Source organism: Mesorhizobium sp. WSM4822 (assembly GCF_055811155.1).
In genome coordinates this window covers 1-53,642 of sequence record NZ_JBVVQM010000014.1, presented here as the reverse complement: position 1 = coordinate 53,642, position 53,642 = coordinate 1, and the positions used below count along the sequence as shown (strand labels likewise).

Here is a 53,642-nt window from a genome sequence, read left to right as displayed (position 1 = left end):
GGCGGAGCCCGAGATAGCAGCGCATCTGGGCGGGCGTTTCGACCATGTGCTGGTCGACGAATACCAGGACACAAATCGCCTGCAGGCTTCGATCCTCATGGCACTGAAACCCGACGGCGCCGGGCTGACGGTGGTGGGCGACGATGCGCAGTCGATCTATTCGTTCCGCGCCGCCGAGGTGCGCAACATCCTCGACTTCCCCAACCAGTTCGCGCAAGCCGCCGACGTCGTGATGCTGGAGCGCAATTACCGCTCGACCGAAACCATCCTGGCGGCCGCCAATGCGGTGATCGGCGAAGCCTCGGAGCGCTTCACCAAGAACCTGTGGTCGGAGCGCAAGTCGACCGACAGGCCAAAACTGGTGACCGTGCGCGACGAGGTCGAGCAGGCCAATTTCGTCTGCGACACCATCCTGGCCGAGCGCGAGGCCGGCACGGCACTGAAATCGCAGGCGGTGCTGTTTCGCGCCTCGCACCACAGCGGCCCGCTGGAGATCGAATTGACGCGGCGCAACATTCCCTTCGTCAAGTTCGGCGGGCTGAAATTCCTCGATGCCGCCCATGTCAAGGACGTGCTGGCGGTGCTGCGCTTTGCCGAAAACCCGCGCGACCGGGTCGCCGGCTTCCGCGTGCTGCAGCTGATGCCGGGCATCGGCCCTTCGGCTGCCGCGCAGATCGTCGAGACCATGACGACGGCGCTGGACGAGGCGATGGGGCTGGCCGGCTGGCGTCCGCCGCAACGCGCCGCCGATGACTGGCCGGGCTTCGTCTCGCTCTATTCCGGCCTGCGCGCCGGCGCCAAATGGCCTGCCGACCTCGAACAGATCAGGCTGTGGTATGAGCCGCATCTGGAGCGCATCCACGAGGATGCGACGACGCGGCGCGCCGATCTCTTGCAACTTGAGCAGATCGGTTCGGGCTATGCTTCGCGCGAACGCTTCCTGACAGAATTGACGCTCGATCCGCCAGACGCCACCAGTGACCAGGCCGGGCCGCCGCATCGCGACGAGGACTATCTGATCCTGTCGACCATCCATTCGGCCAAGGGCCAGGAATGGAAGAACGTCTTCGTGCTCAACACGGTCGACGGCTGTATCCCGGCCGATCTCGGCGTCGGCACCAAGGAAGACATCGAGGAGGAGCGCCGGCTGCTTTACGTGGCGATGACGCGGGCCAAGGACAATCTCAACCTGGTCATGCCGCAACGCTTCTTTCCGCACGGCCAGGCGGCGCGCGGCGACCGCCATCTCTATGCCTCGCGCACCCGCTTCATCCCGGCTTCGATCCTGGCTGCGTTCCAGCAGGTGTCCTGGCCGAGCGCACAGGCGGCACAGGGCAGGGCGGCTCGGCCGGAGGTGCGCGTCGACATCGGCGCGCGCATGCGCGGCATGTGGAAATAGCTGCGGGATAGCGCCCCATGTTGAAACCACCGGTCAGGGTCGCCATAGCGGGTGCGCTGGGCCGCATGGGCCGCGAGATGGCGTCCGCCGTGCACGGCGACGCGCGGCTGGCGCTCGCCGCCCGCTTCCACCGGCCGGGCAGTATCGGCCAAGGGCTGGTGAGCCGCGACGAGGCGCTTGCCGTGGCCGACGTGGTCATCGACTTCACCACGCCGGCTGCCTCGGCTGATCTGGCCAGCATTTGCGCCGAGCGCGGCGGGCCGTCCCTGGTCATCGGGTCGACGGGCTTCGATGCTGCTGAATTGGCTGCTATCGCCGACGCCGCGAAAACGATTGCCATCGTGCGCTCCGGCAGCTTTTCGCTCGGGCTCAACATGCTGGTCGGGCTGGTCGAGCAGGCGGCGAGGGCACTCGATCCCGATGACTGGGACGTGGAGATTGTCGAGGCACACCATCGCCACAAGGTCGATGCGCCATCGGGGACGGCGTTGATGCTGGGCCATGCCGTAGCCGGCGGACGCGGCATCGACCTGGACACGGTCGCAAGGCTTGCACGCGACGGCGTCATCGGCGCGCGGCCGACCGGCGAGATTGGCTTTGCGGTGCTGCGTGGCGGCAGCATCATCGGCGAACACAGCGTCAGCTTCTGCGCCGAGGGCGAGACCTTGACCTTGTCGCATGCAGCCGGCGACCGCGTCATGTTCGCACGCGGCGCCATCGCCGCCGCGCTCTGGCTCGAGGGACGCCCGCCAGGCGAATATGACATGCGCGACGTGCTGGGCATGACCGGCCTATAGCGGCCGGTTTGTCGTCCCGGTTGGACGTACGCACCCATATCTCGTCCACCTCCGCACCGAAAAAAGAACGCTGGAGGGGTCAGGTCTCTTCAAACCGAACCGTTCGGTTCGATTTCTGTTGACGGACTGTATAGCAGATGGTGAACGCTGGCCTGGTTGTCGGCCTCGGATAGTGGGAGAAGAATCTCACTAAAGATTTGATTTCGAACAATAAAATTATGACCGCCGGGGGCCTGTGCCAAATTTCAAGGCCCGGATTCAAGCTGCGGAGGAACATCTTCGTGATTGGAATCCGCGGCAGGGCAAACCCATCTCGGGGTGGTCCGAGCGACGCGAAATTCCTCCCAAGGGCACGCCACCAGACGGACAGAACAAAGAAATACTGGAGTAACTAAAATGACCAAGATCGCTCTTACCGCCGCCGCCATCCTCGTTGCCACGGGGACTGCTTTTGCCGGCAGCGACAACTATGGCTCGGCCAACGCCAATCAGCCTGCCGTCACTGTCGACCATTCGGTCACCGCTTCGACCTCGAAGTCGACACAGACCGTCCAGGCCCCAGCGTCGCAGGGCGCTGACCGCAATCTCTTCGGCCGCTAATCGCGACTGCCGATATCAACCCAATCTTGAATTCAGGAGTAAATAAAATGACCAAGATCGCTCTTACCGCCGCCGCCATCCTCGTCGCCACGGGCACCGCTTTTGCCGGCAGCGACAATTATGGCTCTTACAATGCCAACCAGCCGGTTGCGAACCAGTCCGTGTCCAACATCGACACCACACACACCGGCTCGATCCCGAAGTCCGTAAAGACGCAGGGTGATGCCAATGCCAAGGTACCGGCTCAGTCGGGCCAGGGCATCTGGGGTCGTTGATTTTCTGAAGTCTGCGACCACAAAGAGCGGTGGGCTTTGCCCGCCGCTCTTGTTTTATGCGTTGGGAAAATATTTCGAAATGACGAGCAGTCGGCTAAAGCTCGCCGGGCGCCGGAAAAGTGCTCCACATCCATAATTCAGGTTTCGAGTGATGCACCCGCCCTGATCCAGGGCGCCGTCTGAGACGTTTCCGAGTTGATCATCTCGATCGGATTGCCCTTGAAGATAACGCTGCCGCCATTCTGCCCGGCGCCCGGACCCATCTCGATAATCCAGTCGGCTTGTGTGATGACGTCGAGATTGTGCTCGATCACCAGCAACGTGTTGCCGCTGTCGGCCAGCCGCCCCATCAACCTGACCAGCCTTGCGACATCCGACATGTGCAACCCTGTTGTCGGCTCGTCGAGGATGAAGATGCGTCCGGTATTCTGCAACTCCGTTGCCAGCTTGATGCGCTGGCGTTCACCGCCAGAGAGACTGCTCAGGGGTTGGCCAAGCGTCATGTAGTCAAGGCCGACCTCGGCCACCCGGTCGAGTGCCGGGCGGATGTCCGGCTCGTGGAAGAAGCGCTGGGCGTCTGAAACGCTCATGCTCAGCACGTCGTCGATGTTCTTGCCGCGAAGTTTGTAAGCGAGCACCGCGTCGGTGAACCGTCGGCCGTGGCAGACCTCGCAAGCGCTGACGATGGTGTCCATGAAGGCCATATCCATGCGGGTGACACCGAGCCCTTTGCACCCCGGACAGGCCCCGGCCGAGTTGGAACTGAACAAAGAGGCACCGACGCTATTGGCTTCGGCGAATAGTTTTCGGATTGGGTCGAGGACCCCTGTATAGGTCGCCGTGTTCGAGCGTATGGAGCCGCCCAGCGCACCCTGGTCGATGCATACGGCGTCGGGGTAGCGACGCGAGAACACGCCGTTGATCAGTGAACTCTTGCCCGAACCGGCAACGCCGACGACCGCAGTGAGCACCCCTTGTGGAATGTCGACGCTGACGTTCTTGAGGTTGTGGAGGTTGGCGTTGCGCAGCTTCAACCAGCCTGTCGGGGGGCGCAGCACCGCTTTCGGGTGCGGTCGGGCCTTCATGAAGCGGCCGGTTAAAGTGTCGGATCGTTCGAGATCGGCCACCTTGCCCTCGAAGACGACGCGCCCACCACTCTCGCCCGCGCCCGGACCCATATCGATGACATGGTCGGCGATGGCGATGATCTGAGGATCGTGCTCGACCACCAGCACAGTGTTGCCCTTGTCGCGGATCTCTCGTAGCAGCGCGATCATCTGGTTGACGTCGCGCGGATGCAAACCGATGCTCGGTTCATCGAACACATAGGTCAGATCGGTGAGACTGCTGCCGAGATGCCGGAGCATTTTGACGCGCTGCGATTCCCCGCCCGATAGCGTCGATGTTTGCCGGTCCATGCTGATATAGCCGAGCCCGATGCCAGTCATGTGGTCAAGTCGGGCGCAGAGCGCCGCGACGATCGGCACAGCCGCGGTCGTGGAAATTTCCGCGACAATGGGCACAAGATCGCTGGCCGGCATGGCGGCAAGGTCGGCTATGCTGTTGCCGTTGATCTTGCATGCCAGGACTTCCGGCCGCAACCGCGCCCCATGGCAATCCGGGCATAGCCCGCTGGTCACCACGCTCTCCAGCGCCTCGTTCCGGTCTGAACTCGACCGGTTGTGCAGAAAGCTGCGGTGAAAGCGCGGGATCAGCCCCTCATACATCGAACTCGCCCACCAGCCTTTGGCCGGATGCGGCGGCTTGTGTGGCTCGGCATTCAGCAAAAGCTCCCATTCCTCGGGACTGTAGTCTTCGAGTTTCTTGTCGTTGTCGAAATAACCCGACAGCACATAGCGCTTCCAGCGCGCGCTGCCGACAGCGAGAAGCGGGAAGCGGATAGCGCCATCGTTGAGTGATTTCGAGCGGTCGAGCAGTGCGTCGACATCAACCGTGGTGATGGCGCCGATCCCCTCACAGCGCGGGCACATGCCGTCCGGATGGTTGAAGGAAAAGACGCTGGACAGGCCGACAAATGGTTCGCCGACCCTGGAAAACAACAGTCGCAACAGGGCTTGGATGTCGGTGGCTGTGCCGACGGTCGAGCGGGCATTGCCGCCTAGGCGCTTCTGATCAACAACGATCGCCACCGCCAGATTCTCGATCAAATCCACGTCTGGCTGTCCATAGTGCGGCAGGCGATGGCGGGCGAAGGAACTGAAGGTCTCATTGAGTTGGCGCTGCGATTCCGCCGCGATTGTATCGAATACCAGCGAGGACTTTCCCGAACCCGAGACGCCGGTGAAAACGGTGATCAGCTTTTTTGGAATGTCGATGCTGACGTTCTTGAGATTGTGCTCGCGGCTGCCGACGACACGGATGGCCTCATGACTTTGCAGTTCGTGAGACCGCCAGGCGGTTTTGCGCAGGGGAGATCCGGTCATTTCCGGCTCGCGAGTTCAGTCAGCGGGATGGCGCACGTGCGGACCGGTTCGCTCGATTATCGGCGGCCCATGTGGAAAAACTCGCTATATGCGGTCTGGTTCCCAACCAGGGCGGCTTCGCTGGAACATGCGATCGGCAACGTGCCCGACGCGTCGTTTTGCATGGGACGAAGCCGTGCGGGACAGGTCTTAGCGGAGATCCTTCGGCCTGAGGCAATGCGTCAGCCGCGCTCCGCCGAAGGCGAGATCCGTCCAGTCGGTGTCAACGGTGAAACGGGCCAGCGCCGCGGTCGGGAATTTTTCCTCAAGCCGGTTCCGAGCGGAGCCATCCGATTGCGAACCGGCAAGGCGTCGTGCGAATTCTTCCAGGCCGGGATTGTGGCCCAGCAACAGAATGGTGTTGGTTGCGGCCTTTACCTTGCGCAGCCCGGCGAGAATGTCCGCCGCCGTCGCTTCGTAGAGCGCTTCGACAAATTCGACAGGCGCCTCCATGGGCCACTCGGCCGCCACCAGCCGCCAGGTCTCACGGGTGCGCAGCGCCGGCGACACCAGCGCCAGGTCCGGCAGCCAGCCGCGCGCCGCAAGTTCGCGCCCCATCAACCGGGCTGCCCTCGATCCGCGTTCGGCCAAAGGCCGGTCGAAATCATCAAGGCCAGGGTCGTCCCAGCTGGATTTGGCGTGACGAAGCAGGAGAAGCTGTTTCATCGTCACGCTCTCGCCTCACGGCGTGATGCGCGCCAGATGCTCGAGGTCGGTTTCCTCGCGCAGCGGGTCGGGGGCCATCACCACCGAAGTGCCGTTGTCGGCATCGTCGGCGAAGTGGGCAAGCACGGTGCGGCCGGCCTCCATGCGCGCCTTGCCTTCGGCAACCAGTCCTAATGCCAGCGGATAGAGCCGGTGCTCGGCCTTCAGCACGCGGGCTGCCAAAGTATCGGCGGTGTCGCCGACCATCACCGGCACGGCCGCCTGTGCGATGATCGGACCGTCATCCATCTCGGAGGTGACGAAGTGCACGGTGCAGCCATGGATGCGGATGCCGGCGGCCAGTGCGCGCACATGGGTGTCGAGCCCCTTGAACGCCGGCAGCAGGGCAGGGTGGATGTTGATCATGCGGCCCTGCCATCTCTGGACGAAGCCGGGGGTGAGGATGCGCATATAGCCGGCCAGCGCCACGATCTCGGCGTTGAAGGCCGCGAGCGCCGCGTCTATTGCCGCGTCATGCGCCTGCTTGCTGCCATGGTCGGCACGCGAGACGATCTGCGTGGCGATGCCGCGCGCTCTGGCGATGCCGAGCCCGGCGGCGTCCGCCTTGTCGGAAATGACACCGACGATCTCGGCCGGGAACGCCGGGTCGCTGGCCGCGGCAATCAGCGCGGTCATGTTGGAGCCGCGCCCCGAGATCAGGACGACGGTGCGTTTCCTCTGCGCGTTCATAGGCCGATCGAGCCCCGATAGATGACGCCGGCGTCGCGGCGCGGCACGATGCGGCCGATCGGCGTCACCGTCTCGCCGGCCTCCTGCAGCACGGCGGCGACCTGTGCTGCCTGGCCGGACGCGACCGCCAAGATCATGCCGATGCCGCAATTGAAGGTGCGCATCATCTCTTCCGGCGCCACGCCGCCGGTCTTGGCCAGCCACGAAAACACCGCAGGAACGTCGATCGCCTCGAGATCGAGTTCGGCCGAAAAATCCTTGGGCAGCACGCGCGGGATGTTTTCCGGGAAGCCGCCGCCGGTGATGTGGGCGAGCGCCTTGATACCATGCGTGTTGCGGATCGCCTTGAGAATCGACTTGACGTAGATGCGGGTCGGCTCGAGCAGCGCCTCGGCCAGAGTGGCCTCGTCGTTGAACGGCGCCGGATCGCTCCACGACAGACCGCTGACGGCGACTATGCGGCGCACCAGCGAATATCCGTTCGAGTGCAAGCCGGAGGAAGCCAGGCCCAGCAGCACGTCGCCTTCGACAATATCGTCGGTGGGCAGCAATTGGCCGCGTTCGGCGGCGCCCACCGCAAAGCCGGCCAGGTCGTAATCATTGCCGTGATACATGCCGGGCATCTCGGCCGTCTCGCCGCCGATCAGCGCGCAGCCGGCCTGGCGGCAGCCCTCGGCAATGCCGCCGACGATCGCGGCACCCTGGTCGGGATCGAGCTTGCCGGTGGCGAAATAGTCGAGGAAGAACAGCGGTTCGGCACCTTGCACGACGATGTCGTTGACGCACATGGCGACGAGGTCGATGCCAATCGTGTCGTGCTTGCCGGCATCGATGGCGATCTTGAGCTTGGTGCCGACGCCGTCATTGGCCGCCACCAGCACCGGGTCGGTAAAGCCCGCGGCCTTGAGGTCGAACAGGCCTCCGAAACCGCCGATCTCGCCGTCGGCGCCCGGCCGGCGCGTCGCGCGCACCAGCGGCTTGATCTTCTCGACCATGAGATTGCCCGCGTCGATATCGACACCGGCCTCGGCATAGGTGAGCCCGTTCTTGCGCTTGTTCACGTCGCGCTTGCTCATTTCTGGTGCCCGTTCAACAATTTTCCTTGTCGCGGGCTCTTCGCATGAACGGTTTCTGTCCGCAAGGATAACGGCCATTTCGGCCCATAAAACCGTGGACAGGGCGCGCATATAGGCGCTCGTGATTGGCGAAAGCCAAGCTGAAAGCCGCTCTCCCGTGCGGGAGATCGGCAGCTTCTCTCTTGTTGCCACCCGCCATCTTCATCATCTATCTCCGACCAAGAGGAGGTGCCAAGCATTTGACCATCCCCAACCTGATCACCATCCTGCGCCTTATCCTGGTGCCGGCGGTGGTGCTGGCGATGCTGCAGGCGCGCTGGGACTGGGCTTTTGCCGGGTTCCTCGTTGCCGGCATTTCCGACGGCGTCGACGGGTTCATCGCCCGCCGTTTCAACCAGCAGTCCACGCTCGGCGCGTATCTCGACCCGGTGGCCGACAAGCTGCTGCTGGTTTCGGTGTTCGTGGTCATGAGCTTCATCGGGCAATTGCCGCTGTGGCTTGTCGTCATCATGGTGTCGCGCGATGCGTTGATCGTCTGCGCGGTGGTGTTGTCCGCCGTCATGACCCATCCGGTCGAGATGAAACCGTTGTTCGTGTCGAAGGCCAACACCGCGATCCAGATCGTGCTGGCCGCGCTTGTGCTGGGAGAACTTGCCCTTGACGTTCACCTCGACCCGCTGAGGTCAGCCCTCATATTGCTGTCCGGGGTCTTGACCGTGGCTTCGGCCGCAGCCTATCTCGTGACTTGGCTGAGGCACATGAGCGGCTATGGCGAAGGCTCCACTCCGGACATCTGAGACAGAAGCGGCAGCGATCGAGGCCGCGGCCGCCGACATCGCCGCGTCCGCGACCTTTCGCCGGCAGATCTTCTTCTGGCTGGCCGGTGCCGCGCTGCTGGCGCTTTTCCTCTATGTTTTCAGCGCCATCCTGCTGCCCTTCGTCGCCGGCATGGTGCTGGCCTATTTCCTCGATCCCGTTGCCGACCGGCTGCAGCGGCTCGGCCTGTCCCGTTTCATGGCGACGGTGGTCATCCTCATCACCTTCCTCATCGTGCTGGTGCTGGCCTTCGTCATCCTCATTCCGGTTCTGGCCACGCAGATGGCCGATTTCGCCGGCAAATTGCCGGAATATCTGACCCGGCTGCAAAGCCTGATCACCTCTTTCGATCCGAAATGGCTGGAACAGAAGTTCGGCGTCAACGCCAACAGCTTGCGCGACGGGCTGAATTCGCTGCTGACCTCGGGCTTCGGCCTGGTCACCACCGTCTTCACCTCACTGTGGAGTTCCGGCATGGCGCTGGTCTCGGTGGTCAGCCTGTTCGTGGTGACGCCGGTGGTCGCCTTCTACATGCTGCTCGACTGGGACCGCATGGTGGCGGTCATCGACGGTTGGGTGCCGCGCGACAACGTCCAGACCGTGCGCGCCATCGCACGTGACATCAACACCGCAACAGCCGGCTTCGTGCGCGGCCAGGGCACGCTGTGCCTGGTGCTGGGCGCCATGTATGCCACCGGGCTGACGCTGACGGGACTGAATTTCGGCATCCTCATCGGCCTGTTCGCCGGGCTGATTTCCTTCATCCCCTATGTCGGATCGCTGACCGGGCTGGTGCTGGCCGTCGGCGTCGCCTTCGTCCAGTTCTGGCCGGACTGGACGATGATCGTCGCGGTCGCGGTCGTGTTCTTCATCGGCCAGTTCATCGAGGGCAACATCCTGCAGCCGCGGCTGGTCGGCAAGAGCGTCGGCCTGCACCCGGTATGGCTGATGTTTTCGCTTTTTGCCTTCGGTGCGCTGTTCGGCTTCGTCGGCTTGTTGATCGCGGTGCCGGCTTCTGCGGCCGTCGCCGTGCTGGTGCGGTTCGCCATTGCCCGCTATCTCGAATCGCCGCTCTACAAGGGCCGCGGCGCGGCACCTGTGCCGCAGCTCCCGGCCGATCGCGGCGGCGGCCACCGCACGCAACCGCGTCGCTGAAGTGACTGCCCAGCCAACCGACCCGCCACGCCAGTTGCCGCTCGACCTCGGCCATGGCACCGGCTATTCGCGCGACGAACTCGTCGTCTCCGGCACCAACAACCAGGCGGTGGCGCTGGTCGACCGCTGGCCGGACTGGCCATCGCCGGTGGTGGTGCTGGCCGGTCCCGCGGGTTCGGGCAAGACGCATCTGGCCTCGATCTGGCGCACGCGTGCCAATGCGGTGGCGGTCGACGCCAGGCGCATCGGCGACAGCATTGCCAATCTCGGCGCGCGGCCGGCACTGATCGACGATGTCGATACCGGCGCGGTCGATGAACAGGGCCTGTTCCATCTGATCAATACGGTGCGTGGTGCCGGGTCGACGCTGCTCCTGACGGCGCGCCGCTTCCCGTCCGCCTGGCGCGTCACGCTGCCTGATCTCGCCTCACGGCTGAAAGCGGCGGCGACAGTGGAAATTCATGAGCCCGACGATCTCCTGCTCGCCGGGGTCATCACGAAACTGTTCGCCGACCGTCAGATCGAGGTCGAACCGCATGTCGTGCAGTATCTGGTCCGCCGTATCGAGCGCTCGCTGGCGACAGCGATGCGCGTGGTGGAGCGGCTCGACCGGACCGCGCTCGAACGCAAGACGCCGATCACCAGGGCGCTGGCAGCCGAAACCGTCAACGCCATGGATGAAGGGCAGGGCGAATTCGAGATTTAGCTGAGAGGTCAGTCTCAGAGCCACATTACGGCGAAATGACGGACCGCGAGGTAGACGGCAGAGTGAGCGGCGATATAGCCGGCGGCGACCAGCACAAACATTCCGATACTGACACGCCAGGAGCGGGAGACGACGGCGCCTGGGGCCTGCCTCGCCTGTCTGCGGCTTTCACGGTTGTTCCACATCGCCAGCGCGGCGCAGGCAATTGCCCACGTCACCATGAACGGAACGGTGATGCCGGCATAGGCAAAGTAGGCCGGTCCGAAAAGCGACACCCAGGCATCGATTCCAAGCATCTGAACCCCTGTTTGCCGAACCGGCCACGAATCCACGACCGGAGCCGGAGCAAGTGACCATATGGCTGCGCCGGGCATTGGGCTATGAGGGGATGGTCGGAGTGGAGAGATTCGAACTCCCGACCCTCTGGTCCCAAACCAGATGCGCTACCAGGCTGCGCTACACTCCGAACGGTCTGTTGCCTATTCATTTCGGTGGTGCATGGCAAGTGCAAAAACCTGCGAGAGCAAAAACCTTGCCGCCGTGCGCATTGCGCAGTAATGACGGGCGAAGGGTGGCGATGCTGCCTTGCACAAGAACGAGGTGGCCATGTCCGCGCGCATTTTCAGCCCAGCCAAAACCGCGATGCAGTCCGGCAAGGCCAAGACCGGCCACTGGGTGCTGGAATTCGATCCCGAGACGCGCAAGAAGATCGACCCGCTGATGGGCTATACGACGTCGGCAGACATGAGAAGCCAGATCAGGCTTAGCTTCGACACGCGGGAAGAGGCGGTAGCCTACGCCGAAAAGCAAGGGCTCGCTTTCCGCGTCGAAGAGCCGAAAGAGACCAAGCGCCGCCAGATTTCCTATGCGGAGAATTTCCGCTATGACCGCAGGACGCCCTGGACGCATTGAACGGCGGTCAGTGCCAAGATATCCAGCCGGCCCAAAGGCCGGCCAGCGGTCCCGTAGCTCAGCTGGATAGAGCACCGGCCTTCTAAGCCGATGGTCACAGGTTCGAATCCTGTCGGGATCGCCAAGCCTTTCGGTCCGTTCCGGACACATAGGTTACGGTTTATACCGGAGACATGGGCTTTCAGAGAGCGGCATCGGGCCTCGTGCGCTCAAACCGCCGCCGCCAGAAGCAGCGTTACCCCCAGGACCGTCGACGCATAGATCGTCGCTAGAAGCACGATCGGCCGAGGATACTCGGCGGGTGTCGCGAGGCCGGCAAAGTCGGGATTTCGGGTTTCGGTGCCGGGCCACGGGACGTCGTCGTCGTCGGCGGCGTTGTCATTGCAAGCGCGCACAGAAAAACGCCGGGCTATATCGGCGGCGATCAGAGGATCGTCCGCCACCAATTTCGACCAGTCCGAAACAATGCCGATTTCACGTTTGAACATCGCTCGCCTCCCGTTTGCGCTCTAACAGCGATATCTAAATTATGTTCCACCGATAGTTTGACGAGGCGGACCGCTCTTGGTCACTGCGGCCTTCTGATTGACGAAAATCACGCCTGCTGCCTCCAACCCTCGACGGATGGCAGCCAGCTTGGCCGAACTCGGAATCCTTCGTCCGCTCTCGAAACTGCCAATCGTTCCTTCGCTGAGGCCGCACTTCGCGGCGAGTCGCACCTGCGACCATTTCAGCATCGCTCGTGCGGCTCTGCACTGCTGGGATGTAAGGGGCTGGATCCCTGAAACGGTGGAGCTTCGCTTGTTCACATCCTCAGATCCCTTCGCTTCGGCGGGACATGGCTTTGCACCAGGCGCACCTTGTCCCTATCCACTGTGACCATTGTCCCGAGCGATACCGTGACCTTGTCGCCGTCGATCCGCGTAACCCCGCGGGATAATTCCATCAGCTGGCCCTTGGTCAGCCTGGTCGCCGGATCAATGACCGAATGCGGAAAATTGTAACCGGGGATCGACACGCTGACGCGGTCTTCCGTGACGCGCTTCAGCACCGTCGCCATGACCGCCACTTCGTCGCCGACCTTTATTGCCATGCCACTGATTCTGGGGCGTCATCTGCCGGCGTCAAGGATTAGCTAGGGCTGATATAGCAAAATCGCGGAATCAGCTTTCTTCATGCAGGGTCGCCCCCGACAGCGGCAAATACCGCAAGCCGTCCAATCCTGTTCGGTGATGAGGCGTTGGCGTGGCTCGGGCAGCCGCCCGGCGCCAGCGTATTATTTCGTGACTCCGCCTTTTCGGAACCTTCCTGCGCACAGCGCGTTCGGCCCGCTGTATTCGAGGACCCTCATATAAAAGTGGACAGGCGGGAGGCAAACAAGGGTGGGGAGGAGTGTTGCCATGTCGAAGCGAGAAATAGGCATATCTTCGGCTCTGGATCGGCGTATCGCCGATCTCAAGGCCAAGATGCAGGACGCCCGGATCACGGAATACGAAATGAAAACCTTTCAAAAAGTGGCTTCAGCCATGGGAGGCGACGGAGGCTCCCTGCGCCTCGATGCCGACGACCTGATCGCGGCATCCTTTGTCGTCGATGCGCTGAGTGAGCCAACGCTCAACTGACGACGGGCGGTCTGGTTCGCGCGCCGTTTTGCCCTTGCCCGGCCGGCAATTGGCCCACGCCTTCAAGCTCTGAAACAGGATGGCTGCTTCCAGCGGCCGTCTTGTGGCACGTTTGCGCAAGCCTCTGTCGCAAGTCACCGACCGGGGCTGGCGGGTGGATTTGATTCCGCCGCCCGACAGAAATTGGAGGGAAAGTCTTATCAATTTGTTTGGGTTGGTACGTCATAGTAGCGACGGCTAACGGAGTTGAACGCGATGAAGCTCGATCTGTCGCCGACGAGCTGGGGCAGGGTGATCGCTGTCACGGTAGTCGGTACGGCATTCTTCATTGCCGTGGCGTTCTTCGTCGATTCCTTCAATTTCCCCTATCTTTCGCCCGAGGCCGTGTGGCGGGCGAAGATGACCGACTTGTTGCTGCCTTTGGTGCTGGGTGGCTCGTTTCTGTTTTTCCTGATGTGGAAGATTCGCCAGCTGGCCATCGCGCAGCGCGATCTCAGCGTCATCGCCGCGACAGACAGCCTGACGGCGGTGCTGAACCGTGGCGCCTTCTCTATGCTGGTCGAAGCCTATCTCGAGCAGACCCGAAAGCAGGAGCAGACCCGTTCGGGGGCGCTGCTGATCATCGACGCCGACCACTTCAAGTCGATCAATGACCGCCTGGGTCACGATTGCGGCGACCAGGCGCTCAAACTGATAGCGCAGGCGATCAAAGGGCAACTGCGTGGCGGCGATATCGTCGGCCGCATCGGCGGCGAAGAATTCGGCGTGTTTCTGCCCGGCGTGGACCCCTCGCAATCCTGGGTGGTCGCCGAAAGCATCCGCCGGCGTATCAGGGAGATGGAATTCTCACCCGGCGGCAGGCCTTGTCCGCTTTCCGTCAGCATCGGCGGCACAAGCTTTACCGGCCCGATCACCTATGAGGAAATCTTCTCCGCTGCCGACAAAAGGCTTTACACGGCCAAGTCGAACGGACGCGATCAAGTCAGCTTCGATCCGGCCGGAACGTCTCCGGCGCCTCCGCCCGGGGTTGCCACCGTGCATTGATGGCAGAAACTTGCAGATTACTGGATCGGGAAGCGCAGACCGCTCCTCTACGCTTTCAGAGCTTACAGTCATGTGCAGGAAATCCGATCTTTACGGATAGCATGCCGGCTCGATAGGCCATGGACTGCAACCGCTTGCCGGTATACTCCCCCGCATTGACGATGTTTCGTTGTTGGTAGAAACGGTTCTGACTCCTGAGTTTCTATGCGTTCCGGCCGACATGCGATCATGATTTTTGATGCTGGCGGGCATGTGGCGGGAACGGTCAGGTAAGCACAGTTATTATGATCCATTTGTTCAACGGCTTTCAGGATCCCTTCGGCGGCAGTGACCTTGAAGCTCTGGAACTGTACCGGCTGTTGAGTGCCGATTCCGAGGTGCATCTGTGGGCAACCTCCTCCAGCGTGTCCGGCGAGTTGATGCGGAATTTCCCGATTCGCCGCGTCTCGCTGTCGAAGTGGGATGTACCGAATGGCGGCACCTACGTCTTTCTCGGCTCGCATTGGCGCAACAAGGTGTGGCCTTACCTGATCCCGCGGCCGCGCCGGCTGATCTATGTCTTCAATACCTTTCACCCGAAAATCATCGCGCTGACGACGCGCATGCCCCGCATGCTGAACTGGCCAGACGCCGAACTGGTGCTGATTTCCGATTTTCAGAGACGGATGCTGCGGGTCGATGGCGTCGTGCATCCATCGCTGATCGATGTCGAACGTTTTTCACCCCGGCGTCTGGCTTCGGATCGTCCGTTCACCGTCGGACGCTTGAGTCGCGACGGGCCGGGCAAACATCATGCCGATGACATACCCCTCTACGAGACATTGCTGGCCGAGGGCACAGCCTTGCGGATTCAGGGCGGGGCAGGGCTCAAGGACAGCCTCATGCCGCATCCGCAACTCGAACTGTTCCCACCCGGCCGATTTTCCGCCGAAGAGTTTCTGCAGACGCTCGACGTGTTTTATTATCGCACCGGTTGGCATGTGGAGACCTTCGGTCGCGTCGTGTTGGAGGCGATGGCCTGCGGTTTGCCTGTGGTCTGCCATTCCCATGGCGGCTATTCCGACCACATAAGGCATGGCGAAAACGGTTTCTTGTTCGAGACGACTGAACAGGCGTTGCGCATCCTTGCCGATCTCAAAGCCGATCCGGCATTGCGGGCGACAGTGGGAAAAAGGGCGCGGCAGTCCTTCGAACAGATCTATTCTTCCCAAGCTGTGCGACAGAGGCTGGATTTCTATTTGCGTTAGCCCGGCGTCTGAAACCGTCTGCCCGGCCGGTTTGGCATCCAGCTCGACATCGCGTTAAAGGGTGAGCACCCGAATGGCCTCCGTGGCAGGCTTCGGCGCGGAAACAGACTGGGCAGGACTTCTATCGATGACATTGATGGGCGCGGCGGCACTGCTGATCCTGATCCTGACTTACGCCGGTGTCGCCATTGGCCGCATCCCCGGTCTGCGCCTCGACCGGGCAGGGATCGCCCTGCTCGGCGGGGCCGCGATGATCGCTATCGGCGCGCTCAGCATGGAGGATGCCTACCGGGCGATCAATTTCGACACCATCACGCTTCTGCTCGGCATGATGATCGTGGTGGCGCATCTGAAGGTGTCAGGCGCCTTTCGCGGCCTTGGCGCCATCGCCATCGAGCACGCGCACGCGCCCTTCATGCTTTTGGTGATGGTGACGCTGCTGACCGGCGTACTGTCCGCCTTCCTGGTCAACGACGCCATCTGCCTCGTCATGGCGCCGATCGTTGTCCATGTCACCCGTGTGATCAAGCGCAACCCGATCCCCTATCTGATCGCCACCGCCACCGCGTCGAATTGCGGCAGCGTCGCTACCATCACCGGCAATCCGCAAAACATGGTCATCGGCGCGCTGTCGGGCATTTCCTATCCGGCCTTTTCGGCAGCGCTGGCTCCGGTCGCCCTTTTCGGCCTCGTCGCGGTCGTTGTCATCATCCGCATCGTCTACCGGGCCGAATTCGCCCGAACGGTCCAACTGACGCCCGAGGTCTCGCGTGGCCGCATGCACAAGGGGCAGGTGCTGAAGGCGGTGGTGGTCTGCATCGGGCTGGCAATCGCCTTCTTCGCCGGTGTGCCTGTCGCCAAGGCCGCGCTCATCGGCGGCGCCATCCTCTTGCTTACCCGGGCGATCAAGCCGGAACGCATCTACCGCGAGATCGACGGTCCGCTGCTGTTCATGTTCGCCGGTCTGTTCGTGGTCGTCGCCGGCGCCGAAAAGACGCTTCTTTCGCCAGACATGATCGCCTCGGCAAAGAACCTCGGGCTGGACGATGTCTGGCGTCTGTCCGGATTCACCGCGGTGCTTTCCAACATCATGAGCAATGTCCCGGCCGTGCTGGCGCTGCGGCCTTTCATACCCGGCCTGGAAAACCCCGAGCGCGCCTGGCTGGTGGTCGCCATGAGCTCGACACTGGCCGGCAATTTCACGCTGCTGGGTTCGGTCGCCAATCTGATCGTCGCCGAACAGGCACGCGCCGCCGGCACGACGCTGTCGTTCGGCGCTTTTTTCAAGGTCGGCTTGCCGCTGACGCTGATAACGCTGGCCGCCGGCACCGCATGGCTGGCGTTTGGGTTCTAATGCATGTCGCCCAAAAGTGGCCCCGGTTTTGGCGCAACGACATGCATAAAACCAAAGGCTTAAAGCGCGTCGCGTATTAGACCTGGCTGCCTGAAATTCGCGCCCGCACCAGCGTCGCCGCGGCGCGTCCGGCGGCCTCGATGTAATCGGGGTTGCGGTGGATCAGCATGATCGAAAAGCAGCCGTCGATCAAAAGCACGATCTCGCGTGCCAAGGCAGGCGGCTCACCGACGCCATGGTCCGACAAGGCGCCGGCCAGCCATGTTTCGAAATTCAGCTTGTGCCGCGCGCCGACCTTGACCGCCGGATGTCCGGGCATCGAGGCGAGTTCGGCGGCCGTGCGCAGGAAGCCGCATCCTTTCCATTTCGGGTGACGAGCGGACCTCGCCAGATTGGTGAAGATCGCCTCGACTTTGCGATCCGCGCCGCCTTCGGCGGCATCGAACCAGCCGGCCATCCGCTTCAGATTGGGTTGGTCGCGGCCATCGAGATAGGCGGCGATGAGGTCGTCCTTGCTCTTGAAATGGTAGTAGAGCGTGCGCTTGGTGAGACCCGCTTCCTCGGCGACGGCATCGACGCTGACGCGACCGATTCCTTCGGCATAGAAGAGCCTGGTCGCGGCATCGACAATGCGTTTGCGTGTAGGACTTTGCGTGTCAGGCATGAGCTTAGGTATACCGACTAGTGAATATACACAAGCGGAAAGGGGCATAGTCTTCCGGTCATCAGTATGATGAAGAAGGAAGAGCCAATGACCGATCTTGTCCTCAACGAAACCCGGGATGGGATTGCCATCCTCACCCTCAATCGGCCGGAGAAGCTCAACGCGCTGAACTATGCCCTGATCGATCGCCTGCTTGCGATCCTTGACGACATTGAAGTCGATGACAGCGTTCGTGCGGTCATTCTGACCGGAGCAGGGGAGCGGGCGTTTTCGGCCGGCGGCGACATTCACGAGTTCTCGGCCAGCGTGGCGCTTGGCGTCGATGTCGCGATGCGTGACTTCGTCATGCGCGGGCAGCGGCTGACGGCAAGACTGGAAGCGTTTCGCAAGCCCGTCATCGCTGCCGTCAACGGCATTGCCTTTGGTGGCGGCTGCGAAATCACCGAGGCGGTGCCGCTCGCCATCGCCAGTGACCGCGCTTTGTTCGCCAAGCCGGAAATCAACCTCGCAATGCCGCCGACCTTCGGTGGAACCCAACGCCTGCCGAGGCTCGCCGGGCGCAAGCGGGCGCTGGAGTTGCTGTTGACCGGTGACTGGTTTGCGCCGCCGCGGGCGCTTGAGCTGGGTCTCGTCAACGAGGTTGTGCCGCATGCCGAATTGATGCCGGCCGCGATCGGCCTGGCCAGGCGTATCCTGCGACACTCCGATCTGGCGATTGCCGGCATCCTCACGGCAGTGGCCCGCGGCCTCAACCAGAGCATCGCCGAAGGTTTGCTGGTCGAGGCCGAGCAGTTCGCCCGCATGGCCCCGACCGCTGATCTGCGCGAAGGGCTGAATGCCTGGATGGCACGCCGCGAGCCGGGCTATGACGGCTCGTGGACGCATATCGCGCGTCCCGACGAGGCCAGGCGAGCCTGAAGCGGGTCGCCTGAAAGGCCAGGCGACCAGGTCTTTGTTTTTATGCCGAGGTCACTTTTGGGCGACATGCACTCGTTGGCGTTGGATCAGGGCGTCACCACCAAACGGCCTTTCATGTTGGGGTGAAAGCGGCAGAAATAGTCGACCGGTCCCGCGGCCTTCAATGTCAGGCTTGCGGATTTCTTCGGCGGGATCATCACTTCCCAGCCGCCTTTCACGGTGGCCGTGTGGGCGAACACATCCTTGTTCACCCACTCGATCGTGTCGCCGACCTTGGCCTCGACGGTGGCTGGCGAGAACACCAGCCTGTCGATGATGACCTGGATGGTTTCCGCTCGCGCCGGAACGGTACCGACGGCCAGCGTCAACGCAATCCACAGATGGCGTTTCGGCATGCTCCCGGTCCTTACTTGAGCCTGCCGGCGACGTGCTCGGCGTGCTGCTCATGGCCCTGGAAAATCTTCAGGCCGGTTTCCAGAAGGCTCTTCAGGTCGGCATTCTGCGCCGACGGGATCAAAAGGGTTTCGAGCGCGCCGTTGACCTGCTTGTGGTAGGCGACCTCGTTATCGACATAGGCCTTGTCGAAGGCAGCGCCGTCGAGTTTGGCGAGCTTGGCCCGCTCCTCCGCCGCAGCTTTGGTCAGCGCCTGGCTGGTGGCGTTGTCTTCCGGCGTGACCTTGAGCTTCTTCACCAGATCGAGCGCCTGCACGTTCACGGCTTCGTGGTCGCGCACCATGTCGTTGGCGAAATCCACGACCTCCTTGGTCTTCGATTTTTCGATGGCCAGCTTGGCCGCTTCAACGTCGATGACCCCGGCCGTATAGGCGATGTGAGCGATCTGCGGATCGGTTGGCTTGTCGGCGGCTTGCGCGAACGGGGCGGTGCCGAGCAGCAGCATGGCGGCGAGCGCGGCAGTGTGTCGGATGGACATGGCATCTCCTTCGTCGGGACGCTGAAATCGCCCCGGACAGTGTTTTTCGGTTGACGGTCATTGGATGCTGGCCAGCGGCAAACGTTCCCGCCAAAATCAACTGAATCCGGTGAGGCTCAGCTTTCCAGCCCGAGCCGCCGCATGACCGCGCTGGTCAGTCGTTCGCAACGCCGGCCGGCGAAGGGGAAGGCATCGAGCAGCACCGGCCCGATCTGATCGTCCAGCGCCTTGCGCACGAGGGCGCGGGCGCGGTGCAGCCTTGTCTTGACGGTTTGCGGCCGCACGCCGAGGAGATCGGCGGTCTCCTCGATGCTCAGCCCCTCGATCACCCGCGCCACGAACACCGTCCGGTAGACGTCGGGAAGGCTGTCTGTGGCCTGTTCGACCAGTTGGAGGACCTGCCTTTGCGCCATCGTCCGTTCCGGATCGTCGCTGGGGTTGAGGGGGAACCGGATGATCTCGGCTTGCGGATTTTCCGGCAGTGCCACCGTTCTGCGCCTTTTGCGCAGGCGGCCGAGCGCCTCGTTGATGACGATGCGCGACAGCCATGTGGCGAGCGAGGAGTCGCCGCGAAACGCATCGAGATGGGCGAAAGCCTTGACGTAGGCCTCCTGGACGATGTCCTCGGCCTCGCTGTCATTGCGCACGACGCCGCGCGCGATCCGGTAGAGCCGCTGATTGTGTGTCTTGATGATGGTGCGGAAGGCATCGCCGTCGCGCGCCAGCGCGCGGTGCACAAGCTGCATCTCGCCTGGCACAGCGGAAGGCACGGCCGTCAACACAGCGGGCATGGCCACTTTCCTCAACCCAATCTCCGAACCAAGATCTCGATCGGGAGATTGGACGCTGTCGCCGGCAAAAGGTTCCCGAAGATTTTCTGCCGGGCCCGGCGGCCGCTACCCTACAGTGCGAGTGAAGGCTTGTCAGGCAGCCTGCAGGCGCGCTGTGGCCGCCAACAGATCGGTCTGGGTGATCAGCCCGAGAATCCGCTTGTCGTCGTCGACGATGATGACGGCGTGGCTGCGGCCGTCGGTGAGCACCGGCAACAGACCCATGGCGGCAAAGCCTGCGGCGGCTGTTGCCGCGGGCGATATAACGGATCCGACCGTCCCGGAGGCCTGGGTGAGTTCGCGCAACCCTACGGTGCCTGCCAACCTGGCCTCCGCATTGACGACCGGCAGGGTCCGGATGTTGTGGTCAAGCAGCAATTGGCGCGCCGCCTCGGTGGAGGTGTGAGCATCGACCGAGATCACATCGCGCGACATGATGTCCTCGCACAGAAGGGTCTTGTGCGCGCGCACCATCGCCTGCAATTCGACCTGCCGCAGCAGCCGGTCGAGATCGTTGCGATCGATATCGAACGTCTCGTCGAGTGCGCCAAGTGCGGCATCGATGTCTTCGGAGCGGAAGCCGACGCGCAGTTGCGCCGGCGGATCGCCGGTGCCGTGGCTGTTCGCCGGCGCTGCAACCGGTACATGCGGATAATTGCGCCGGGCCAGCCTGTGGAAGCCATAGCCGAGCGCCACCAGCAGGATCGAGTTCAGCGCCACCGGCACAAATGGAAACAGGAAGCCGGCGCTGATGACGGCAGGCCCTCCCAGCACCGCGGTCAGCGCGGCCGCTCCGCCCGGCGGATGCAGGCAGCGCGTGAACGACATGGCGGCGATGGCCAGTGCCACCGCGATGCCGCTGGCAAGGGCGGTTTCGTGGATGAAATGCGCCACGATCACGCCGACCAGTGCCGATATCGTGTTGCCGCCGATGATCGACCATGGCTGCGCCAGCGGACTGGCGGGCACGGCGAACAGCAGCACCGCCGACGCCCCCATCGGCGCCACCAGCAGCGGCACATGCGGGCCGTTGCCGAGCACAAGGCTGGCGATCACGCCGGTGAGCGCAATGCCGATCGTCGCGCCGATACAGGCGACGAGACGCTCGCGCAGCGTCGCGCCGGCAAGAATGGGAACAAAAAGGCGGAAAGCCATGGATCGAAAACTCTGCCGGTATTCCAGGGGAAGTCGAAAATGTGCTGATCCGCAATGACGCGGCATCGTTGAATTTGAAAGCCAAACTGATCCGGGAAACCCCGATTTGAGGGAATAGAATTCCGCTACGCAGCCGCCGCGGCGGTCAGGCCGCGCGAAATATCGGCCTTCAGGTCGTGGACGTCCTCGAGGCCGATCTGCAGGCGGATCAACGGCCCCTCATAGGAGGCTTTCGCGACAACGCGATCACCGAGCCAGACAGGCACGGCAAGGCTCTCATAGCCGCCCCAGGAATAGCCGAGGCCGAAGATCCGCAGCGCGTCGAGGAAAGCGTGCTGCTGCTTCTGGCCGCCACCGGCAAGCACGATGGAAAAGATGCCGCTCGAGCCGGAGAAGTCGCGCTTCCACAAATCGTGGTCCGGATGGCTGGGAAGGGCGGGGTGCAGCACGCGGGCCACGCCCTTCTGGCCCTCGAGCCAGGAAGCGATGGCCAGCGTGCTGCGCTGATGGTGTTCGAGGCGCACGCCCATGCTGCGCAGGCCACGCAGCACCTGGTAGACGTCGTCGGGCCCGGCGCAGCAGCCAAGCGTGCAGAAACTTTCGTAAAGATGCGTCCAGCAGCTCTCATTGGCCGACACCGTGCCAAGCAGCACGTCGGAATGGCCGGCCGGGTATTTGGTCGCCGCGTGGATCGAGATGTCGACGCCGTGGTCGAGCGGGCGGAAATAGAGTGGCGTCGCCCACGTGTTGTCCATCATGACGATGGCGCCCGCGGCGTGCGCCGCCTTGGCGATGGCCGGGATGTCCTGCACCTCGAACGTGTTGGAGGCCGGCGATTCCGTGAACACCACCTTGGTGTTGGGCTTGATCAACGCCGCGATGCCGGCGCCGACATCGGGGGCGTAGTACTCGACCTCGACGCCCAGCCGCTTCAGCATCGTGTCGGCGAAATTGCGGGTCGGATGATAGACGGTATCGACGATCAGCAGATGGTCGCCGGCCGACACGAAGGCGAGCAGCGGCACCGTCACCGCCGCAAGGCCCGACGGCACCAGGATCGTGCCTGCAGAGCCTTCCAGCGCGTCTATGGCCTGGGCAAGCGCATCGGTCGTCGGTGTGCCGCGCGTGCCGTAAGTGTATTTCTGGGTGCGCGCCGCCATCGAAGCCGCGTCGCGAAAAAGCACGGTCGAAGCATGCACCACCGGCGGATTGACGAAGCCGAAATAGTCGTGCGGATTGTTGCCCGAATGGGCAAGCCGCGTGTTGATGCCCATCCCGCCGTGCTCGCTGCCGTCTTTCGCCATTTCTGCGTCGCCTTGTTTGACAAGCCGCTAGCCATAGTGCGGCGCTATGGACCGTGCAACAGCCACTGTCCGCCAGGAGTTGGACTTCGAATATGCCAATTCGTCGGGGCAAAAACAGCGATGCGGGGGTACGGCGTGACCCTAGCGGTGTGCATCGTCGGCAACTGCGCTAGCCCGAAGCATCTCGTAGGGTGCACGTTGCTCGCACTGTTGTCGTGGTTGCTCTCAGCATAGTGCTGGCGGCCGCGCCAAGCAGTCCGGCTATAGCCACGATGATCAATGCGACCGCGAGCTTGCGATTTTCGAGCGGCACGATGAGCAACAATCCCAACCCATAGCCAATCTGCGTCAGCGTAACGATCAGCCCCCGGCTCGTGGCGAGAGGCCGAGAGCGGCGCCGATCGGACCGACAAGGGATTGGGCATAATAAATGTTGGCGGCGATCAGCCCGGATGCGCAGGCCAGCAGCATGGAAAGCCCGCGCAAGGAGGATGGCGCCTCTGCTGCTATGGTCACTGCTGCGCTGCACGGCGCGTGGAAACACGCGACAGCGCGGCCCAATCCAGATGGCCTTCGCCGTGCGCCACGCTATCTAGATGATTGTCGCGGAGAACGCTGCCTATAGGCATCGGGACGTTGACCTTCTCCCCGGCTTCCAGAGCGAGACGCACATCCTTCAGACCAAGCGTCAGCCTGAAGCCGGCCGGCTCGAAGCGTTCCTCCGCAATCGCGCCGCCATAACCCTTGTAAACGGGAGCGGCGAAGATCGTGGATGTGATCAGATCGATGAAATTGCCCTTGGGGACACCATAACCTTGCGCGAGCGCCACGGCCTCGCCCATCGTCCCTATAGCACTGCCGATCATGAAATTCACGGCTAGCTTGATGGCGTTGGCCTGTTCGGGCTGGCTTCCGAAACACCATGTCTTCTGCCCAAGAATATCGAACAGCGGCTGTACGCGTCCCAAAGCTTCAGTATCACCTGCCGCAAGGATGTTGAGCTGACCAGCTTCGGCCACGTTCACCCGCCCGAGAACCGGAGCCGCGACATACCCGACGCCTTTTTCCCGGTGCAGTAGCTCCATTACGTTCGCGAAGGCGACCGAGACCGTCGCCATGTTGATGTGGATCGCGCCCGGCTTCAGTGCGTCCAGCACCTGGCCGTCGATGACGACGGCGCGCGTGGCCGCATCATCCGCGAGCATGGAGATGAGCACCTCCGCGCCTTCGGCCGCCTGGCGTGGATCGGTTCCTATCTCGGCGCCGAGCGCGGCAAGAGCGGCAACTGGCTCCTGCGAACGGTTCCACACCCGGACCCTGTATCCGGCTTTGACAAGGTTTGCGGCCATGGGTTTGCCCATGGTTCCCAGGCCCAAGAATCCAATCTGCATCACGGAAGCGTCCTTCATAATTCGGAAATTTCGTTTTCTAATTGAGGAAGAAAGTTAGTGGAGTGACTTGATGGCGATGTCCACAACCTCGAAGCGGACCGGCAGGCCGAGTGCATCTACGACGGCATGCAGCTTGGTGCGAGCCTGGGCTTCATATCCCCCTGTTACGCCGGGTCCCTGCAGCTTGGGCCTAAGCGCGGCGTCGATCCTCAGCCGTTCAAATCGGAATCGCTGCTCGGAGTCCTACCTTTGCCGATCGGCCTATTGTGGGCGGCTGTGAATGGTATATGATTAATAGCTAATATTAATCGCCGGATTGCTTCGATCAGATGCTGCCGGATGGTTGCTGCCGGTTGACTTCTGGTCCTCCACGATCCGGACCGCGCTCATGAAGCGTGAGTGCGGCAAGGGAGGAATGACATGCCGGACGTCAAATGGGCCATGAAGGCCAGCGAATTCATCAACTGCAACTGCGCCTATGGCTGCCCGTGCCAGTTCAACGCCATGCCGACCTACGGATTCTGCCAAGCGGTCGCCGGCATGGAAATCGAGAGCGGCCATCACGGCGACACCAAGCTCGACGGGTTGCGGTTCGTCGGGATTTTCAGCTGGCCCGGCGCCATACACCAGGGCGGGGGCGAGGCCGCGGTGATTATCGATGAAAGGGCGACGGAAGCCCAACGTGGCGCGCTGCTTCGCATATTGGGCGGTCTGGACACCGAGCCGGGCGCAACGATATTCCAGGTCTTCTCGACCACGCTGGAGAAATTCCACGATCCGATCTTCGCTCCGATCGAATTCAAGATCGACGTCGACGCGCGAACCGGTCAGCTGCATGTCGAGGGTATAACCGACGGTCGCGGCGAACCGATCCGGAATCCGGTCACCGGGGCCGCGCACCAGGCGCGCATCGACCTGCCGCACGGCTTCGAATACGCCATCGCCGAGGTCGGGCGCGGCTGGACCAAGGCGACGGGCCCGATCAAGTTCGAGCTGGCCGATACGCACAGCCATTTCGCCAATCTGCATCTTACGCAGAGCGGCATCGTGCATTGACCTGATCCAATGGGCGATACGGCCCTCGAGGCGGTGCTGCGGCGCGATCGCGCGGTCGTGATGGCCGCGCTCGTGGTGATTGCCGTGCTCGCCTGGGCCTATGTGCTGTGGCTCGCCGCCGACATGGTCATGCCCGGCTCCCCCTTGCCGGACAGCGGAGGCGGTGACATGGCCGGAATGGACATGTCGAATATGGACGGGTCGAACATGGGTATGGCCGGCATGGATATGGGCGCCGCCGTGGCGCCCGGCTTCCGGGCCTGGGCATTGGCCGATTTCGCCTTCATCTTCACGATGTGGGCGGTGATGATGGTCGGCATGATGACGCCTTCGGTCGCACCGATGTTGCTGCTCTATGCCGGTGTCGGCCGCAAGGCCCGGGCGGATGGCAGGCCCATCGCTTCGACGGGATGGTTTTTTGCCGGCTACCTCGCCGTCTGGGTCGTCTTCAGCCTCGTGGCGACCGGTGCGCAATGGCTGCTCGCCCGTCTTGCCTTGCTCGATCCCTCGATGGCGGCCGGCAGCGCGGTCCTCGGCGGCCTCGTCCTGATCGCCGCCGGTCTCTATCAATGGACGCCGATGAAGGGCGTCTGCCTGCGCCAATGTCAGGCGCCGATCGCGTTCCTGGCCGGCCATGGCGGATTCCGCTCCGCTCCGCTCGGCGCGCTTCGGCTGGGCATCGATCACGGCGCCTATTGTCTGGGGTGCTGCTGGGCGCTGATGGCCCTGCTGTTCGTCGGTGGCGTCATGAACGTGCTGTGGATCGCCGGCATCGCCATCCTTGTTCTGCTGGAGAAGACGGTGCCGACCGGGCAGCTGATTCCGCGCGTTTCAGGCGCGTTGATGGCTGCCATCGGGACCTGGATCGTCTTTCAAGCTTTTTGAGAACGGTCTTCGTCCGCGATCTGTATTGGACTGCAGCCGCCAGTAAATCGTCAGATGACAATCTTGGGACCTGGCAGTTCGCCGCACGCGGAGGTCAACAACGACGAGATATTGCCCGGGATGGATTTCGCTGCCGCGGCCCGTATTGGCCCCGCTTTGGCGTTGCATGAGCTTGCCGCCTTTATTGGCCCTGCTGACCAATTCGCAGGCGCGTTTGTCTGTAAATCAGGCATTTGCGGCAATCGGTTTTCAAACTCTTTGGGTTTGGGTCATTTCCCTTGACCTCACGGGAATTATCGCCTTCGATGACATTTGTGAATGGGAGGCGGCGCGTCGGTTACGATGCGGGGTTTTGGGATGGGCCGGGATGAAGCCGCGTTCACACGGGAGAAAAAAATCAGGATTTACTCCTGAAAAACAGAGAAAAGGGTCTGTGGGTCATGAAACATATTGCTATCGGCATTCTGGGCGCCGCCACGCTTGGATTGATGGCGTCCGCCGCGTCGGCGGCCACGCTCGACACCGTCAAGGCAAAGGGCTTCGTCCAGTGCGGCGTCTCGACCGGTCTGGCCGGCTTTTCGGCACCGGACGACAAGGGTGACTGGCAAGGCATCGATGCGGATTTCTGCCGCGCTGTCGCGGCCGCCGTCTTCGGTGACGGCTCCAAGGTCAAGTTCACGCCGCTCAGCGCCAAGGAGCGGTTCACCGCGCTGCAGTCGGGCGAGATCGACATCCTGTCGCGCAACACCACCTGGACCATCAACCGCGACACGGCACTCGGCCTGAATTTCATCGGCGTCACCTACTATGACGGCCAGGGTTTCATGATCAACGCCAAGAAGCTGCCGGGCGTCAATTCGGCATTGCAGCTTTCGGGCGCCGCCGTCTGCGTGCAGAGCGGCACCACCACCGAGCTGAACCTCGCCGACTACTTCAAGGCCAACAAGATGGAGTACAATCCCGTCGTCTTCGAAAAGCTGGAAGAGGTCAACGCCGCCTATGACGCCGGCCGCTGCGACGTCTACACCACCGATCAGTCGGGCCTCTATGGCATCCGCCTGACGCTGGGAGCGCCGGCCGACCATGTCGTGCTGCCCGAGATCATCTCCAAGGAGCCGCTCGGACCGGCCGTTCGCCAGGGCGACGACCAGTGGTACCACATCGTCAAGTGGACCTATTTCGCTTTGCTCCAGGCTGAAGAGCTCGGCATCACCAAGGCCAATGTCGATGAGATGAAGAACTCGGCCAGTCCCGAGATCAAGCGCGTGCTCGGCCAGGAAGCCGATACCAAGATCGGCACCGACCTCGGCGTCTCCAATGACTGGGTGGTCAACATCGTCAAGGCCGTCGGCAATTATGGCGAAATGTTCGAGCGCAATGTCGGCTCGGGCAGCCCGCTGAAGATCGCGCGCGGCATCAACGCGCTGTGGACCAAGGGCGGCCTGCAATACGCGCCGCCGATCCGCTGATCGAAATGTGATCCGGGAGGCAGATCATCTGCCTCCCGGTTTCTCTTTCCAGGGGACGGTCGAATGGCATCGCAGGACGTACTTCGCGAGGAGCCCAGCCGCGGCTCCTTCATCAACGATCCGAAAATCCGGGGCATATTCTTCCAGGTGCTGGTCGTCGTGCTGCTGGTGGCGGGCGTCTGGTGGATTGCCCACAACGTCATCGACAACCTGACGCGGCTGCGCATCGCTTCAGGCTTCGGCTTCCTCAAGGGCCGCGCCGGCTTCGACATCAGCGAGAGCGCGATCGCCTATTCGTCGGATTCGACCTATGGCCGCGCCATTCTGGTCGGCCTCCTCAACACGCTCATCGTTGCCATCGTCGGCATCATCACCGCGACAATCATCGGCTTCGTCATCGGCATCGGCCGGCTCTCGCAGAACTGGCTGATCCGGAAGATCTGCACCGTCTATGTCGAGGTCTTCCGCAACATCCCGCCGCTGCTGGTCATCTTCTTCTGGTATTCCGGCGTGCTGGCCGTGCTGCCGGCACCACGCGACAGCTACAACCTGCCGTTCGGCTCCTTCCTCAACCAGCGCGGCTTCTATTTTCCGCGCGCCGTATGGGGCGACGGCTCCTGGCTGATCTTCGTCGCCTTGCTCGTCGGCATCGCCATGGCGTGGTTCGTCGCGCGCAAGGCGCGGCAACGGCAGATGGCGACCGGCCAGCAATTCCCGGTGTTTTGGACATCCGCGGCGCTGATCGTCGGGCTGCCGCTGCTCGCCTATGCGCTGAGCGGCTTTCCCCTGAGTTTCGACTACCCGAAGCAGTCGACTTTCAACCTGACCGGCGGCTTCCAGGTCCGGCCGGAGTTCCTGTCGCTTTATCTGGCGCTGTCCTGCTATACCGCCGCCTTCATCGCCGAGATCGTGCGCGCCGGCATCAGGGGTGTCAGCGCGGGCCAGACGGAAGCTGCCGCTGCGTTGGGGTTGCGGTCCGGATCGATCCTGCGGCTGGTCGTCGTGCCGCAGGCCATGCGCATCGTCATTCCGCCGCTGACCAGCCAGTATCTCAACCTGACCAAGAACTCGTCGCTGGCCATCGCCATCGGCTATCCGGACCTGACGGCGACCGCCGGGACAGTGCTGAATCAGACCGGCCAGGCCGTCGAGGGCGTGGTGATCATGATGGTGATCTATCTCGCCATCAGCCTCCTGACCTCGCTTGTGATGAACTGGTTCAACGCCAAGATGGCGCTGGTGGAGAGGTGAGGTAAGGACATGCAAGAACATGATATGTCCTGGGTGCGCACCGAAATGGTGCTGGCGCAGCCGGCGCCGGCCGGCGTCACCGGTCTCGGTGCGTGGGTGCGCAAGAACCTGATCGCTTCCACCGGCGACACCATTTTGACAATCGTCGGCATCGCCCTGGTGGCGATGATCCTGCCGCAGATCATCAATTGGGCGTTCATCAACGCCGTGTGGACGGGACCGGACCGGACCGTATGCGCCACGGTGGCGCAAGGCGGCATCCAGCCGGATGGCTGGACCGGCGCCTGCTGGGCTTTCGTCAACGCCAAGTTCGGCCAGTTCATGCTCGGCCGCTATCCCATCGAGGAGCGCTGGCGGCCGATCCTGGTCGCTATCCTGTTCGTGGCGCTGCTGGTGCCGATGCTTATCCCGAAGGTGCCGCGCAAAGGGCTGAATGCGGTGCTGCTGTTCTTCGTGCTGCCGATCGTCGCCTTCGTCCTGCTGGTCGGCGGCATGTTCGGCCTGCCGCATGTCGAGACCTCGCTTTGGGGTGGGCTCTTGGTGACGCTCAGCCTGTCTTTCGTCGGCATTGCCGTGTCGCTGCCGCTCGGCATCGTGCTGGCGCTCGGCCGCCGTTCCAAGATGCCGATCATCAAGACGCTGTGCGTCGTCTTCATCGAGACGGTGCGCGGCATCCCGCTGATCACCGTGCTGTTCTTCGCCAGCGTCATGCTGCCGCTGTTCCTGCCGGAGGGTGTGTCGTTCGACAAGTTCCTGCGCGCGCTGATCGGCGTGTCGCTGTTTGCCGCGGCCTATATGGCCGAAGTGGTGCGCGGCGGCCTGCAGGCGATCCCCAAGGGCCAGTATGAAGGTGCCGATTCGCTCGGTCTCGGCTATTGGCAGAAAATGTATTTCATCGTCATGCCGCAGGCGCTGAAACTGGTCATTCCGGGCATCGTCAACACCTTCATCGGCATGTTCAAGGACACCAGCCTGGTCATCATCATCTCGATGTTCGACCTGCTCGGCATCGTCAAACAGAATTTCTCCGATGCAAACTGGGCAACCGCGCAGACGGCGAGGTCAGGCCTGATCTTCGCGGCCTTCGTCTTCTGGCTGTTCTGCTTCGGCATGTCGCGCTATTCAATGTACACCGAACGCCGGCTCGACACCGGCCACAAACGCTGATGCATGTCGCCCAAAAGTGTATAGCGGTTTTGGGATAACGACATGCATCACAACCAACGATAAAGAAAAAGGGGATCCTGTCATGGCCACCGAAAATGCCGTCAGCGCCGAAGAGATCAAGGTCAACGCCGCCAAGATGCAGATTTCGACGACCGATGTCGCCATCGACATCATCGCCATGCACAAATGGTATGGCGAGTTCCATGTGCTGAAGGACATCAACCTGAAAGTGATGCGCGGCGAGCGCATCGTCATCTGCGGCCCCTCCGGCTCCGGCAAATCGACCATGATCCGCTGCATCAACCGTCTGGAGGAGCACCAGAAGGGCAAGATCATCGTCGACGGCAAGGAACTGACCAACGATCTCAAGAAGATCGACGAGGTGCGCCGCGAGGTCGGCATGGTGTTCCAGCACTTCAACCTGTTCCCGCACCTGACCATCCTGGAGAACTGCACGCTGGCGCCGATCTGGGTACGCAAGACGCCGAAGAAGCAGGCCGAGGAAATCGCCATGCATTTCCTCAAGCGCGTCAAGATCCCGGAACAGGCCAACAAATATCCCGGCCAGCTTTCCGGTGGCCAGCAGCAGCGTGTGGCGATCGCCCGCTCGCTGTGCATGAACCCGCGCATCATGCTGTTCGATGAGCCGACCTCGGCGCTCGATCCGGAGATGATCAAGGAAGTGCTGGAGACCATGGTCGGCCTTGCCGAGGAAGGCATGACCATGCTGTGTGTCACCCACGAGATGGGCTTCGCCCGCAAGGTCGCCAACCGGGTGATCTTCATGGACCAGGGCCAGATCGTCGAGCAGAACACGCCGGCCGAGTTCTTCGACCACCCGCGCCACGAGCGCACGAAGCTGTTCCTGTCGCAGATCCTGCACTAGGCCTCGACGGCCACGAAGAGCCCGGCTGAAACACTGCCGGGCTCTTTTGCGTATGGGAGAACAGGCGGGCGTTCGTGTCGCCGGAGTGCGTTTGCAGGGCCGCCTTTCAATGAAAAGACTGGGACGTTTTCTGGGTCTTCTGTTGGTTCTCGTCGCACTCGCCGTGACGACGGGCACCCTCGTGCCACGGCCGCTGTGGCCGGCCGCCGCCGCCGTGCCAGCCGCGACACGCCACATCCTGGTGCTGAACAATCCGATCCACACCGATATCGCCATCCCGGTCGATGACGCCGTGCGCCGGCGTTTCCATTTCCTGGTCGACGCGGGCATACCGGCCGACAGGCCGGAGGTCCGCTACATCGTCTTCGGCTGGGGCGGCCGCGCCTTCTACCTGGAGACGCCGACATGGTCCGAGCTGAAGGCGGTGCCGGTGATGAAGGCACTGACACTCGACGCGTCGGTCATGCATGTCGATGTCGCCGGTGACATCGTCGAATCGCGCGCTGATATCGCGGGGTTCGACATCGGCGAGGACCGGTTCGCGGCGTTGCTCGATTTCATCGATGCCAGTTTCCAGCGGGGACCGGAAGGCCCGATCCTCGTTCCGGACGCAGCCTATTCCAGGTTCGACGGCTTCTACGAAGCCAATGGCCATTTCAACGCACTGGTCGGCTGCAACACCTGGACGGCGGCGGCCTTGCGCATCGCCGGCCTGCGCACCGGCTGGTGGAACCCGCTGCCTGTATCGCTCGGCCTGTCGATGAGGCTGTATAATTAGGCGGAGCGCGCGCCGACTTCAGTCCGCTGTGTGCCGACGGATCGCCCTCCGCCAGAACTCTTCGGTCAGCTCAGGAATATCGCTTGTATCGACATCGCTCTCGGGTCGCGCCTTCAAGGCTGCGATCTCCGCTTTCTGACGCTCTGTTAGTGGAGGCGGATTTGCCGGGTCGAACTTGTACCGGATGAATTTGGCCATAGTTCTATTTCTACTCGGCGTAGACGCTGCTGTCGAACGCCAACGGCGCCTTCCTTCACCCCCCTCTGTCCTGCGGGACAGAGCGGGGTGCTGTCCCGCCAACCTTTCGCATGTTTCAGCTTTCGTCAGCCTCAACTGCTCGCCAGCCGTAGAGCCAGTCCAGATCCGCCGCGAGTTTTTCCGACGAGCGCACCTTCAGGAACACATTGCGCGCAATCGCCACCGGACCCGAGGCATGCCAGGCCAGCCGGTTGACAGCGCCGCGTCGGGCGACCTGCGCGACACGCGGTCGCCGTGACTGTTCCCAGGTCGCAGGTGCGGCCAGGGGGTCGGCAGGGAAGTCGGCGATGATGTCGGCAAGCGTCGCAGCATCCTCGATCGCCATCGCCGCGCCTTGCGCCGCGAACGGCGTCATCGCATGCGCGGCATCGCCGATCAGCGCCATGTTGCCGGTCGTCCAAGGTTGTTTGCTGTCGACCGTATGGATCGGCCACGCCGTCCACGGGCCGGCTTGTTCGACCAGACGGGCAAGTCCTGCCGCGGTGCCGCGCAGGGCATGGGTCAGGATCCCGGCGTCGGCATTGCCGGACCAGCCCTCGGCAATACGGTCGCCCTTGGTGAAGGCAGCGAGATTGAAGGCCGCACCCTTGCTGACGGGATAGGCCACCATATGGAAGCCGGGATGCAGGAAGGTGGTGACGCAATTGGTTACACCGATCGCGGCAAAGGCTTGTCCGGCAGCGCTTTCGGCGGCAATGGTCGCGCGCCAGGCCAGCTCGCCGGAAAAATGGCTTGTCGGCAAGGCCGCCCTTTTGGACGAATCGACAAGTGCGCGCACCGACGACCAGACACCATCGGCTCCGATCAGCAGGAAGCCCTCAGCCTTGATGGTTTTGCCGTCGATCTCGGCCGTCGCGGTGATGCCATGGGGGCCGGTGGCAGCGCTGCTGACGCGGGCGCCGGTGGTAAAATGGATATCCGGTATCTCGGAAACCCGTGCCATCAGCGCGCTCTGCAGATCAGCCCTGTGAGCGACGAGATAGGGCGCCTGCCAGCGCGCTTCGGCGGCTTGCCCCAGCGGCACCCGCGCCAGTTCGCGCAAGGTCGCGGCCTCCTTCAACACCACGGCTTCCGGCCGCACCGCTGCCGGCAGCAGCTTGTCGAGTACGCCAAGCTGGCGAAGGATACGTGTCGCGTTGGGAGAGAGCTGGATGCCGGCGCCGGCAGCTTCCAGGCGCTGCGCCTGTTCGAACACCCGAACAGGGTAGCCGCGTTCGGCGAATGCAAGCGCTGCGGTCAATCCGGCGACACCCGCCCCGGCGATGACAATTTGCCGGGATCGCGTGTCGGTCATCGGGCTGGTCGCGAAAGACTCAGGCGGCCTGATCGATGTAGATGCAGCCGGCCGGCAGCGTATCGGTCGCCTTCAGCTTCGGAGAATAGCGGTAGAGCGTCGAGCAATAGGGGCAGACTTTTTCGTTGTCGTCGCCCATGTCCAGAAACACATGCGGGTGGTCGAAAGGCGGATTGGCGCCCGTGCACATGAATTCCTTCACGCCGATGTCGATTGCCTGATAGCCCGCATCGTTCTGAAAATGGGGAATGGAACCGCCTGCCATCGTCGTCTCCTTAACGCAGTCTCGTCTGCATCTGGATCATATCAGGGCTCTTTGCAAGTTCGATGAAATGAAACTGTCGCAAAAGCCTGTCAGAGGATAAGTTAAGCCGATTAACCCATGACCTGACCCGAAAACCAATTTCGGTTTTCGGGAGGGACCATGGGGTCGCTATAAAGACGGCTAACCGGCTGACGGTGTGGAAGAGCGGGAATCATGAACGAACTGAAGCCGGTGCAGAACGAATTCGTGGATGTCGAGGTGGCTCGTCCGGAGGGCGGCAATCCGGACCGGTTTGTCAACCGCGAGTTTTCCTGGCTGCAGTTCAACCGGCGCGTTCTCGAGGAATCGCTGAACCTCAACCATCCGCTGCTGGAGCGCGTCCGCTTCCTGTCGATCTCGGCCGCCAACCTCGACGAGTTCTTCATGGTCCGTGTTGCCGGTCTTGCCGGCCAGGTGCGCGAGGGCATCACGCTGAAGAGCCCTGACGGACGCACCCCCGAACAGCAGCTCGAACAGCTGCTGCGTGAGGTCGAGCGGCTGCAGGAAGACCAGCAGAAGAGCCTTTCGGCGCTCACCGTGCTGCTCAACAAGGAAGGCATCGAGAGCATCACCCGCGATGCGCTGACCAAGGACGAGAAAATCTGGCTGGAAGACCATTTCCAGGAGCAGGTGTTCCCGGTGCTCACCCCGCTGTCGATCGATCCGGCGCACCCGTTCCCGTTCATCCCCAATCTCGGCTTCTCGATGGCCCTGCAATTGCGCCATCGCAAGAATGGTGAGGAGATGAGCGCGCTGCTGCGCCTGCCGGTGGCGCTGAAGCGCTTCATCCGCCTGCCGGACCGCAAGCATCATGTCCGCTTCATCCCGCTGGAAGAGGCGGTCGGCCTCTATATCGGCAAGCTCTTCCCCGGCTATGAGGTCAAGGGCTCCGGCACGTTTCGCATCATTCGCGATAGCGATATCGAGGTCGAGGAGGAGTCCGAGGACCTGGTTCGCCTGTTCGAAACGGCGCTGAAGCGGCGGCGGCGGGGTTCGGTGATCCGCATCGAATTCGACAGGCTGATGCCTGGCGAATTGCGCGACTTCGTAGCAGGCGAGCTTGGCGTGTCGTCGAGCCGCATCAGCGTGCTCACCGGGCCGCTGGCGCTCAGCCAGATTTCCGAGATCGTCGCCGTCCCTCGCGACGACCTGAAATTCATGCCCTACAATCCGCGTTTTCCCGAGCGTATCCGCGAGCATGGCGGCGATTGTTTCGCCGCCATCCGCGAGAAGGACATCGTCGTCCATCACCCCTACGAATCGTTTGACGTCGTGGTGCAGTTCCTGCGCCAGGCGATGGCCGATCCGGAAGTGGTGGCGATCAAGCAGACGCTTTACCGCACCTCCAATGACAGCCCGATCGTGCGTGCGCTGGTCGACGCGGCCGAGGCCGGCAAGTCGGTCACCGCGCTGGTCGAGCTCAAGGCGCGTTTCGACGAAGAAGCCAACATTCGCTGGGCGCGCGATCTGGAGCGTGCCGGCGTGCAGGTCGTGTTCGGCTTTCTCGAGCTAAAAACCCATTCGAAAATGTCGCTGGTGGTGCGGCGCGAGGACGGCAAGCTGCGCAACTACGTGCACCTCGGCACCGGCAACTACCATCCGGTAACGGCGCGCATCTACACCGACCTGTCCTTCTTCACCACCGATCCGACGATCGCCCGCGATGTCGCCCAGCTGTTCAATTTCATCACCGGCTATGCCGAGCCGACAGACGAAATGCGGCTTGCGATCTCGCCGTTCACGCTGAGAAGCCGTATCCTGAAGCACATTGCCGACGAGATTGCCTACGCGGTGCAGGGGAAACCGGCGCGCATCTGGATGAAGATGAACGCACTCGTCGATCCGATTATCATCGACGCGCTCTACGATGCCAGCCGGGCCGGCGTCGAGGTCGACCTGGTCGTGCGCGGCATCTGCTGCCTGAGGCCGCAGGTTCCGGGCCTGTCGGAAAACATCCGCGTAAAATCGATCGTCGGCCGTTTTCTCGAGCACAGCCGCATCTATTGTTTCGGCAACGGTCACGGCCTGCCGTCGGACGAGGCGATCGTCTACATCTCCTCGGCCGATCTGATGCCGCGCAATCTCGACCGCCGCGTCGAAACCATGGTGCCGATCACGAATCCAACTGTGCACGAACAGATCCTTGGCCAGATCATGCTGGGCAACATCATGGACAATCAGCAAAGTTTCGACGTATTGGCTGATGGAACCTCCCGGCGCGTCGTGCTGGAGGAGGGCGAGGAACCGTTCAACGCGCAGGAATATTTCATGACCAATCCGAGCCTGTCGGGACGGGGTGACGCGCTGAAGTCGCATGCGCCCAAGCGCATTGCGCAGTTCAAGCGCCGCAAGAAGAACGCTGCAGCGTCCGGCTGATGCTGTCTGATTCCCAGGGCCGGCTGCAGGACCGCCGACCGCTGTCCATCATCGACATCGGATCGAACTCGATCCGCCTCGTCGTCTATGAGGGGCTGGCGCGCTCGCCGACCATGCTGTTCAACGAAAAGATGCTGGCCGGTCTCGGCCGGGGCATCGTTTCGACCGGCAAGCTCGACCCCGAGGCGGTGACGCGCTCGATGGAAGAGTTCCGTCGCTTTCGCGCGCTTTCCGACCAGGCCGGCGCCGAGCAGATGTATGTGCTGGCCACCGCCGCGGCCCGCGAGGCGGTCAATGGCCCTGATTTCATCCACCGCGCCGAGGAGGTGCTGAAGACCGAGATCCGTGTCATCAGCGGCCGTCAGGAAGCGTATTATTCGGCGCTCGGCGTCATTTCCGGCTTCCATCCGGCCGACGGCATCGCCGGCGATCTGGGCGGCGGCAGCCTCGAACTGGTCGACGTCGCCGGCGAAGCGATCGGCGACGGCATCACACTGCCGCTGGGCGGCTTGCGCCTGCAGGACATGGCGAAGAACTCGCTGACCCAGGCGGCGAAGATCGCGCGTGACGAACTGGCGAAGGCCAAGCTGCTGAAAGGCGGGCAGGGCAGGCCTTTCTACGCCGTCGGCGGCACCTGGCGAAATCTCGCCCGGCTGCACATGGAAATGACCAACTATCCGCTTGGCGTCATGCACCATTACGAGATCTCGGCCGAAAGCGCGGCGAATTTCCTCAAGCAGGTGGCCAAAGCCGAGATCGAGAAGGTCAAGGGCATCGAAGGCGTTTCCAAGAACCGCCGTTCGCTGCTGCCCTATGGCGCCGTCGTGCTGCAGGAGATCATGGCGGCGATGCAGCCGTCGAAGATCATCGTCTCGGCGCTCGGCGTGCGCGAAGGCTTTCTCTATTCGCTGCTCGACGAAGCGGAGCAGAAGGCCGATCCGCTGATTTCGGCCTCGGAGGAGCTTGCACGCCTGCGCTCGCGCTCCGTCACCCATGCGCATGAACTTGTCGACTGGACCGCCAAAACCTTTGCCGCCTTCGGCATCGACGAGACCGAGGACGAGGCGCGCTACCGCCACGCGGCCGCATTGCTGGCCGATATCGGCTGGCGCGCGCACCCCGAATATCGCGGCAAGCAATCGCTCAACATCATCGCGCACGCCTCCTTCTTCGGCGTCGACCATCCCGGCCGTGCTTTCCTGGCCATGGCCAACGCCTATCGTCACGACGGCATCTTCAACGAAGCCATCGCCCCCGAGATCAAGGCGCTGGCGCCGCCGCGTTATCTGGAGCGGGCGCGCGTGCTCGCCGCGATGATGCGCGTCGTCTACCTGCTGACGGCGTCGATGCCCGGCATCATGCCCAGGCTGAAATGGGAACAGCGCGCCAACGGCGTGCTGGCGCTGGTCTTGCCGGCATCGCTGGCCGATCTCTATGGCGAGCGGCCGGCCGGGCGCCTGGCGCAACTGGCAAGGATAACCAACCGCCGCCTGGTGCTGGCTGTTGAGGGCGGGCCCAGCATGTCGGTGAAATAGGGCGTGTCGGTCAAGTAGGCGTTACGCCGAACCACTCCCGTCGACGCAGGGCTATGGACTCTTGCGAAGAGGACCCCCACCCTAGCCTCCCCACAAGGGGGAGGGAACGCTGCCGTGTGCCTCTAATTCTTCTTTGGCGCCGAAAAGACAGGCGATTCGCGTGGGTCGGCGCCAACGGAAGTCTCCCTCCCCCTTGTGGGGAGGGGTTAGGGGTGGGGGTCCGTGCCGGGCAGACATCTCAGGAATTCCATATGCGATAGCCCCGCCCGTCGACCGACCAGGCTCCCGCACCGGCCATGGCCAGCGCAACAAACCCGCCTGATATCGCAATGTCCTTCATCAGCATCTGCTGGTGCAGGAAGGCGAGCATTGCGTCGCCGCCGCCCTGGCCGTAATGGCCGATGAAGCCGGCGGCAATGCAGAAGGCGGCAAGCAGCAGCGCCGCGATCCGGGTCTGGAAACCGACCAGGACGAGCAGCCCGGCGATCAGTTCGAACAGTCCCGTGCCCCAGGCAGCAAGTGTCGGCAGCGGCAGGCCGAGGCTGGCAAAATAGCTTGTGGTGCCGGCTATGTCGCTCAATGCATGGATACCGGAGGGCACGAACAGGGCGGCGAGCAGCAGCCGGGAGAGCAGGAGCAGCGCGTTGCGGGGCATGTTCACCTCCCTTATCGGCCGCAGGCCGGCCTCCCGATAACCCGATCCTATCAGAAACTCCGGCCGACAGATCGGCGGGCATGTACCAACAACGAAAAAGCGGCGCGGAAAATTCCGCGCCGCTTTTTGTCGGCTATTGCCGGTTCTTGGCTCAGCCGCGCTTGGCGTCGATCGAATAGGCGCCGGCGCCCGAGGAAGCCAGCACGAGGAAGCCGCCCGCAATCGCGAGGTTCTTGAGAAACTGGATCATTTGCATCTGGTCGGCCCAACCGGTGTGGGCGACCAAGCCGGTAGCGACGGTGAAGATCGCCAGCACCCAGGCAACAATCCGGGTCTTGAAGCCGACGAGGATGGCGAGGCCGCCGAGAAGCTCGATCAGGCCGACGACAATGGCCGTTACGGTCGGCAAGGGCAGGCCGAGGGCACCGAAATAGCCGGCCGTGCCGGCGATGGCGGTCAGCTTGCCGAAGCCTGAAAGCAGGAAGATGACGGCAAGCAGGACGCGGCCGAGGAGGATGGTGGTCGAGGCATTGGATGCGCCGGAACCGGCGACTGAAGTGTTGATGGACATGGTGGCTCTCCGGGATGGGTTGATACCGGGGAGATAGAGCAAGCCGACTGTTCACCAAAGCCACCAGACTGGCGACACATTGTTCACAGTACTTACGTTTCCGTGATCGGGCGGCCTGCGAAAAATTTGCTTCGCGTCACGTCGTGACGAGAGTAAATTCTCCCGTCACGAAACACCCGGCTTTTGGTTGACGCATTCCGGACCGAAAACCGCAAGACACTTTCCTGGAATTGACTACCCCGGATGTGTCATGTCCTCCGGCCGCACCAGCCGGTCGTAATCGGCTTCGCTGACCAGCCCGGTTGCAAGCGCTTCCTCGCGCAGCGTGGTGCCCTTCTTGTGCGCGGTCTTGGCGATCTTGGCGGCATTGTCGTAGCCGATGGTCGGCGCCAGTGCCGTCACCAGCATCAGCGATCGGTCGAGTGCCGCCTTGATGTTGTCTTCGCGCGCCTCGATGCCGACGACGCAATTGTCGGTGAAGGAGACAGAGGCGTCGGCGAGCAGCTGCACCGACTGCAGGAAATTATAGGCCATCAGCGGGTTGTAGACGTTGAGCTCGAAATGGCCCTGACTGCCCGCGAAGGTGAGCGCCGCATTATTGCCGAACACCTGCACGCAGACCTGCGTCAGCGCCTCGCATTGGGTCGGGTTGACCTTGCCCGGCATGATCGACGAGCCCGGCTCGTTTTCCGGCAGCGACAGCTCACCGAGGCCCGAACGCGGGCCGGAACCGAGGAAACGGATGTCGTTGGCGATCTTGAACAATGCGGCGGCCGCCGCATTGATGGCGCCGTGCGAAAACACCATGGAATCATGGGCCGCCAGCGCCTCGAACTTGTTCGGCGCGGTGACGAAGGCGATGCCGGTAATGGTGGCGATGCGATCCGCCACCCGTTCGGCGAAGCCGACCGGTGCGTTGAGGCCGGTGCCGACGGCAGTGCCGCCCTGCGCCAGTTCCTGCAGGCCGGGCAATGTCAGCTCGATGCGCTTGATCGACGAGGCGACCTGCGCCGCATAGCCCGAAAATTCCTGGCCAAGCGTTAGCGGGGTGGCGTCCTGTGTGTGCGTGCGGCCGATCTTGATGATGTGATTGAACTCTCTGCTCTTGGCGGCGAGCGCCTTGTGCAGGTGCTTCAGCGCCGGCAACAGATCGTGCACGATGCGTTCGGCGCAGGCGATGTGCATGGCCGTCGGATAGGTGTCGTTCGACGACTGGCTCATATTGACGTGATCGTTGGGATGCACCGGCTTCTTGGAGCCCATGACGCCACCCAGCATCTCGATCGCCCGGTTGGAGATCACCTCATTGGCGTTCATGTTGGACTGTGTGCCCGAGCCGGTCTGCCAGACCACCAGCGGGAAATGGTCGTCGAGCTTGCCGTCGATGACCTCTTGCGCCGCCTCGACAATGGTCTTGCCGATCGAAGGATCAAGGCGTTTGAGCTCCATATTGGCCTCGGCCGCCGCCCGCTTGACGATGCCCAGCGCGCGCACGATCGAGGCCGGCTGCTTCTCCCAGCCGATCTTGAAATTGCCAAGGGAACGCTGCGCCTGCGCGCCCCAGTACCGGTCGGCGGCGACTTCGATGGGACCGAACGTGTCGGTTTCGGTTCTGGTCTTTGCAGCGGTCACAGGTCTCTCCTTGTCGAAGTCGGCAACGGCGTATCGCGTTGCACAAACGGCTTCAAGCGGAGATTGCGGAGGGGATTGATGCAAATCGGTTGAAGGTGATCTCCCCCCTCGAGGGGGAGATGTCGCCGAAGGCGACAGAGGGGGTCGGTTCGACCGGGCGCGACCTCTTATCGCCGCCGGAAGAGGCTGGCGCTCCACGCCTGCTGCCGTCTCCCCTCAAAGGCAGGGATTCTTGCGAAGGAGGACCCCCACCCTAACCCTCCCCACAAGGGGGAGGGAACGCTGCCGCGCGCCTTTGCAATTCTTCTTCGGCGCCGAAAAGACAGGCGATTTGCCTAGGTAAGCGCCGACGGAGATCTCCCTCCCCCTTGTGGGGGTCCGAAGGACGGGCGAGACCCGCGGCTCGCCCCGGCAAGTTAGGGGTGGGGGTTCGTGCCGGGCAGACATCTCAGGAATACCATATTCGATAGGCCAGCCGAGGCCGGTTACGCGCCGGTGGTCGCAAGCTCCCGCAGGGCCAGCCGGCCCGCGACATAGTTCTTGACCTGGCGGACGGCCTGTTCGCGCGAGACGCTGCCCGGCTGCAGGCCGAGCCGCAGCCAAAGCCCGTCGATCAAAGCAGTGACGCCAAGCGCGATGTCGTCGGCATCTCCAGGCGAGGCGAGGCCGTGCAGGCCCGACAACAGGTTCGAGCGCATGCGCGCATGGATCACCCGCTGGATACGGGCCATCTTCTCGTCGCGCGGCACCTCGGCGCAGAGCGACAGCCAGGCATGGCACAGAGGCGGCTGGAACAGATGCTCCTCGAAATTGCCCTCGATCACCGCATCCATGCGCTCCATCGGCGTACGCGCCCGGCGAAGCCGCGCGATCACCGCCTGGCACAGGACGGCATTGGCTTCGCGCATCGCGTGCTCGAACAGTTCCTGCTTGTTGCGGAAATAGTGCAGCACGATGCCTTTGGAGGCGCCGGCCTGCGCCGCCACTTTTTCCAGGGTCGCGCCGGCAATGCCTTCGCGCTCCAGAACCACGAAGGCCGCCTGCCGAAGCTCCTTGCGGCGTATCTCACTGAGACGCTTGAGTTTCACGGGATCGGTCCATGCATCGCGAATCCACGTTGACATTTTCGTCCGCTCAGATCAAGAATTGACCCGTGGGACAATAAAAAGACCAATTGGTCAATTTGACGACAATGAGGAGAACCGAAATGTTGCGCATCCTTGCAAACGGCGTCTGTTTGGCCGCCCTCATGTTGGCCTCTCATGCGGCTCAGGCGGCCGAGGGCCAAGAGTGCAGGACGGTCCGCATGGCCGAACCCGGCTGGAACGACCTTGCCTTCACCACGGGGGTCGCCAACGTCCTGTTGGAGGCGCTCGGCTACCAGCCCCAAAGCCAGGTGCTCGGCATAAATGTCATCTACGAGGGCATGAAGAACAGGGACCTCGACCTGTTCCTGGGCTACTGGGATCCGGCCATGGTCACCTATTACGAGCCCTACAAGAAGGACGGCTCGGTCGAAAACGTGCGCGTCAATCTCGTGGGCGCCAAATACACCTTCGCCGTTCCGACCTACGCCTGGGATGCCGGCGTCAAGGACATTTCCGACCTGCACAAATTCGCCGACAAGTTCGGCAAGAAAATGTACGGCATCGAGCCCGGTTCAAACCAGTTGATGATGGACGCCATCGCCGATCCCGCCTTTGGCCTGGACGGCTGGCAAGTGGTCGAGTCCAGCGAAGCCGGCATGCTTTCCGAGGTCGGCTACGAGATCAAGGAAAAGCAGTTCATCGTCTTTCAGGGCTGGGCGCCGCATCCGATGAACACGATGTACGACTTCAAGTACCTGACCGGCGGCGACAAGTTCTTCGGCCCGAATTTCGGCGCCGCGACGGTGACGACGCAGGTGCGCAAGGGCTATCTCGAGCAATGCCCGAACGTCGCGCAATTCCTCAGGAATCTCGCCTTCGACATCGATTTCGAGAATGTCGGCATGGGCTATCTGATCAATGACGGCATGAAGCCGGAGGACGGCGCGCTGAAGGCAATCACGGCCAACAAAAGCCGCCTCGACGCCTGGCTCGCCGGCGTCACCACCTTCGACGGCCAACCCGGCCTCGCCGCCGTCAAGGAAAAGCTCGGTCTGTGAGAGCGGCGGTGCTTGATGCTTTGCCGGAGCAGGGCGCCTGGGCCGGCCGCAAGCAATTCGTCACTGTCGGCGATCTCGACATCGCCTATGTCGAGGTATCAGGCGCCGAGCCGGCACTGCTGTTGGTGCACGGCTTCACCGACACCAGCCGCAGTTTTTCGCTTCTGGCGCCATATCTGGCCGGCCGTCGTCTGATCATGCCGGATCTGCGCGGCCACGGCGCCTCGCAGGCTGGCAAGAACTGCGGCATCGCCGATCTTGCCGATGATATCGCCGGGCTGATCCAGAGTTTACAACTCGACCGACCGGTCGTCGTCGGCCATTCGCTGGGCGCCATGGTGGCTGTCGCTTTGGCTGCGGGGCACAAGGAGTTGATCGGCGGGCTGGTGGTCCTGGCCGGCACGTTGAAGCCCGATTTCGCGCCGGGTCATCCGCTGGTGGTGAGCGTTGAGGCCCTGCGCGACCCGATATCGCCGGCCGATCCGTTCTATGTCTGGTGGCATGCCTGTCGTCCCGACGTGCCAGCAGCCTTTCTCGCCGGCTTGGCGCAAGAGGCCTCGGCGATGCCGACCCCGCGCTGGCGCGCGATTCTCGAGGAAATCCGCCGCGCCGACCTGACCGATGCTGCACGAGCCGTGCAAGCCCGGACGCTGATCATCGCCGGCGCCTGCGACCCGCTGTTCGGCGAGGCGCACCAGCAGGCGTTGCAATCCGCCCTTGCCGGAGCCGTCTTCGTTCGGGCCGAGAGCTGTGGCCACAACCCGCATTGGGAAGACCCGGTCCTTGTCGCAAAGGCGATCATCGAGGCATTTGAAGTCTAACGCCCGACCAATGATTGCGATGTGGGCGACAGCCGCAAAGTCTCCGTTTGTTTGGTCAGGCCGAGCTGCGCGGCCTGCCAAAAATCCCGCCATGCCGGAGAAGCGGCTAGGGCGGCCTGGTGGCGGGCATGCGCCTCGGTGCTGGCAAAACCCATGACGCTGATGAAGACGTTTTCATCAGCCCGTACCGGCAGGCGCGGAAAACTGTTCTCGGCATGCTCGGTAACGAAGGCGGCGAGCAGGCGTGCGTCGGCCGTCATCAGGCACGCCGTCTCAGTCTCGAAGCGAGTGGCGAAATCTGCCTCCGTGCCGGGCTGCAAATGATGAATCTCGATGACAGCGATGCCGGTCAGCGGTTTGTTTTGACTAGGCTTTTTATCGTCGGCCAGGCTTGGCCGCTGCTTACCCGCGAGGTCGAAGCCGGCGGCGGGCCACGCCGGCTTCAGCAGCAGCACATCGTCGGAATCGATCATCGTTGCGTTGGCCGCATGGCTGTGCGCCGCCCAGACCGGCCCGCCATAAAAAGCGGCGAGAGCATTTTTCCGCGCATCCATGCCGTCGAAGCCGCGCATCCAGACGAACATGTCAGGCCGATCGAGGTCCCGGAACTGGCCGATGATGGTCATGCCGGCGTCCTCCTGGCCCTCGATCAATTTGCCGTCGAAGATGCCGATGAGCGTGTCGCGCCGACCAGGCTTCAGCGTGTATTGCCGAAGCTCGACGACAGGCGAAGCGAGCGCTGAGGGTTTCGTCGCGACGTTCTGGGGCAGGTTCATCCGACATTCTCCAAAACAGGGTGATCGTCCTGTTTTGTAAAACAGACCGGTTGTCCTGTTTTGTCAACATGCTAAAGTTCGGCAATGTCAGCAGAGATGACCGTCCAGCCAAAACCGCGCCCGGGAAAACGCACCAACGACCCTGAAGGCATGCGCAAGAAAGTGCTCGATGTCGCCGAGGACGCCTTCCAGGCGCGTGGCTATCACGCCTCCAGCATCGGCGATCTGATGGCGGCGGCTGATGTCAGCGGCGGCGCGCTGCATCACCACTTCCCGACCAAGAAGGCGCTGGCGCTGGCTGTGATCGACGAGCGTGTGGCGGCAGCGGTCGAAGAGACATGGATCGCCCCGGTGCTGGCGGCGGCATCGGCGCGCGAGGGCGTGCGCTCGGTGTTCGAGGCCGTGGCGGCGGAACTGGAGCAGCAGGGTTTCGTGCGCGGCTGCCCGCTCAACAATCTGGCGCACGAACTGTCGCTTGCCGATCCCGATTTCCGCATTGCCCTTTCCGGTATCTTTGCCGGGTGGCGGCGCGCGATTGCCGACAAGGTGCGTGCCGACCAGCAGGCGGGCAAGGATGGGGGCACGGACCCCGAACGCTTCGCCGCGCTGACAGTCGCCGCCTATTCCGGGGCGATGTCGATGGCCAAGACGGCGCAGGATGCCGGTGTGCTGCGGGATTGCCTGGCGGGGCTGGAGCGCAGCGCGCCGTCGCCATCGCAGGGCGGATTGGCAGCCAGGCGACGCAACAGGATACTGCCACGGCCGAGAACCTCTTGACTTTGCGGCGCTGCGTTCTTCATCCGATGCCGGGCGAGGTGGGGAACGCCGGGCTCGGGTTCAGCTACTCGGCCAGCGGCTTGATCGTCTCGTAGCCGTTGACGGATTCCGAACCGGTGCCTTCATCGTAGCGCCGCGCGAGCGCGGCTTGCAGATCGGGCGCATAGAGGGCGGTGAATGAATCCAGCGTCTCGCCGGCGCCGTTCTTGAAGGTCTCCTTGACCGCCAGGACATTGTATTTGCAGTCGCCCAGACGGAATGTTTCCTTGCCCTTGACGATCAGGCTCAGCGTCTTGGTGCCCTTCGGCGGCTTGTTCGGCGACAGCTCGACGAACTCTATCGTGGCCTTTGCCCCCGCCTTCAGCGGGAACAGCTTTCGCAGATCGGAAAACGGGATCATCGCCTGGCGGCCGGTGTCGCTGTCGCGAAACACCTCGATCAGGCCGGCGAACAGATATTGGGTCTGGGGCGATTGCGATTCGTAGGTGTTGGCAACCGACATCATCCCGCCGGCCACGGGCCGAAATTCGCTGTGGATGCCGGGTCTCGCCAGAACGAAACCCTTCCTGGCGGACTTGGCATCGACGCAACCGGCGGCATGCGCGGTGCTCGCGCACAGCATCGCGGCCAGGATCATGCAGATAGGTGCGGCTTTCATCTTTCGTCCTCCTCCGCTTGCGCAAGCGAGACATGCCAGACCCGTGGCGTCATGTCGATGATGGCGCAGAGGCGCTGGACGACCGGCCGCTGTCCATGCTGAATCAGCAGATGATGAATCGCCGTTCGACTGGATCGCTTTCCCGACGCAACTTCCTGGTACAGGCTGCGGGATTTGCCGCGGCCGGCGCCTTGCCGCGGCCGGCCTTCGGCCAGACCGGACAACGCGTCCAGTCGATCGACGCCACCTTCCTGTTCATCGCCGATGTCCATGCCTGCCGCATGGCGAGCGGCTTGAGTCCCAACTGCCTGCAGGAAGGCAAGACCGACGCCGCGCTGCTGCGCAACGTGGCGGTGCTGAATGCGCTTGGCGACAAGGACTGGCCGGCCGAGATCAATGGCGTCGCCACCGGCCTGCGTTCCGCCGGCAAGATAGGCACGCCGCTCGGCCTCGTCGTCGGCGGCGACGTCACCGACGATGGCGGCGGCCAGATCACGCAGCCGAGCGAGGGCACCCAACTGCTCCAGTTCAGCCAGCGCTACAGCCAGGGCGTCGGCCCGGATCGCGTGCACATGCCGGTCTATGTCGGGCTCGGCAACCATGATCTCGACCAGAACGGGCCGCCGCACCATGTCGACTGGTACCGGCGCGAACTGCGCGACTATGTCGAGGTCAACCATCGCGCCGGCGTGTTCTTCAAGCCGCCGGTGCCGGCCACCGACTATGATGTCGACACCGACTGCTACTCCTGGGACTGGGGCGGCCTGCATCTGATCCAGACGCATCGTTTCGCCGGCGATACCGGCCACGGCGCCGAGAGCAGCCTGCCATGGCTGAAGCAGGACCTGGCGACCTATGCGGCGGACGGCCGTCCGGTCGTCCTGTTCCAGCATTATGGCTGGGACACTTTTTCGGTGGAACGCTGGGATGCCGCCAAGAGCCACTTCGATGATGACGGCACCGGTGCGCCGCATTGGTGGAGCGAGGCCGACCGGCAGGCGTTGCTGGCGGCGCTGAAGGGCTACAATGTCGTCGGCATTTTCCACGGCCACCAGCACGAAACGCCGCTGATCTATCGCAGGGACGGGATCGACCTGTTCAAGCCGAAGGCTGCCTATATGGGCGGTTTCGCGCTGGCCAAGGTGACCAGCGACGGCATGGACGTGGTGCTGGGCGAGGCGACCGGCGATCATGGCGAGGTTGCCTTCACCAATGCTTTCAGCAAGGGCTGGAGCACATGAAAAAAGGCGGCCTTCGCGGCCGCCTTTCCCTCGACAAACCGCGTTTCTCGATGTCGGATCAGAGCGCCTTCTTGACCTTGTCCTTGACGTCGCCATAGGCCTTCTGCACCTTGCCGGCGATCCTGTCGCCCGTGCCTTCGGCCTGGGTCTGCCTGTTGCCGGTTGCCTTGCCCGCGGCTTCCTTGACCGAGCCCTTGACCTGCTTGGCCGCGCCCGCGACCTGATCCTTGTTCACCATTTTTGCGCATCTCCTGGGGTGTGAATTCGGAGGAATTCATTTGCGGGTAGCTAACGAGCCGGCGTCGGTTAGGTTCCAGGCGTCGCCCGGACGGCAGATCAGGTCGCGCGGCCGCCGCCCGGGGCAAGGTCGGTGGGCTAGGCTGTGAACATGCGTTCGCAATGGGATTATCGAGGCCAGGCGTGCGGGGAGAAAAATGGGAGAATTTACGCTCTATATCGGCAACAAGTGTTTCTCCTCATGGTCGCTGCGGCCATGGCTGGCGATGAGGCATCTGGAGATCCCGTTCGAGGAAGGTTTCGTGCGGCTGCGCACGCCTGAAACCTTTGCCAATCTGGCGAAAGTGTCGCCGACAGGTCAGGTGCCGGTGCTGAATCACAGTGGCAAGATCGTCTGGGAAACCCTTGCCATCCTTGAATATCTCGCCGACCTGTTTCCCGAAAAAAAGCTCTGGCCGGCCGATATCGACGCCCGTGCGCTGGCGCGTTCGGCTGCGACCGAGATGCATTCCGGCTTTCGCGAGGTTCGCTATGGCTGGCCGATGAATTTGCGTCGGCCCAAGGCCCACAAGCCGCTCGACGCCGAGGGCGAGGCGCAACGCGCCCGCATCGAGGCGCTGTGGCGCCAGTGCCGGGAAAAATACGGCAAGGGCGGCCCGTTCCTGTTCGGCCACTTCACCGCGGTCGATGCCATGTATGCGCCTGTCGTCACCCGTTTCGACACCTATGGCGGCACGCTGGCGCCGGATACGCGCGCCTATGTCGACGCCGTGCTGGCAACGCCGGCGATGCGCCACTGGTATGCCGAGGCGGCCAGGGAGACGTGGCCGGAACCCGGTCCGGACGAATAGGATCCAAACGAAAACGCCCCTCGCACCTTTTATCGTGCGGGGGGCGTCTTTGCCATCAACTGTTATTCGATTGCTCTCATGAACTGCTGATGACACCGAATAAATGCGCGTCTGCGCAGATGGTTCCTGGATGCCGGAAAACTTTTCTCAAGTTGGCGCAAGCGCGCTGTTTGGCGTCCGATTTGCCGTCATGCAAGGTGTTTTGGCCAGGTCGTTTGGGAGAATTCCGCAGCTGTGGCTTTATGCAAATTTGACAGCGCGCCAAAAGAAGCCTATAAGCAAATCGTCGATATTTGTTTGACTGACTTTTGTTATCCGCGCTTTCGAGCGCGCCTTTGACGAACTTCCCACATCAAAAATCGGGACAAACGACGTTGTGCATCCGCATGGCGTCGAACGAATATTTGCCATGGAAAGGGTTCGTCATGAGCACCGGCACAGTTAAATGGTTCAACGCCACCAAAGGTTTTGGTTTTATTCAGCCTGACGACGGCTCGGCCGACGTTTTTGTCCACATCTCGGCCGTAGAGCGCGCCGGCATGCGCGACATCGTCGAGGGCCAGAAGCTCGGCTACGAGATGGTCCGCGACAACAAGTCGGGCAAGATGTCCGCCGACCAGTTGAAGGCGGCCTGAAAAAAGAATTCAGCTCTCCCGGTGACCACGGATGTACTGGCACCGGTGAGTGGCGAATTCGGGCGCATGGCCGCGGAGACCTGAGTTTCCACGGCATATCATGCGCATGAGAAGGGCGTTCGTGCATCCCCGGTGCATCCTTTTTGGATGTCATCTGGTTGCGCGGCGCTCCATGAAGGTCAGGCGGTGCCTGGCCTTTTTCATTTTGCGCGCCTTGCCGCCGAAAGTGCGCTGCGCGCCGGCCTGGACGTGCTAAGGGACGCTCCAGCAATTTGAATTCGCCGCGCGTATTGCTTTGTGCGTGATCCTGACCGAAGACCCGGTCTCGCTCCATCGGCACAGGCTCCTGACAGGAGAAAGATTTGACCACCAGTTCAAAGACAACCGTCGATCAGGCCGTGTCCCTGTTCAGCAAGACGCAAACCCAGTCGATGTCGCTCAACCGCATCAATTCCGAGCGCGACGCCGTCAGCGAGGCACGTGAAGCCAAGACCGCGCGTCTGCGCGAATTGCGGCTGGAGAAGGAGGCCGACGAGATGGCCGCCGCCGCCGCGCTAGCCGCTTTGCCGAAGCGGGCCGGAAGACGCTGATGGCCACCAAACGCGTACCGCCAACACCGATCGCCGCCGACGCAACCATTGCCGATATGGTCGAAGGCCTCGACAAGCCGGTCGAATTCGTCCGGCGTGTGCTGGAAAAGCTCGAACGCTGCAAGCGTGCCCACGGTGATGCCCAGGTGCGCGTCGGCGTGCGTGGCCGCGCCGAATGCCCGAACTACCTGATCGAATATGTCCGCGAAGACGCCAAGACCCATGAGCGGGTGACTTATCAGGACGCCGCCTACAGCGGCAGCACGCATCGCGAGCTGGCGGCCCATCACATCGAGGCGGTGAAAAACTGGTCGCCCGAGGAAATGAACATCACGGCCGTTTCGGCGCTGATCGGCCGCCTGCGCAATCCGCGCGCCCCATCATCGCGCTTCGCCGACGAGGACTGACATGGCCATAAAATTCTCCTCCAAGGATCAGACGGCAGCCTCGGGTGCTGCGGCAAAACCGGCCAAGCCGGTTGCCGCGCCGAAAGCCGGCGACGCCACCGAGGCCGCGACCGATCTGTTCAAGTCGCCGGCGGATTCGCCGAAGGGCAAGACGGCTAAGAAGAAATAGCGCCTTGCCGCAAGACGCCGATCAAAACCCCGCCGCGCCGGGGCTGTCCGCCCTAGTGGCCGCCGCAAGCGTTTTGCCGTCGCAACACGGCACTTTCGATTGCCAAAGCTGCGGTGCCTGCTGTTCCTATTCGGCCGAGTGGCCGCGCTTTTCCACCGAGGATGACGCACAGCTCGACCGTATCCCGGAAAAATATGTCGCATCCGACCTGTCAGGCATGCGCTGCGAGGGCGTGCGCTGCTCGGCGCTGTCCGGCGAGATCGGCAAGTCGACCGCTTGCGGCATCTACGACGTCCGGCCGGACGTCTGTCGCGCCTGCATGCCCGGCGACGAGGAGTGCCTGATGGCACGCCAGGCGCTCGGGTTACCGGTGTAGCCAATCTCCAATCGCCTCCGCTTGTGCGCCGACCCGCAGCCCGATACCTTCCTGGTTGGGTAGGGTGCCGGAGGAACCATCGTGAGCATCGAATTTCTGTTGACGTCCCTGATTGTCGTGGCTTCGCCCGGCACCGGCGTTCTCTACACGCTGAGCGCCGGCCTCTCGCGCGGTGCGCGAGCCAGCGTCATCGCCGCCTTCGGCTGCACGCTCGGCATCATCCCGCACATGGCCGCTGCCATCACTGGCCTGGCGGCGCTGCTGCACACCAGTGCGCTCGCCTTCGAGACGCTGAAATATCTCGGCGTCGCCTACCTGCTCTACATGGCCTGGAACACACTCAAGGAAAATGGCGGCCTCAGCGTCGACCAGGATGTGACGCCGCGTTCGGCCGGCAAGGTGATTGCCACCGGCATCCTCGTCAACGTGCTCAATCCGAAACTCTCGATCTTCTTCTTCGCCTTCCTGCCGCAATTCGTCAGCACCACGGAGCCCAACGCGCTGTCGAAGATGCTGGAGCTGAGTTCCGTCTTCATGCTTTTGACCTTCGTGGTTTTCGTCGGCTACGGCATCTTCGCCGCCTCGATCCGCAGCCACGTCGTCTCGCGGCCAATGGTGTTGACCTGGATGCGCCGGACTTTCGCCGGCGCCTTCGTCATGCTTGGCGCGAAGCTGGCGCTGGCGGATCGGTAGAGCCACGGGGAGCGGCTCAGTCTTGCTGATCCGCTCGCCTTGTTGCGCTGTTCCGGGCGATGCCCTTTGGGAAATTGCTCGGGCGCGCTACCCCTTCACATAGCCCATCGCTTCGACGATCCGCCCGTCGGCCACGCGCATGAGGTTGACGCCGCGCAGCGAATTGCCGTCGGCCATGAAATAGCGCCAGCGGATCGTTGCCCGGTCGCCGGCAACGAGGTTTCCTCGACATCGAAGCGCGTGCCGGCCTGGGTTGCTATCGCCGTCCAAAGCCCGACGCACGCCGCTTGACCGGCAAAACGAGCGCCGTCCGGCGCCGGCACGGTGTTCTCGATCACGCAATCCTCAGCCACCAGTTCGGCGAGTGCCGAGGGATCATGGCGTTGGAATACGTCGTTGTAGCGCCGCATGATCTCGGCCGTCTGCTGGGACAGATCGTACGCGGTTGCGTCCATGACAAGCTCCTGTGTCATCTTCTTTCTCCTGGCTTCATTGGCCTTTGGTGGCTTCAACGAGCGTTGCCTTGAGGGTGATCTGAGACACGCCGGCAAGGGCCCGCGAGACGAGGCAGCCTGTCTTGGCGGATTGTGCAAGGCGCTCGAATTCATCTGCGGCGAGTCCTGCGGCCTCCACCTCGGTTTCGAGTTCGATCCGGGTGATCGTCGGCCCGGCCGCGGTCGCGCCGAGATGCACCTTGGCCATCGTGTGGATATTGCGGGCAACATGGCCGGCGCCGCCCAGTATGGCGCTCAGCGCCATCGAGAAGCAGCCTGCATGCGCTGCGGCGATCAGCTCTTCCGGGTTGGTGCCCGGACCGTTCTCGAAACGCGACGGGAAGGAATAGGCGCCTTCGAAGACGCCGCTGCCGAGCCGCAGCCGGCCCGCCCCTTCCTTCAGCGTGCCTTGCCATTTGGCCGAGGCTTCACGAATTGTCATTGTCGTTCTCCCTTGGTTTGAGGACTTGATGGGTCAGGCGCCGTCGATGATCACCTTCCCGAAGACGTCGCCCTGCTGGAAATAGCGGTAGGCATCGCCGGCCTCGGTGAAGGCGAAGACCTTGTCGATGACGGGCCGCAGGCGATGCTGCGAGACGGCGCGCAGCATGGCTTCGAGATTGGTCCGGTTGCCGACGAACAGGCGGCTGATGGTGGCGAGGCTGCGCTGGTAGAGTGCCGCCGGCAGCTGGATCGATCCGCCTTTCGCATCCTGCAGCGTCAAGAGCACGATGTGCCCGTAAAGCGTGCTGGCGATCAGCGACTGGGCGAAGGTCGCCGGGCCACCGGTCTCGACGATGAGATCGATGCCCCCGGTCTGGTCGCGGACGGTCGCACCCCATTGCGGCATATCCGATGTCGAAACCACCAGGTCGGCGCCAGCGCCCGCAGCCTGTCGGCTTTCTCACCGCGCGAGGTGACGGCGGCGACATGGCAGCCGAGCAGCTTGGCGAACTGCAGTGCAAAGAGCGAGACGCCGCCCGAGCCGATGACCAGAACCCATTGGCCGGGCTTCGGAATTCCGGCGCCCGTCACCGCATTCCAGCCGGTCAGGCCGGCACAGGTCAGCGTTGCCGCCTCATGCCAGTCAAGATGATCGGGCAAGCGCACCGCCCATTGTTCGTCGAGAACGGCGTATTCGGTCAGCATGCCATCCAGCGTGCAGCCGAGCTGATCGATGAGTCCGGCATGGATGCGGCCGTCGATCCATCGGGGGAAATAGCTGCCGGTCACGCGGTCGCCGACAGCAAAGCGGGTGACGGTATCGCCGATGGCGACAACGTCACCGGCCCCGTCGCTCAGCGGAACGACGCCTTGGCGCGGCGGCAGCGGATAGGTGCCGTTGAGGATCATCGTATCGCGCCGGTTGAGCGAGGTGGCGCGAACGCGCACCACGATCTCATGCGGCCTCGGCTCCGGCTGCGCCGTGTCGCGCAGCATCAGGGGTTCGGTCCCAGACCCTTCGAGACGGTAGCTCCGCATGTCGTTCCTCTCGAGAAATATATAGACTGATCTACATATTATGTAGACCGATTGTCATATTTTGCGCAAGGCCTATAATGATTCCTGCTGACAGAGGTTGACATGGCCAACGACACCCGCACCCGCATACTCGAGACGACTGGGCTGCTGCTCAGGCAGCGCGGCTATCACGGCACCTCGCTCAACGACATATTGAGCGCCAGCGGCGCACCGCGGGGCTCGCTCTATTTTCATTTTCCCGGCGGCAAGGACCAACTGGTCATCGAGGTGACGCGGGCCAGCGTTGCCGACGTGACGGAGAGGCTGGGCGAAGCGCTGGCTGCCGAAAAGTATCCGGCGGTGGCTGTCCATCATATCTACCAGTCGGTGGGACGCATGCTGGAAGACAACCAGTTTTCGCTCGGCTGTCCGATCGCGCCTGTCGTGCTGGACTCGCCCACTGACGTGCCGGAACTGGCGGAGTTGTGCCGCTCGGCCTTCGAACAGTGGATAGGCCTGCTGCGGGACGCCTTCGTCAGGGCAGGGGTGCCCGAGCGCCGCGCGCATGCATTGGCACTGCTGGTCGAATCGTCGCTGGAGGGGCTGATGGTGATCGCCCGCGCCACCCACGACCGCGCCCCGGTGCAGGCTGTGGCCGATGAGGTCGCAGCGCTGATCGAGCAGGCGGTACTGGCCGGCGAGGTAAAGCAACGCGCGGACGCCGCCGTCTGAGACGCCGACCGCTGCGCAAAAAAAGGGCGGCATCTCTGCCGCCCTTTCCGTATCTGAAGGCTGATGGGGCTGGAATAGAAATCCATGCCGCCACTCAAGCCCGCTTGCGGGCTTGAGCAATGTTAGTTCACGGCGTGCTTTATGGGCTTCTTAGAAATCCATACCGCCCATGCCGCCCATGCCGCCGCCCATGCCGCCAGGCATGCCGCCGCCGCCAGCCGACTCCTTCTTCGGAGCCTCCGCGATCATGGCTTCGGTGGTGACGAGCAGGCCGGCGACCGAGGCCGCGTCCTGAAGAGCCGTACGGACAACCTTGACCGGATCGACGATACCCATGGCGATCATGTCGCCATATTCGCCGGTCTGGGCGTTGTAGCCGAAGGTCGC

Annotated in this window: 63 protein-coding genes, 2 tRNA genes and 2 pseudogenes (1 of these 67 running past the window's edge); 35 read left to right on the top strand and 32 right to left on the bottom strand. The window is 62.9% G+C overall.

The features are described from left to right. From AC0L3E_RS27545 to AC0L3E_RS27530, 4 genes are all read left to right on the top strand, one after another. Positions 1-1,399, top strand: the 3' portion of a protein-coding gene (locus AC0L3E_RS27545; RefSeq protein ID WP_127269823.1) for an ATP-dependent helicase. It extends 695 nt beyond the left edge of the window; 1,399 of the gene's 2,094 nt are visible here — the last part of the coding sequence; the start codon falls outside the window, past its left edge; it ends in the stop codon at positions 1,397-1,399. Positions 1,400-1,416: 17 nt separating this feature from the next. Beyond that, positions 1,417-2,196 (top strand): 4-hydroxy-tetrahydrodipicolinate reductase, encoded by a 780-nt coding sequence (gene dapB, locus AC0L3E_RS27540; protein WP_473606066.1) that lies wholly within the window; start codon positions 1,417-1,419, stop codon positions 2,194-2,196. Between the two features lie 396 nt (positions 2,197-2,592). Beyond that, positions 2,593-2,796, top strand: a complete 204-nt coding sequence (locus tag AC0L3E_RS27535; protein ID WP_256745615.1) for a DUF680 domain-containing protein — start codon at positions 2,593-2,595, stop codon at positions 2,794-2,796. A gap of 47 nt (positions 2,797-2,843) precedes the next feature. Then, positions 2,844-3,071 (top strand): DUF680 domain-containing protein, encoded by a 228-nt coding sequence (locus tag AC0L3E_RS27530; protein WP_127270735.1) that lies wholly within the window; start codon positions 2,844-2,846, stop codon positions 3,069-3,071. A gap of 137 nt (positions 3,072-3,208) precedes the next feature. Here the strand turns inward: AC0L3E_RS27530 and AC0L3E_RS27525 are convergent, their stop codons facing one another. The 4 genes from AC0L3E_RS27525 to purM all read right to left on the bottom strand — a co-directional run bounded on the left by AC0L3E_RS27525 (position 3,209) and on the right by purM (position 8,025). Beyond that, positions 3,209-5,515 (bottom strand): ATP-binding cassette domain-containing protein, encoded by a 2,307-nt coding sequence (locus tag AC0L3E_RS27525; protein ID WP_473606065.1) that lies wholly within the window; start codon positions 5,513-5,515, stop codon positions 3,209-3,211. 189 nt (positions 5,516-5,704) lie between these two features. Beyond that, complete coding sequence (locus AC0L3E_RS27520) at positions 5,705-6,220, bottom strand: SixA phosphatase family protein (protein ID WP_473606063.1); 516 nt, start codon at positions 6,218-6,220, stop codon at positions 5,705-5,707. Between the two features lie 15 nt (positions 6,221-6,235). After that, a complete protein-coding gene (purN, locus tag AC0L3E_RS27515; protein WP_127270790.1) occupies positions 6,236-6,949 on the bottom strand; it encodes a phosphoribosylglycinamide formyltransferase in 714 nt (237 codons plus the stop codon). Next, entirely contained in the window at positions 6,946-8,025 is a 1,080-nt protein-coding gene (gene purM / locus AC0L3E_RS27510) for a phosphoribosylformylglycinamidine cyclo-ligase (RefSeq protein WP_027037916.1), read from the bottom strand. The genes purN and purM overlap by 4 nt, the downstream gene beginning before the upstream one ends. A 239-nt stretch (positions 8,026-8,264) precedes the next feature. Here purM and AC0L3E_RS27505 point away from each other — a divergent pair, with 239 nt between their 5' ends. Genes AC0L3E_RS27505 through hdaA form a run of 3 tightly spaced genes read left to right on the top strand, consistent with a single transcriptional unit; the run spans position 8,265 to position 10,702 of the window. Next, entirely contained in the window at positions 8,265-8,822 is a 558-nt protein-coding gene (locus tag AC0L3E_RS27505) for a CDP-alcohol phosphatidyltransferase family protein (RefSeq protein WP_127331266.1), read from the top strand. Further along, positions 8,794-9,996: an AI-2E family transporter gene (locus AC0L3E_RS27500; protein WP_127270784.1), complete on the top strand. Its 1,203-nt coding sequence runs from the start codon at positions 8,794-8,796 to the stop codon at positions 9,994-9,996. The genes AC0L3E_RS27505 and AC0L3E_RS27500 overlap by 29 nt, the downstream gene beginning before the upstream one ends. 1 nt (position 9,997) lies before the next feature. After that, the gene (hdaA, locus tag AC0L3E_RS27495) at positions 9,998-10,702 is read left to right on the top strand and encodes a DnaA regulatory inactivator HdaA (RefSeq protein ID WP_127381229.1); all 705 of its coding nucleotides are present in this window, start codon (positions 9,998-10,000) and stop codon (positions 10,700-10,702) included. Between the two features lie 14 nt (positions 10,703-10,716). On the opposite strand, the gene AC0L3E_RS27490 is transcribed toward hdaA, so the two are convergent. Then, the gene (locus AC0L3E_RS27490) at positions 10,717-10,998 is read right to left on the bottom strand and encodes a hypothetical protein (RefSeq protein WP_292567475.1); all 282 of its coding nucleotides are present in this window, start codon (positions 10,996-10,998) and stop codon (positions 10,717-10,719) included. Positions 10,999-11,091: 93 nt separating this feature from the next. Further along, positions 11,092-11,168: transfer RNA gene (locus tag AC0L3E_RS27485), tRNA-Pro, on the bottom strand. A gap of 140 nt (positions 11,169-11,308) precedes the next feature. Here AC0L3E_RS27485 and AC0L3E_RS27480 point away from each other — a divergent pair. Both AC0L3E_RS27480 and AC0L3E_RS27475 read left to right on the top strand, forming a co-directional pair. After that, complete coding sequence (locus AC0L3E_RS27480) at positions 11,309-11,614, top strand: ETC complex I subunit (RefSeq protein WP_023812590.1); 306 nt, start codon at positions 11,309-11,311, stop codon at positions 11,612-11,614. Between the two features lie 47 nt (positions 11,615-11,661). Next, positions 11,662-11,738, top strand: a tRNA-Arg gene (locus AC0L3E_RS27475). An 85-nt stretch (positions 11,739-11,823) separates the two neighbouring features. Here the strand turns inward: AC0L3E_RS27475 and AC0L3E_RS27470 are convergent. Genes AC0L3E_RS27470 through AC0L3E_RS27460 form a run of 3 tightly spaced genes read right to left on the bottom strand, consistent with a single transcriptional unit; the run spans position 11,824 to position 12,707 of the window. Continuing rightward, positions 11,824-12,102 carry a hypothetical protein gene (locus AC0L3E_RS27470; RefSeq protein ID WP_127381231.1) on the bottom strand — a complete coding sequence of 93 codons (279 nt, stop codon included), beginning with the start codon at positions 12,100-12,102 and terminating at the stop codon, positions 11,824-11,826. A 39-nt stretch (positions 12,103-12,141) separates the two neighbouring features. Continuing rightward, positions 12,142-12,423 carry a helix-turn-helix domain-containing protein gene (locus AC0L3E_RS27465; protein WP_127270073.1) on the bottom strand — a complete coding sequence of 94 codons (282 nt, stop codon included), beginning with the start codon at positions 12,421-12,423 and terminating at the stop codon, positions 12,142-12,144. Beyond that, positions 12,420-12,707 (bottom strand): hypothetical protein, encoded by a 288-nt coding sequence (locus AC0L3E_RS27460; protein WP_473606062.1) that lies wholly within the window; start codon positions 12,705-12,707, stop codon positions 12,420-12,422. Before AC0L3E_RS27460 ends, AC0L3E_RS27465 begins: the two co-directional genes overlap by 4 nt. Before the next feature lie 307 nt (positions 12,708-13,014). Here AC0L3E_RS27460 and AC0L3E_RS27455 point away from each other — a divergent pair, with 307 nt between their 5' ends. The 4 genes from AC0L3E_RS27455 (at position 13,015) to AC0L3E_RS27440 (ending at position 16,881) form a co-directional block, all read left to right on the top strand. Beyond that, entirely contained in the window at positions 13,015-13,236 is a 222-nt protein-coding gene (locus tag AC0L3E_RS27455; RefSeq protein WP_127319259.1) for a hypothetical protein, read from the top strand. A 255-nt stretch (positions 13,237-13,491) separates the two neighbouring features. After that, positions 13,492-14,280, top strand: a complete 789-nt coding sequence (locus AC0L3E_RS27450; protein WP_127381232.1) for a GGDEF domain-containing protein — start codon at positions 13,492-13,494, stop codon at positions 14,278-14,280. Positions 14,281-14,564: 284 nt separating this feature from the next. Then, positions 14,565-15,527, top strand: a complete 963-nt coding sequence (locus AC0L3E_RS27445; RefSeq protein WP_128307598.1) for a glycosyltransferase family 4 protein — start codon at positions 14,565-14,567, stop codon at positions 15,525-15,527. A gap of 127 nt (positions 15,528-15,654) precedes the next feature. Next, the gene (locus AC0L3E_RS27440) at positions 15,655-16,881 is read left to right on the top strand and encodes an anion transporter (RefSeq protein ID WP_127319253.1); all 1,227 of its coding nucleotides are present in this window, start codon (positions 15,655-15,657) and stop codon (positions 16,879-16,881) included. 76 nt (positions 16,882-16,957) lie between these two features. On the opposite strand, the gene AC0L3E_RS27435 is transcribed toward AC0L3E_RS27440, so the two are convergent. Next, on the bottom strand, positions 16,958-17,545 hold the full coding sequence (locus tag AC0L3E_RS27435) for a TetR/AcrR family transcriptional regulator (protein WP_164748925.1): 588 nt from the start codon (positions 17,543-17,545) through the stop codon (positions 16,958-16,960). A gap of 87 nt (positions 17,546-17,632) precedes the next feature. On the opposite strand from AC0L3E_RS27435, the gene AC0L3E_RS27430 reads away from it, so the two are divergent. Beyond that, positions 17,633-18,463, top strand: coding sequence for a crotonase/enoyl-CoA hydratase family protein (locus tag AC0L3E_RS27430; RefSeq protein ID WP_127319249.1), 831 nt, complete (start codon positions 17,633-17,635; stop codon positions 18,461-18,463). An 86-nt stretch (positions 18,464-18,549) separates the two neighbouring features. Here AC0L3E_RS27430 and AC0L3E_RS27425 read toward each other — a convergent pair whose 3' ends face one another. From AC0L3E_RS27425 to AC0L3E_RS27395, 7 genes and pseudogenes are all read right to left on the bottom strand, one after another. Continuing rightward, a complete protein-coding gene (locus AC0L3E_RS27425) occupies positions 18,550-18,858 on the bottom strand; it encodes a cupredoxin domain-containing protein (protein ID WP_128307600.1) in 309 nt (102 codons plus the stop codon). 11 nt (positions 18,859-18,869) lie between these two features. Continuing rightward, the gene (locus AC0L3E_RS27420) at positions 18,870-19,394 is read right to left on the bottom strand and encodes a DUF4142 domain-containing protein (protein WP_128307601.1); all 525 of its coding nucleotides are present in this window, start codon (positions 19,392-19,394) and stop codon (positions 18,870-18,872) included. Between the two features lie 116 nt (positions 19,395-19,510). Next, complete coding sequence (locus tag AC0L3E_RS27415; protein WP_128307602.1) at positions 19,511-20,185, bottom strand: RNA polymerase sigma factor; 675 nt, start codon at positions 20,183-20,185, stop codon at positions 19,511-19,513. 132 nt (positions 20,186-20,317) lie between these two features. Then, positions 20,318-21,379, bottom strand: coding sequence for an HPP family protein (locus AC0L3E_RS27410; protein ID WP_027037856.1), 1,062 nt, complete (start codon positions 21,377-21,379; stop codon positions 20,318-20,320). Positions 21,380-21,504: 125 nt separating this feature from the next. Further along, positions 21,505-22,683: a cystathionine beta-lyase gene (locus tag AC0L3E_RS27405; protein ID WP_128307603.1), complete on the bottom strand. Its 1,179-nt coding sequence runs from the start codon at positions 22,681-22,683 to the stop codon at positions 21,505-21,507. Positions 22,684-22,915: 232 nt separating this feature from the next. Continuing rightward, a pseudogene (locus AC0L3E_RS27400) lies at positions 22,916-23,154 on the bottom strand (MFS transporter); the annotation flags it as partial. A 41-nt stretch (positions 23,155-23,195) separates the two neighbouring features. Then, positions 23,196-24,095 carry an NAD(P)-dependent oxidoreductase gene (locus tag AC0L3E_RS27395; RefSeq protein WP_430981669.1) on the bottom strand — a complete coding sequence of 300 codons (900 nt, stop codon included), beginning with the start codon at positions 24,093-24,095 and terminating at the stop codon, positions 23,196-23,198. A 399-nt stretch (positions 24,096-24,494) separates the two neighbouring features. Between AC0L3E_RS27395 and AC0L3E_RS27390 the strand changes: the two genes are divergently transcribed. The 7 genes from AC0L3E_RS27390 to AC0L3E_RS27360 all read left to right on the top strand — a co-directional run bounded on the left by AC0L3E_RS27390 (position 24,495) and on the right by AC0L3E_RS27360 (position 31,566). After that, positions 24,495-25,130, top strand: a complete 636-nt coding sequence (locus tag AC0L3E_RS27390; protein WP_128307604.1) for a DUF1326 domain-containing protein — start codon at positions 24,495-24,497, stop codon at positions 25,128-25,130. A 9-nt stretch (positions 25,131-25,139) separates the two neighbouring features. Further along, complete coding sequence (locus tag AC0L3E_RS27385; protein ID WP_128307605.1) at positions 25,140-26,015, top strand: DUF2182 domain-containing protein; 876 nt, start codon at positions 25,140-25,142, stop codon at positions 26,013-26,015. Between the two features lie 440 nt (positions 26,016-26,455). Then, on the top strand, positions 26,456-27,484 hold the full coding sequence (locus tag AC0L3E_RS27380) for an amino acid ABC transporter substrate-binding protein (RefSeq protein ID WP_027037851.1): 1,029 nt from the start codon (positions 26,456-26,458) through the stop codon (positions 27,482-27,484). A 63-nt stretch (positions 27,485-27,547) separates the two neighbouring features. Further along, positions 27,548-28,735, top strand: coding sequence for an amino acid ABC transporter permease (locus AC0L3E_RS27375; protein ID WP_023814121.1), 1,188 nt, complete (start codon positions 27,548-27,550; stop codon positions 28,733-28,735). A gap of 9 nt (positions 28,736-28,744) precedes the next feature. Then, positions 28,745-29,902, top strand: coding sequence for an amino acid ABC transporter permease (locus tag AC0L3E_RS27370; RefSeq protein WP_027037850.1), 1,158 nt, complete (start codon positions 28,745-28,747; stop codon positions 29,900-29,902). Between the two features lie 136 nt (positions 29,903-30,038). Further along, positions 30,039-30,788, top strand: coding sequence for an amino acid ABC transporter ATP-binding protein (locus tag AC0L3E_RS27365; protein ID WP_031213892.1), 750 nt, complete (start codon positions 30,039-30,041; stop codon positions 30,786-30,788). Positions 30,789-30,897: 109 nt separating this feature from the next. Beyond that, positions 30,898-31,566 (top strand): TIGR02117 family protein, encoded by a 669-nt coding sequence (locus tag AC0L3E_RS27360; protein WP_292139851.1) that lies wholly within the window; start codon positions 30,898-30,900, stop codon positions 31,564-31,566. 18 nt (positions 31,567-31,584) lie between these two features. Here AC0L3E_RS27360 and AC0L3E_RS27355 read toward each other — a convergent pair whose 3' ends face one another. The 3 genes from AC0L3E_RS27355 to AC0L3E_RS27345 form a co-directional block, all read right to left on the bottom strand. Beyond that, the gene (locus AC0L3E_RS27355) at positions 31,585-31,764 is read right to left on the bottom strand and encodes a hypothetical protein (RefSeq protein ID WP_127381244.1); all 180 of its coding nucleotides are present in this window, start codon (positions 31,762-31,764) and stop codon (positions 31,585-31,587) included. 115 nt (positions 31,765-31,879) lie between these two features. Beyond that, positions 31,880-33,118 (bottom strand): FAD-dependent monooxygenase, encoded by a 1,239-nt coding sequence (locus AC0L3E_RS27350; RefSeq protein WP_473606060.1) that lies wholly within the window; start codon positions 33,116-33,118, stop codon positions 31,880-31,882. Between the two features lie 19 nt (positions 33,119-33,137). Continuing rightward, entirely contained in the window at positions 33,138-33,383 is a 246-nt protein-coding gene (locus AC0L3E_RS27345; RefSeq protein WP_473606059.1) for a zinc-finger domain-containing protein, read from the bottom strand. Positions 33,384-33,596: 213 nt separating this feature from the next. Here AC0L3E_RS27345 and AC0L3E_RS27340 point away from each other — a divergent pair, with 213 nt between their 5' ends. Continuing rightward, entirely contained in the window at positions 33,597-35,798 is a 2,202-nt protein-coding gene (locus AC0L3E_RS27340) for an RNA degradosome polyphosphate kinase (protein WP_127270759.1), read from the top strand. Then, entirely contained in the window at positions 35,798-37,333 is a 1,536-nt protein-coding gene (gene ppx, locus AC0L3E_RS27335) for an exopolyphosphatase (protein WP_127270757.1), read from the top strand. The genes AC0L3E_RS27340 and ppx overlap by 1 nt, the downstream gene beginning before the upstream one ends. Before the next feature lie 238 nt (positions 37,334-37,571). Here the strand turns inward: ppx and AC0L3E_RS27330 are convergent, their stop codons facing one another. From AC0L3E_RS27330 to betI, 4 genes are all read right to left on the bottom strand, one after another. After that, entirely contained in the window at positions 37,572-37,988 is a 417-nt protein-coding gene (locus tag AC0L3E_RS27330; RefSeq protein ID WP_473606057.1) for a DoxX family protein, read from the bottom strand. 151 nt (positions 37,989-38,139) lie between these two features. Beyond that, positions 38,140-38,559, bottom strand: coding sequence for a DoxX family protein (locus AC0L3E_RS27325; RefSeq protein ID WP_127332224.1), 420 nt, complete (start codon positions 38,557-38,559; stop codon positions 38,140-38,142). Between the two features lie 234 nt (positions 38,560-38,793). After that, a complete protein-coding gene (fumC, locus tag AC0L3E_RS27320) occupies positions 38,794-40,191 on the bottom strand; it encodes a class II fumarate hydratase (protein WP_473606055.1) in 1,398 nt (465 codons plus the stop codon). 485 nt (positions 40,192-40,676) lie between these two features. Then, positions 40,677-41,315: a choline-binding transcriptional repressor BetI gene (gene betI, locus AC0L3E_RS27315; protein ID WP_473606054.1), complete on the bottom strand. Its 639-nt coding sequence runs from the start codon at positions 41,313-41,315 to the stop codon at positions 40,677-40,679. Positions 41,316-41,398: 83 nt separating this feature from the next. Here betI and choX point away from each other — a divergent pair, with 83 nt between their 5' ends. Further along, a complete protein-coding gene (choX, locus tag AC0L3E_RS27310; RefSeq protein ID WP_473606053.1) occupies positions 41,399-42,337 on the top strand; it encodes a choline ABC transporter substrate-binding protein in 939 nt (312 codons plus the stop codon). Between the two features lie 8 nt (positions 42,338-42,345). Then, entirely contained in the window at positions 42,346-43,158 is an 813-nt protein-coding gene (locus tag AC0L3E_RS27305) for an alpha/beta fold hydrolase (RefSeq protein ID WP_473606052.1), read from the top strand. On the opposite strand, the gene AC0L3E_RS27300 is transcribed toward AC0L3E_RS27305, so the two are convergent. Then, positions 43,155-43,934, bottom strand: a complete 780-nt coding sequence (locus tag AC0L3E_RS27300) for an NIPSNAP family protein (protein WP_473606051.1) — start codon at positions 43,932-43,934, stop codon at positions 43,155-43,157. The two genes, AC0L3E_RS27305 and AC0L3E_RS27300, sit on opposite strands and share 4 nt — an antisense overlap. A 96-nt stretch (positions 43,935-44,030) precedes the next feature. Between AC0L3E_RS27300 and AC0L3E_RS27295 the strand changes: the two genes are divergently transcribed. Further along, positions 44,031-44,711, top strand: coding sequence for a TetR/AcrR family transcriptional regulator (locus AC0L3E_RS27295; RefSeq protein WP_127811409.1), 681 nt, complete (start codon positions 44,031-44,033; stop codon positions 44,709-44,711). 64 nt (positions 44,712-44,775) lie between these two features. Here AC0L3E_RS27295 and AC0L3E_RS27290 read toward each other — a convergent pair whose 3' ends face one another. Continuing rightward, positions 44,776-45,369 (bottom strand): hypothetical protein, encoded by a 594-nt coding sequence (locus AC0L3E_RS27290; protein WP_473606050.1) that lies wholly within the window; start codon positions 45,367-45,369, stop codon positions 44,776-44,778. A 110-nt stretch (positions 45,370-45,479) separates the two neighbouring features. On the opposite strand from AC0L3E_RS27290, the gene AC0L3E_RS27285 reads away from it, so the two are divergent. After that, positions 45,480-46,610 carry a metallophosphoesterase gene (locus tag AC0L3E_RS27285; protein ID WP_473606134.1) on the top strand — a complete coding sequence of 377 codons (1,131 nt, stop codon included), beginning with the start codon at positions 45,480-45,482 and terminating at the stop codon, positions 46,608-46,610. 58 nt (positions 46,611-46,668) lie between these two features. On the opposite strand, the gene AC0L3E_RS27280 is transcribed toward AC0L3E_RS27285, so the two are convergent. Beyond that, entirely contained in the window at positions 46,669-46,848 is a 180-nt protein-coding gene (locus AC0L3E_RS27280; RefSeq protein ID WP_473606049.1) for a CsbD family protein, read from the bottom strand. A gap of 196 nt (positions 46,849-47,044) precedes the next feature. Here AC0L3E_RS27280 and AC0L3E_RS27275 point away from each other — a divergent pair, with 196 nt between their 5' ends. The 7 genes from AC0L3E_RS27275 to AC0L3E_RS27245 all read left to right on the top strand — a co-directional run bounded on the left by AC0L3E_RS27275 (position 47,045) and on the right by AC0L3E_RS27245 (position 50,568). Next, positions 47,045-47,698: a glutathione S-transferase family protein gene (locus AC0L3E_RS27275; RefSeq protein ID WP_473606048.1), complete on the top strand. Its 654-nt coding sequence runs from the start codon at positions 47,045-47,047 to the stop codon at positions 47,696-47,698. Positions 47,699-48,123: 425 nt separating this feature from the next. After that, positions 48,124-48,333 (top strand): cold-shock protein, encoded by a 210-nt coding sequence (locus AC0L3E_RS27270; protein WP_010915421.1) that lies wholly within the window; start codon positions 48,124-48,126, stop codon positions 48,331-48,333. Positions 48,334-48,695: 362 nt separating this feature from the next. After that, positions 48,696-48,923, top strand: coding sequence for a hypothetical protein (locus tag AC0L3E_RS27265; RefSeq protein WP_013532399.1), 228 nt, complete (start codon positions 48,696-48,698; stop codon positions 48,921-48,923). Next, positions 48,923-49,330: a hypothetical protein gene (locus AC0L3E_RS27260; RefSeq protein WP_013532398.1), complete on the top strand. Its 408-nt coding sequence runs from the start codon at positions 48,923-48,925 to the stop codon at positions 49,328-49,330. Before AC0L3E_RS27265 ends, AC0L3E_RS27260 begins: the two co-directional genes overlap by 1 nt. A gap of 1 nt (position 49,331) precedes the next feature. Next, a complete protein-coding gene (locus AC0L3E_RS27255) occupies positions 49,332-49,499 on the top strand; it encodes a hypothetical protein (RefSeq protein ID WP_127319514.1) in 168 nt (55 codons plus the stop codon). Positions 49,500-49,554: 55 nt separating this feature from the next. Continuing rightward, complete coding sequence (locus AC0L3E_RS27250; protein ID WP_164781670.1) at positions 49,555-49,875, top strand: YkgJ family cysteine cluster protein; 321 nt, start codon at positions 49,555-49,557, stop codon at positions 49,873-49,875. An 81-nt stretch (positions 49,876-49,956) separates the two neighbouring features. Beyond that, on the top strand, positions 49,957-50,568 hold the full coding sequence (locus tag AC0L3E_RS27245) for a LysE family translocator (RefSeq protein WP_127270585.1): 612 nt from the start codon (positions 49,957-49,959) through the stop codon (positions 50,566-50,568). A gap of 87 nt (positions 50,569-50,655) precedes the next feature. Here AC0L3E_RS27245 and AC0L3E_RS27240 read toward each other — a convergent pair. The 4 genes and pseudogenes from AC0L3E_RS27240 to AC0L3E_RS27225 form a co-directional block, all read right to left on the bottom strand. After that, positions 50,656-51,041 (bottom strand): annotated as a pseudogene (locus AC0L3E_RS27240) (nuclear transport factor 2 family protein). Positions 51,042-51,057: 16 nt separating this feature from the next. Continuing rightward, entirely contained in the window at positions 51,058-51,504 is a 447-nt protein-coding gene (locus AC0L3E_RS27235) for an OsmC family protein (RefSeq protein WP_127319522.1), read from the bottom strand. Positions 51,505-51,537: 33 nt separating this feature from the next. Next, positions 51,538-51,912: a zinc-binding dehydrogenase gene (locus AC0L3E_RS27230; protein ID WP_473606046.1), complete on the bottom strand. Its 375-nt coding sequence runs from the start codon at positions 51,910-51,912 to the stop codon at positions 51,538-51,540. Further along, entirely contained in the window at positions 51,819-52,544 is a 726-nt protein-coding gene (locus tag AC0L3E_RS27225; RefSeq protein ID WP_473606045.1) for a zinc-dependent alcohol dehydrogenase family protein, read from the bottom strand. Before AC0L3E_RS27225 ends, AC0L3E_RS27230 begins: the two co-directional genes overlap by 94 nt. Before the next feature lie 102 nt (positions 52,545-52,646). On the opposite strand from AC0L3E_RS27225, the gene AC0L3E_RS27220 reads away from it, so the two are divergent. After that, the gene (locus tag AC0L3E_RS27220; RefSeq protein ID WP_128290248.1) at positions 52,647-53,255 is read left to right on the top strand and encodes a TetR/AcrR family transcriptional regulator; all 609 of its coding nucleotides are present in this window, start codon (positions 52,647-52,649) and stop codon (positions 53,253-53,255) included. 150 nt (positions 53,256-53,405) lie between these two features. On the opposite strand, the gene AC0L3E_RS27215 is transcribed toward AC0L3E_RS27220, so the two are convergent. Further along, on the bottom strand, positions 53,406-53,642 hold a 237-nt coding region (locus AC0L3E_RS27215; protein WP_473606044.1), incomplete at its 5' end, for a TCP-1/cpn60 chaperonin family protein.

Bases quoted from the DNA above. Each gene is read 5' to 3' on its own strand.
- AC0L3E_RS27325 (WP_127332224.1), bottom strand. From the start codon at position 38,559: ATGTCCATCAACACTTCAGTCGCCGGTTCCGGCGCATCCAATGCCTCG.
- AC0L3E_RS27255 (WP_127319514.1), top strand. From the start codon at position 49,332: ATGGCCATAAAATTCTCCTCCAAGGATCAGACGGCAGCCTCGGGTGCT.
- AC0L3E_RS27275 (WP_473606048.1), top strand. From the start codon at position 47,045: ATGGGAGAATTTACGCTCTATATCGGCAACAAGTGTTTCTCCTCATGG.
- AC0L3E_RS27430 (WP_127319249.1), top strand. From the start codon at position 17,633: ATGACCGATCTTGTCCTCAACGAAACCCGGGATGGGATTGCCATCCTC.
- AC0L3E_RS27280 (WP_473606049.1), bottom strand. From the start codon at position 46,848: ATGGTGAACAAGGATCAGGTCGCGGGCGCGGCCAAGCAGGTCAAGGGC.
- AC0L3E_RS27425 (WP_128307600.1), bottom strand. From the start codon at position 18,858: ATGCCGAAACGCCATCTGTGGATTGCGTTGACGCTGGCCGTCGGTACC.
- ppx (WP_127270757.1), top strand. From the start codon at position 35,798: ATGCTGTCTGATTCCCAGGGCCGGCTGCAGGACCGCCGACCGCTGTCC.
- AC0L3E_RS27370 (WP_027037850.1), top strand. From the start codon at position 28,745: ATGCAAGAACATGATATGTCCTGGGTGCGCACCGAAATGGTGCTGGCG.
- AC0L3E_RS27230 (WP_473606046.1), bottom strand. From the start codon at position 51,912: ATGCCGCAATGGGGTGCGACCGTCCGCGACCAGACCGGGGGCATCGAT.
- AC0L3E_RS27415 (WP_128307602.1), bottom strand. From the start codon at position 20,185: ATGCCCGCTGTGTTGACGGCCGTGCCTTCCGCTGTGCCAGGCGAGATG.
- AC0L3E_RS27225 (WP_473606045.1), bottom strand. From the start codon at position 52,544: ATGCGGAGCTACCGTCTCGAAGGGTCTGGGACCGAACCCCTGATGCTG.
- AC0L3E_RS27435 (WP_164748925.1), bottom strand. From the start codon at position 17,545: ATGCCTGACACGCAAAGTCCTACACGCAAACGCATTGTCGATGCCGCG.
- AC0L3E_RS27330 (WP_473606057.1), bottom strand. From the start codon at position 37,988: ATGCCCCGCAACGCGCTGCTCCTGCTCTCCCGGCTGCTGCTCGCCGCC.
- choX (WP_473606053.1), top strand. From the start codon at position 41,399: ATGTTGCGCATCCTTGCAAACGGCGTCTGTTTGGCCGCCCTCATGTTG.
- AC0L3E_RS27480 (WP_023812590.1), top strand. From the start codon at position 11,309: ATGTCCGCGCGCATTTTCAGCCCAGCCAAAACCGCGATGCAGTCCGGC.
- AC0L3E_RS27355 (WP_127381244.1), bottom strand. From the start codon at position 31,764: ATGGCCAAATTCATCCGGTACAAGTTCGACCCGGCAAATCCGCCTCCA.
- AC0L3E_RS27420 (WP_128307601.1), bottom strand. From the start codon at position 19,394: ATGTCCATCCGACACACTGCCGCGCTCGCCGCCATGCTGCTGCTCGGC.
- AC0L3E_RS27405 (WP_128307603.1), bottom strand. From the start codon at position 22,683: ATGGCGAAAGACGGCAGCGAGCACGGCGGGATGGGCATCAACACGCGG.
- AC0L3E_RS27410 (WP_027037856.1), bottom strand. From the start codon at position 21,379: ATGGCTTTCCGCCTTTTTGTTCCCATTCTTGCCGGCGCGACGCTGCGC.
- purM (WP_027037916.1), bottom strand. From the start codon at position 8,025: ATGAGCAAGCGCGACGTGAACAAGCGCAAGAACGGGCTCACCTATGCC.
- AC0L3E_RS27290 (WP_473606050.1), bottom strand. From the start codon at position 45,369: ATGAAAGCCGCACCTATCTGCATGATCCTGGCCGCGATGCTGTGCGCG.
- AC0L3E_RS27285 (WP_473606134.1), top strand. From the start codon at position 45,480: ATGATGAATCGCCGTTCGACTGGATCGCTTTCCCGACGCAACTTCCTG.
- AC0L3E_RS27440 (WP_127319253.1), top strand. From the start codon at position 15,655: ATGACATTGATGGGCGCGGCGGCACTGCTGATCCTGATCCTGACTTAC.
- AC0L3E_RS27300 (WP_473606051.1), bottom strand. From the start codon at position 43,934: ATGAACCTGCCCCAGAACGTCGCGACGAAACCCTCAGCGCTCGCTTCG.
- AC0L3E_RS27345 (WP_473606059.1), bottom strand. From the start codon at position 33,383: ATGGCAGGCGGTTCCATTCCCCATTTTCAGAACGATGCGGGCTATCAG.
- AC0L3E_RS27445 (WP_128307598.1), top strand. From the start codon at position 14,565: ATGATCCATTTGTTCAACGGCTTTCAGGATCCCTTCGGCGGCAGTGAC.
- AC0L3E_RS27375 (WP_023814121.1), top strand. From the start codon at position 27,548: ATGGCATCGCAGGACGTACTTCGCGAGGAGCCCAGCCGCGGCTCCTTC.
- AC0L3E_RS27360 (WP_292139851.1), top strand. From the start codon at position 30,898: ATGAAAAGACTGGGACGTTTTCTGGGTCTTCTGTTGGTTCTCGTCGCA.
- purN (WP_127270790.1), bottom strand. From the start codon at position 6,949: ATGAACGCGCAGAGGAAACGCACCGTCGTCCTGATCTCGGGGCGCGGC.
- AC0L3E_RS27455 (WP_127319259.1), top strand. From the start codon at position 13,015: ATGTCGAAGCGAGAAATAGGCATATCTTCGGCTCTGGATCGGCGTATC.
- AC0L3E_RS27295 (WP_127811409.1), top strand. From the start codon at position 44,031: ATGACCGTCCAGCCAAAACCGCGCCCGGGAAAACGCACCAACGACCCT.
- AC0L3E_RS27525 (WP_473606065.1), bottom strand. From the start codon at position 5,515: ATGACCGGATCTCCCCTGCGCAAAACCGCCTGGCGGTCTCACGAACTG.
- AC0L3E_RS27500 (WP_127270784.1), top strand. From the start codon at position 8,794: ATGGCGAAGGCTCCACTCCGGACATCTGAGACAGAAGCGGCAGCGATC.
- AC0L3E_RS27390 (WP_128307604.1), top strand. From the start codon at position 24,495: ATGCCGGACGTCAAATGGGCCATGAAGGCCAGCGAATTCATCAACTGC.
- AC0L3E_RS27365 (WP_031213892.1), top strand. From the start codon at position 30,039: ATGCAGATTTCGACGACCGATGTCGCCATCGACATCATCGCCATGCAC.
- AC0L3E_RS27470 (WP_127381231.1), bottom strand. From the start codon at position 12,102: ATGTTCAAACGTGAAATCGGCATTGTTTCGGACTGGTCGAAATTGGTG.
- AC0L3E_RS27235 (WP_127319522.1), bottom strand. From the start codon at position 51,504: ATGACAATTCGTGAAGCCTCGGCCAAATGGCAAGGCACGCTGAAGGAA.
- betI (WP_473606054.1), bottom strand. From the start codon at position 41,315: ATGTCAACGTGGATTCGCGATGCATGGACCGATCCCGTGAAACTCAAG.
- AC0L3E_RS27530 (WP_127270735.1), top strand. From the start codon at position 2,844: ATGACCAAGATCGCTCTTACCGCCGCCGCCATCCTCGTCGCCACGGGC.
- AC0L3E_RS27535 (WP_256745615.1), top strand. From the start codon at position 2,593: ATGACCAAGATCGCTCTTACCGCCGCCGCCATCCTCGTTGCCACGGGG.
- AC0L3E_RS27340 (WP_127270759.1), top strand. From the start codon at position 33,597: ATGAACGAACTGAAGCCGGTGCAGAACGAATTCGTGGATGTCGAGGTG.
- AC0L3E_RS27520 (WP_473606063.1), bottom strand. From the start codon at position 6,220: ATGAAACAGCTTCTCCTGCTTCGTCACGCCAAATCCAGCTGGGACGAC.
- AC0L3E_RS27380 (WP_027037851.1), top strand. From the start codon at position 26,456: ATGAAACATATTGCTATCGGCATTCTGGGCGCCGCCACGCTTGGATTG.
- AC0L3E_RS27490 (WP_292567475.1), bottom strand. From the start codon at position 10,998: ATGCTTGGAATCGATGCCTGGGTGTCGCTTTTCGGACCGGCCTACTTT.
- AC0L3E_RS27260 (WP_013532398.1), top strand. From the start codon at position 48,923: ATGGCCACCAAACGCGTACCGCCAACACCGATCGCCGCCGACGCAACC.
- AC0L3E_RS27450 (WP_127381232.1), top strand. From the start codon at position 13,492: ATGAAGCTCGATCTGTCGCCGACGAGCTGGGGCAGGGTGATCGCTGTC.
- AC0L3E_RS27385 (WP_128307605.1), top strand. From the start codon at position 25,140: ATGGGCGATACGGCCCTCGAGGCGGTGCTGCGGCGCGATCGCGCGGTC.
- dapB (WP_473606066.1), top strand. From the start codon at position 1,417: ATGTTGAAACCACCGGTCAGGGTCGCCATAGCGGGTGCGCTGGGCCGC.
- AC0L3E_RS27350 (WP_473606060.1), bottom strand. From the start codon at position 33,118: ATGACCGACACGCGATCCCGGCAAATTGTCATCGCCGGGGCGGGTGTC.
- AC0L3E_RS27460 (WP_473606062.1), bottom strand. From the start codon at position 12,707: ATGGCAATAAAGGTCGGCGACGAAGTGGCGGTCATGGCGACGGTGCTG.
- AC0L3E_RS27270 (WP_010915421.1), top strand. From the start codon at position 48,124: ATGAGCACCGGCACAGTTAAATGGTTCAACGCCACCAAAGGTTTTGGT.
- AC0L3E_RS27220 (WP_128290248.1), top strand. From the start codon at position 52,647: ATGGCCAACGACACCCGCACCCGCATACTCGAGACGACTGGGCTGCTG.